This window comes from Pseudomonas sp. 18173, from assembly GCF_050432945.1.
Taxonomy (GTDB): Bacteria; Pseudomonadota; Gammaproteobacteria; order Pseudomonadales; family Pseudomonadaceae; genus Aquipseudomonas.
On the sequence record NZ_JBKFTN010000004.1, the window covers coordinates 115,343 to 170,897 of the forward strand.

General features: G+C 61.3%; 53 protein-coding genes and 1 pseudogene (2 of these 54 cut by a window edge). 24 read left to right on the forward strand and 30 right to left on the reverse strand.

The window, feature by feature from the left end; all coding sequences use genetic code 11:
* The 4 genes and pseudogenes from ACLD1X_RS05960 to ACLD1X_RS05975 all read left to right on the forward strand — a co-directional run.
* A protein-coding gene (locus ACLD1X_RS05960; protein ID WP_429366550.1) for a Na+/H+ antiporter family protein crosses the window boundary here: on the forward strand, positions 1-328 show its 3' end. The gene continues 989 nt to the left of window position 1, outside the view; only the last 328 of its 1,317 coding nucleotides appear in the window; the start codon falls outside the window, past its left edge; the stop codon is at positions 326-328.
* Positions 329-540: 212 nt separating this feature from the next.
* Positions 541-1,359, forward strand: a pseudogene (locus ACLD1X_RS05965) (cache domain-containing protein); the annotation flags it as partial.
* 102 nt (positions 1,360-1,461) lie between these two features.
* The gene (locus ACLD1X_RS05970) at positions 1,462-2,217 is read left to right on the forward strand and encodes a methyl-accepting chemotaxis protein (RefSeq protein ID WP_429366705.1); all 756 of its coding nucleotides are present in this window, start codon (positions 1,462-1,464) and stop codon (positions 2,215-2,217) included.
* A gap of 194 nt (positions 2,218-2,411) precedes the next feature.
* A complete protein-coding gene (locus tag ACLD1X_RS05975) occupies positions 2,412-2,573 on the forward strand; it encodes a metallothionein (protein ID WP_008021686.1) in 162 nt (53 codons plus the stop codon).
* A 27-nt stretch (positions 2,574-2,600) separates the two neighbouring features.
* On the opposite strand, the gene ACLD1X_RS05980 is transcribed toward ACLD1X_RS05975, so the two are convergent.
* Positions 2,601-2,879 carry a hypothetical protein gene (locus ACLD1X_RS05980; RefSeq protein ID WP_429366551.1) on the reverse strand — a complete coding sequence of 93 codons (279 nt, stop codon included), beginning with the start codon at positions 2,877-2,879 and terminating at the stop codon, positions 2,601-2,603.
* A gap of 34 nt (positions 2,880-2,913) precedes the next feature.
* Positions 2,914-3,141, reverse strand: a complete 228-nt coding sequence (locus ACLD1X_RS05985) for a DUF6555 family protein (RefSeq protein ID WP_057714008.1) — start codon at positions 3,139-3,141, stop codon at positions 2,914-2,916.
* 147 nt (positions 3,142-3,288) lie between these two features.
* Here ACLD1X_RS05985 and ACLD1X_RS05990 point away from each other — a divergent pair, with 147 nt between their 5' ends.
* The 5 genes from ACLD1X_RS05990 (at position 3,289) to mnmH (ending at position 7,645) form a co-directional block, all read left to right on the forward strand.
* Positions 3,289-4,068, forward strand: a complete 780-nt coding sequence (locus tag ACLD1X_RS05990) for an AraC family transcriptional regulator (RefSeq protein WP_429366552.1) — start codon at positions 3,289-3,291, stop codon at positions 4,066-4,068.
* A 104-nt stretch (positions 4,069-4,172) separates the two neighbouring features.
* Complete coding sequence (locus ACLD1X_RS05995) at positions 4,173-4,346, forward strand: DUF1427 family protein (RefSeq protein ID WP_081997842.1); 174 nt, start codon at positions 4,173-4,175, stop codon at positions 4,344-4,346.
* A 27-nt stretch (positions 4,347-4,373) separates the two neighbouring features.
* A complete protein-coding gene (locus ACLD1X_RS06000) occupies positions 4,374-5,330 on the forward strand; it encodes a quinone oxidoreductase family protein (RefSeq protein ID WP_429366553.1) in 957 nt (318 codons plus the stop codon).
* Positions 5,331-5,507: 177 nt separating this feature from the next.
* The gene (selD, locus tag ACLD1X_RS06005) at positions 5,508-6,542 is read left to right on the forward strand and encodes a selenide, water dikinase SelD (RefSeq protein WP_429366554.1); all 1,035 of its coding nucleotides are present in this window, start codon (positions 5,508-5,510) and stop codon (positions 6,540-6,542) included.
* The gene (mnmH, locus tag ACLD1X_RS06010) at positions 6,542-7,645 is read left to right on the forward strand and encodes a tRNA 2-selenouridine(34) synthase MnmH (protein ID WP_429366555.1); all 1,104 of its coding nucleotides are present in this window, start codon (positions 6,542-6,544) and stop codon (positions 7,643-7,645) included. Before selD ends, mnmH begins: the two co-directional genes overlap by 1 nt.
* Before the next feature lie 138 nt (positions 7,646-7,783).
* Here mnmH and ACLD1X_RS06015 read toward each other — a convergent pair whose 3' ends face one another.
* Entirely contained in the window at positions 7,784-8,455 is a 672-nt protein-coding gene (locus ACLD1X_RS06015) for a histidine phosphatase family protein (RefSeq protein ID WP_429366556.1), read from the reverse strand.
* Positions 8,456-8,825: 370 nt separating this feature from the next.
* Between ACLD1X_RS06015 and ACLD1X_RS06020 the strand changes: the two genes are divergently transcribed.
* On the forward strand, positions 8,826-9,536 hold the full coding sequence (locus ACLD1X_RS06020) for a glutathione S-transferase family protein (protein ID WP_429366557.1): 711 nt from the start codon (positions 8,826-8,828) through the stop codon (positions 9,534-9,536).
* A 132-nt stretch (positions 9,537-9,668) separates the two neighbouring features.
* Positions 9,669-10,643, forward strand: a complete 975-nt coding sequence (hemB, locus tag ACLD1X_RS06025; RefSeq protein WP_008021700.1) for a porphobilinogen synthase — start codon at positions 9,669-9,671, stop codon at positions 10,641-10,643.
* Between the two features lie 138 nt (positions 10,644-10,781).
* Here the strand turns inward: hemB and ACLD1X_RS06030 are convergent, their stop codons facing one another.
* Entirely contained in the window at positions 10,782-12,317 is a 1,536-nt protein-coding gene (locus ACLD1X_RS06030; RefSeq protein ID WP_429366558.1) for an FAD-dependent oxidoreductase, read from the reverse strand.
* A gap of 137 nt (positions 12,318-12,454) precedes the next feature.
* On the opposite strand from ACLD1X_RS06030, the gene ACLD1X_RS06035 reads away from it, so the two are divergent.
* Positions 12,455-13,549, forward strand: coding sequence for a DUF1615 domain-containing protein (locus ACLD1X_RS06035; RefSeq protein WP_429366559.1), 1,095 nt, complete (start codon positions 12,455-12,457; stop codon positions 13,547-13,549).
* A 76-nt stretch (positions 13,550-13,625) separates the two neighbouring features.
* On the opposite strand, the gene ACLD1X_RS06040 is transcribed toward ACLD1X_RS06035, so the two are convergent.
* A complete protein-coding gene (locus ACLD1X_RS06040; RefSeq protein WP_429366560.1) occupies positions 13,626-14,144 on the reverse strand; it encodes a phage infection protein in 519 nt (172 codons plus the stop codon).
* A gap of 261 nt (positions 14,145-14,405) precedes the next feature.
* Between ACLD1X_RS06040 and ACLD1X_RS06045 the strand changes: the two genes are divergently transcribed.
* A complete protein-coding gene (locus ACLD1X_RS06045; protein ID WP_429366561.1) occupies positions 14,406-15,029 on the forward strand; it encodes a glutathione S-transferase in 624 nt (207 codons plus the stop codon).
* Between the two features lie 130 nt (positions 15,030-15,159).
* Here the strand turns inward: ACLD1X_RS06045 and ACLD1X_RS06050 are convergent, their stop codons facing one another.
* Entirely contained in the window at positions 15,160-15,600 is a 441-nt protein-coding gene (locus tag ACLD1X_RS06050; protein WP_413423062.1) for a CBS domain-containing protein, read from the reverse strand.
* A 331-nt stretch (positions 15,601-15,931) separates the two neighbouring features.
* On the opposite strand from ACLD1X_RS06050, the gene ACLD1X_RS06055 reads away from it, so the two are divergent.
* On the forward strand, positions 15,932-18,292 hold the full coding sequence (locus tag ACLD1X_RS06055; RefSeq protein WP_429366562.1) for a DNA polymerase II: 2,361 nt from the start codon (positions 15,932-15,934) through the stop codon (positions 18,290-18,292).
* On the opposite strand, the gene ACLD1X_RS06060 is transcribed toward ACLD1X_RS06055, so the two are convergent.
* Together ACLD1X_RS06060 and ACLD1X_RS06065 are read right to left on the reverse strand one after the other, a co-directional pair.
* Complete coding sequence (locus tag ACLD1X_RS06060; RefSeq protein WP_429366563.1) at positions 18,257-18,727, reverse strand: DUF1810 domain-containing protein; 471 nt, start codon at positions 18,725-18,727, stop codon at positions 18,257-18,259. The two genes, ACLD1X_RS06055 and ACLD1X_RS06060, sit on opposite strands and share 36 nt — an antisense overlap.
* A 29-nt stretch (positions 18,728-18,756) precedes the next feature.
* Complete coding sequence (locus tag ACLD1X_RS06065) at positions 18,757-19,578, reverse strand: aldo/keto reductase (protein WP_429366564.1); 822 nt, start codon at positions 19,576-19,578, stop codon at positions 18,757-18,759.
* A 219-nt stretch (positions 19,579-19,797) separates the two neighbouring features.
* Here ACLD1X_RS06065 and ACLD1X_RS06070 point away from each other — a divergent pair, with 219 nt between their 5' ends.
* The 4 genes from ACLD1X_RS06070 (at position 19,798) to ACLD1X_RS06085 (ending at position 23,744) form a co-directional block, all read left to right on the forward strand.
* The gene (locus tag ACLD1X_RS06070; protein ID WP_429366565.1) at positions 19,798-20,547 is read left to right on the forward strand and encodes a hypothetical protein; all 750 of its coding nucleotides are present in this window, start codon (positions 19,798-19,800) and stop codon (positions 20,545-20,547) included.
* Between the two features lie 140 nt (positions 20,548-20,687).
* Positions 20,688-21,722 carry an NADP-dependent oxidoreductase gene (locus ACLD1X_RS06075; RefSeq protein ID WP_429366566.1) on the forward strand — a complete coding sequence of 345 codons (1,035 nt, stop codon included), beginning with the start codon at positions 20,688-20,690 and terminating at the stop codon, positions 21,720-21,722.
* A gap of 79 nt (positions 21,723-21,801) precedes the next feature.
* Positions 21,802-22,404: a recombination mediator RecR gene (gene recR, locus ACLD1X_RS06080; protein WP_057396224.1), complete on the forward strand. Its 603-nt coding sequence runs from the start codon at positions 21,802-21,804 to the stop codon at positions 22,402-22,404.
* Between the two features lie 191 nt (positions 22,405-22,595).
* A complete protein-coding gene (locus tag ACLD1X_RS06085) occupies positions 22,596-23,744 on the forward strand; it encodes an acyl-CoA dehydrogenase family protein (protein WP_429366567.1) in 1,149 nt (382 codons plus the stop codon).
* 140 nt (positions 23,745-23,884) lie between these two features.
* On the opposite strand, the gene ACLD1X_RS06090 is transcribed toward ACLD1X_RS06085, so the two are convergent.
* From ACLD1X_RS06090 to ccoG, 8 genes are all read right to left on the reverse strand, one after another.
* Positions 23,885-24,433: an adenine phosphoribosyltransferase gene (locus ACLD1X_RS06090; RefSeq protein ID WP_025110354.1), complete on the reverse strand. Its 549-nt coding sequence runs from the start codon at positions 24,431-24,433 to the stop codon at positions 23,885-23,887.
* 80 nt (positions 24,434-24,513) lie between these two features.
* Positions 24,514-25,248 (reverse strand): fumarate/nitrate reduction transcriptional regulator Fnr, encoded by a 735-nt coding sequence (gene fnr, locus ACLD1X_RS06095; protein ID WP_007995802.1) that lies wholly within the window; start codon positions 25,246-25,248, stop codon positions 24,514-24,516.
* 90 nt (positions 25,249-25,338) lie between these two features.
* Positions 25,339-26,721, reverse strand: a complete 1,383-nt coding sequence (gene hemN, locus ACLD1X_RS06100) for an oxygen-independent coproporphyrinogen III oxidase (protein WP_429366706.1) — start codon at positions 26,719-26,721, stop codon at positions 25,339-25,341.
* Between the two features lie 218 nt (positions 26,722-26,939).
* Positions 26,940-27,623, reverse strand: coding sequence for a sulfite exporter TauE/SafE family protein (locus tag ACLD1X_RS06105; RefSeq protein WP_429366568.1), 684 nt, complete (start codon positions 27,621-27,623; stop codon positions 26,940-26,942).
* Positions 27,616-27,843, reverse strand: coding sequence for a cbb3-type cytochrome oxidase assembly protein CcoS (ccoS, locus tag ACLD1X_RS06110; RefSeq protein WP_429366569.1), 228 nt, complete (start codon positions 27,841-27,843; stop codon positions 27,616-27,618). The genes ACLD1X_RS06105 and ccoS overlap by 8 nt, the downstream gene beginning before the upstream one ends.
* A gap of 22 nt (positions 27,844-27,865) precedes the next feature.
* The gene (locus ACLD1X_RS06115; protein WP_429366570.1) at positions 27,866-30,316 is read right to left on the reverse strand and encodes a heavy metal translocating P-type ATPase; all 2,451 of its coding nucleotides are present in this window, start codon (positions 30,314-30,316) and stop codon (positions 27,866-27,868) included.
* Between the two features lie 100 nt (positions 30,317-30,416).
* Complete coding sequence (locus ACLD1X_RS06120; protein ID WP_429366571.1) at positions 30,417-30,956, reverse strand: FixH family protein; 540 nt, start codon at positions 30,954-30,956, stop codon at positions 30,417-30,419.
* 11 nt (positions 30,957-30,967) lie between these two features.
* Positions 30,968-32,383 (reverse strand): cytochrome c oxidase accessory protein CcoG, encoded by a 1,416-nt coding sequence (ccoG, locus tag ACLD1X_RS06125; RefSeq protein WP_429366572.1) that lies wholly within the window; start codon positions 32,381-32,383, stop codon positions 30,968-30,970.
* Positions 32,384-32,875: 492 nt separating this feature from the next.
* Between ccoG and ACLD1X_RS06130 the strand changes: the two genes are divergently transcribed.
* Positions 32,876-33,835, forward strand: coding sequence for a metallophosphoesterase (locus tag ACLD1X_RS06130; protein WP_429366573.1), 960 nt, complete (start codon positions 32,876-32,878; stop codon positions 33,833-33,835).
* Between the two features lie 57 nt (positions 33,836-33,892).
* On the opposite strand, the gene ccoP (ACLD1X_RS06135) is transcribed toward ACLD1X_RS06130, so the two are convergent.
* From ccoP (ACLD1X_RS06135) to ccoN (ACLD1X_RS06170), 8 genes are all read right to left on the reverse strand, one after another.
* Positions 33,893-34,870 carry a cytochrome-c oxidase, cbb3-type subunit III gene (gene ccoP, locus ACLD1X_RS06135; RefSeq protein ID WP_111282311.1) on the reverse strand — a complete coding sequence of 326 codons (978 nt, stop codon included), beginning with the start codon at positions 34,868-34,870 and terminating at the stop codon, positions 33,893-33,895.
* Positions 34,867-35,052 (reverse strand): CcoQ/FixQ family Cbb3-type cytochrome c oxidase assembly chaperone, encoded by a 186-nt coding sequence (locus ACLD1X_RS06140; RefSeq protein WP_003175465.1) that lies wholly within the window; start codon positions 35,050-35,052, stop codon positions 34,867-34,869. The genes ccoP (ACLD1X_RS06135) and ACLD1X_RS06140 overlap by 4 nt, the downstream gene beginning before the upstream one ends.
* 5 nt (positions 35,053-35,057) lie before the next feature.
* Entirely contained in the window at positions 35,058-35,666 is a 609-nt protein-coding gene (gene ccoO, locus ACLD1X_RS06145) for a cytochrome-c oxidase, cbb3-type subunit II (protein ID WP_057396232.1), read from the reverse strand.
* The gene (ccoN, locus tag ACLD1X_RS06150; RefSeq protein ID WP_429366574.1) at positions 35,666-37,108 is read right to left on the reverse strand and encodes a cytochrome-c oxidase, cbb3-type subunit I; all 1,443 of its coding nucleotides are present in this window, start codon (positions 37,106-37,108) and stop codon (positions 35,666-35,668) included. The genes ccoO (ACLD1X_RS06145) and ccoN (ACLD1X_RS06150) overlap by 1 nt, the downstream gene beginning before the upstream one ends.
* Positions 37,109-37,590: 482 nt before the next feature.
* A complete protein-coding gene (gene ccoP / locus ACLD1X_RS06155; protein WP_429366575.1) occupies positions 37,591-38,544 on the reverse strand; it encodes a cytochrome-c oxidase, cbb3-type subunit III in 954 nt (317 codons plus the stop codon).
* A complete protein-coding gene (locus ACLD1X_RS06160; RefSeq protein ID WP_429366576.1) occupies positions 38,541-38,744 on the reverse strand; it encodes a cbb3-type cytochrome oxidase subunit 3 in 204 nt (67 codons plus the stop codon). The genes ccoP (ACLD1X_RS06155) and ACLD1X_RS06160 overlap by 4 nt, the downstream gene beginning before the upstream one ends.
* Before the next feature lie 3 nt (positions 38,745-38,747).
* A complete protein-coding gene (gene ccoO, locus ACLD1X_RS06165; RefSeq protein ID WP_429366577.1) occupies positions 38,748-39,356 on the reverse strand; it encodes a cytochrome-c oxidase, cbb3-type subunit II in 609 nt (202 codons plus the stop codon).
* A 10-nt stretch (positions 39,357-39,366) separates the two neighbouring features.
* Positions 39,367-40,791: a cytochrome-c oxidase, cbb3-type subunit I gene (ccoN, locus tag ACLD1X_RS06170; RefSeq protein ID WP_429366578.1), complete on the reverse strand. Its 1,425-nt coding sequence runs from the start codon at positions 40,789-40,791 to the stop codon at positions 39,367-39,369.
* A gap of 93 nt (positions 40,792-40,884) precedes the next feature.
* On the opposite strand from ccoN (ACLD1X_RS06170), the gene ACLD1X_RS06175 reads away from it, so the two are divergent.
* Positions 40,885-41,562 carry an alpha/beta family hydrolase gene (locus tag ACLD1X_RS06175; protein WP_429366579.1) on the forward strand — a complete coding sequence of 226 codons (678 nt, stop codon included), beginning with the start codon at positions 40,885-40,887 and terminating at the stop codon, positions 41,560-41,562.
* A 205-nt stretch (positions 41,563-41,767) separates the two neighbouring features.
* Here the strand turns inward: ACLD1X_RS06175 and ACLD1X_RS06180 are convergent, their stop codons facing one another.
* The 3 genes from ACLD1X_RS06180 to acnA form a co-directional block, all read right to left on the reverse strand.
* Positions 41,768-43,333: a methyl-accepting chemotaxis protein gene (locus tag ACLD1X_RS06180; RefSeq protein ID WP_429366580.1), complete on the reverse strand. Its 1,566-nt coding sequence runs from the start codon at positions 43,331-43,333 to the stop codon at positions 41,768-41,770.
* A gap of 105 nt (positions 43,334-43,438) precedes the next feature.
* Entirely contained in the window at positions 43,439-44,230 is a 792-nt protein-coding gene (locus ACLD1X_RS06185; RefSeq protein WP_429366581.1) for a CPBP family intramembrane glutamic endopeptidase, read from the reverse strand.
* A 260-nt stretch (positions 44,231-44,490) separates the two neighbouring features.
* Positions 44,491-47,232, reverse strand: coding sequence for an aconitate hydratase AcnA (gene acnA / locus ACLD1X_RS06190; RefSeq protein ID WP_429366582.1), 2,742 nt, complete (start codon positions 47,230-47,232; stop codon positions 44,491-44,493).
* 226 nt (positions 47,233-47,458) lie between these two features.
* Between acnA and rlmM the strand changes: the two genes are divergently transcribed.
* Together rlmM and tusA are read left to right on the forward strand one after the other, a co-directional pair.
* Positions 47,459-48,532: a 23S rRNA (cytidine(2498)-2'-O)-methyltransferase RlmM gene (rlmM, locus tag ACLD1X_RS06195; protein WP_008022982.1), complete on the forward strand. Its 1,074-nt coding sequence runs from the start codon at positions 47,459-47,461 to the stop codon at positions 48,530-48,532.
* 210 nt (positions 48,533-48,742) lie between these two features.
* Positions 48,743-48,994: a sulfurtransferase TusA gene (tusA, locus tag ACLD1X_RS06200; RefSeq protein WP_085716771.1), complete on the forward strand. Its 252-nt coding sequence runs from the start codon at positions 48,743-48,745 to the stop codon at positions 48,992-48,994.
* Positions 48,995-49,043: 49 nt separating this feature from the next.
* On the opposite strand, the gene ACLD1X_RS06205 is transcribed toward tusA, so the two are convergent.
* Positions 49,044-50,453: an MATE family efflux transporter gene (locus ACLD1X_RS06205; RefSeq protein ID WP_429366583.1), complete on the reverse strand. Its 1,410-nt coding sequence runs from the start codon at positions 50,451-50,453 to the stop codon at positions 49,044-49,046.
* A 266-nt stretch (positions 50,454-50,719) separates the two neighbouring features.
* On the opposite strand from ACLD1X_RS06205, the gene pdxB reads away from it, so the two are divergent.
* The gene (gene pdxB / locus ACLD1X_RS06210; protein WP_429366584.1) at positions 50,720-51,862 is read left to right on the forward strand and encodes a 4-phosphoerythronate dehydrogenase PdxB; all 1,143 of its coding nucleotides are present in this window, start codon (positions 50,720-50,722) and stop codon (positions 51,860-51,862) included.
* A gap of 250 nt (positions 51,863-52,112) precedes the next feature.
* Here the strand turns inward: pdxB and ACLD1X_RS06215 are convergent, their stop codons facing one another.
* Positions 52,113-52,292 (reverse strand): PA1571 family protein, encoded by a 180-nt coding sequence (locus ACLD1X_RS06215; protein ID WP_429366585.1) that lies wholly within the window; start codon positions 52,290-52,292, stop codon positions 52,113-52,115.
* Between the two features lie 251 nt (positions 52,293-52,543).
* Between ACLD1X_RS06215 and ACLD1X_RS06220 the strand changes: the two genes are divergently transcribed.
* Positions 52,544-54,331 carry an ABC transporter transmembrane domain-containing protein gene (locus ACLD1X_RS06220; protein WP_429366707.1) on the forward strand — a complete coding sequence of 596 codons (1,788 nt, stop codon included), beginning with the start codon at positions 52,544-52,546 and terminating at the stop codon, positions 54,329-54,331.
* A 99-nt stretch (positions 54,332-54,430) separates the two neighbouring features.
* On the opposite strand, the gene ACLD1X_RS06225 is transcribed toward ACLD1X_RS06220, so the two are convergent.
* A protein-coding gene (locus tag ACLD1X_RS06225; RefSeq protein ID WP_429366586.1) for a transglycosylase SLT domain-containing protein crosses the window boundary here: on the reverse strand, positions 54,431-55,555 show its 3' portion. The gene runs 804 nt beyond the window's last position; 1,125 of the gene's 1,929 nt are visible here — the last part of the coding sequence; its start codon lies off the right edge, out of view; it ends in the stop codon at positions 54,431-54,433.

Here is a 55,555-nt window from a genome sequence, read left to right on the forward strand (position 1 = left end):
CATCGGCGCCTTGCTGATGCTGCTGGTGGGGCTGCTGGTGACCATGGGCATCGGCTCGTCGTTCTCCACCGTGCCGATCCTGGCGGCGATCTTCGTGCCGCTGTGCGTGCAACTGGGCTTCAGCCCGCTGGCGATCGTGTGCATCGTCGGCACGGCCGGTGCCTTGGGCGACGCCGGTTCGCCGGCTTCGGACTCGACCCTTGGCCCGACCTCCGGCCTGAACATCGACGGCCAGCACCATCACATCTGGGACACCGTGGTCCCGACCTTCCTGCACTACAACCTGCCGCTGCTGGCGTTTGGCTGGGTGGCTGCGATGGTCCTGTGACCCCGATACCACTGTAGGAGCGAGCTTGCTCGCGATGGTCGTTAACGATAACGCGTGTTTACTGACTAAACGCGGCGCTCTTGAGCCCATCGCGAGCAAGCTCGCTCCTACAGGGGCTCGCAAGTCCATCTCACCGCGTTCAACTTTTGCCCTGGCGTGCCGTTAAAGCTTTTAACCACGCCAACAACATCAAAAGAGTGAACGTCATGCGCATGAGCCTCAAGGCTAAGGTCCTGTCCCTTGCCGTCCTCCCGGTATTGCTGTTTGCGCTGGTCATCAGCCTGACCACGCTGTTCATTCTTCAGGATCAGGCGCGCAAGGAAGTCGAGCAGACCCGCGAACGCCTGCTCAGCGATGCCAAGGCGACCTTGCAAAGCTACGTGGCCGTGGCCATGACCGCGATCAAACCGCTTTACGACGCGGCCGCCCCGGGTGATGAGGCGGCGCGGGCCCAGGTGATCAAGCTGCTGTCGAGCATCACCTATGGCAAGGAAGGCTACTTCTTCGGCTACGACTCCAACACCGTGCGCCTGTTCAAGGCCAACAGCCCCGAAGGCGTGGGCCAGAGCTTCAAGGACAACCGCGACCCGAACGGTGTCTACGTCAACCGCGATCTGGTGAAAGTCGCCAGGGACGGTACGCACTACCTGCAATACAGCTCGCCATTACCCGGCAACAGCCAGGTGCTGGTGCCCAAGCTCGGCTACACCGAATACCTGCCGAAGTGGGACATGGCGGTCGGTACCTCGGTCAACCTCGACGGCATTGAAGCGCAAGTGGCGGTGGTCGAAGCCAAGGTCCAGGAGCGCATGCAAGGCATGGTGCTGAGCATCGTCGGCGTGGCGGTCGTGGTGCTGCTGGTGATTGCCGCTGCCGGCATGTTGCTGGCCAACACCATTCTGCGTCCGCTGCACCTGATGAAAGCCAACCTCGACGACATCGCGGCAGGCGAGGGCGATCTGACCCGTCGCCTGACGCTCACCAGCCAGGATGAGCTCGGCGAACTGGCCGGCTCGTTCAACCGTTTCGTCGACAAGATTCATGGACTGGTGCGCCAGATCACCGAAATGACCTCGCAACTGACCGGGCTGGTGAGTCAGGTGTCCGACCAGGCTCATCGCTCGGACCAGGCCATGGAGCGCCAGCGCCATGAGACCGATCAGGTGGCCACGGCGATCAATGAAATGTCGGCGGCAGCCCAGGAAGTGGCCAAGAGCGCGCAGAACGCCGCGGTGGCAGCCCAGCAGACCGACGAAGAAGGGCAGGCGGCCAAGCGTGTGGTGGCTGGCAGCATCGAGAAGATCCATGCGTTGGTGGACGATATCCGCAGCAGCGGCGTGTCCCTCGACAGCCTGCAAAAAGACGTGTCGTCGATTGTCAGCGTGCTCGGGGTGATCCGCTCGATTGCCGAGCAGACCAACCTGCTGGCGCTCAACGCGGCGATCGAAGCCGCCCGCGCTGGCGAGGCCGGGCGCGGTTTTGCGGTGGTGGCCGATGAAGTGCGGGCGCTGGCCAGCCGCACGCAGATCAGCACCCAGGAAATCCAGGGCATGATCGACCGTTTGCAGGCTGGCACCCAGTCGGCGGTGGAGGCGATGCGTCGCTCCAGCGAGGCGGGCGACGGCACCTCGGCCCAGGCCAACGAGGCGGGGGCGTCGCTGGACACCATGGCCCAGTTGATCGGGACCATCAACTCGATGAACGCACAGATCGCCAGCGCCGCCGAAGAGCAGACCGCCGTGGCCGAAGAGATCAATCGCAGCGTGCACCAGATTGCCGTGGCGGTGGATAACGTCGCCGACGAAACCCAACTCGGCGCGCAAACCTCCCGTAGCCTGGCCGACCTCGGCCAGCGCCTGGGCAGCCTGGTCGGGCAGTTCCGTATCTGACAGAACAGAGACAAGACCTGTGGGAGCGGGCTTGCTCGCGAAGGCGGTGTGTCAGACAACAATTATCGTGACTGACACTCCCTCTTCGCGAGCAAGCCCGCTCCCACAGGGATTTGTAATCGGCAGGAGCGACAGCCACTACACTTATCCTGTGCATCCGAGCACGGGACGACCTTGCTAGAGGAGTCAGCTCCATGATTGACCGTGAAAGTATCTGCGATTGTCCGAAATGTACCTGCAAACTCGGTGAACATCCGATTGCCCGTCACGGCAAGCACTATTGCTGCGAAGCCTGTGCCAAGCATCACGAGCATGGCGAGGAGTGTGCTTCCCAAGGCTGCAAGTGCGCCCACTGAAAACCACGGTACGCGCAAAAGTGGAGCCTAGTCCGGCTCCACTTCCAGCCTGAGGCTGCCATCCTCCAGGCGTTCGCTGTAGCGGACGGTGCCCTGCAGGCGCCGTCCTTCGACCCGCAGCACCAGGGTTCTGGCTTGCTCCAGATCTTCCGGCAGTGGCGGCGGGATGCGTAGGGCGAAGCAAAAGGCGTCATTTTCGACCTGTTCCAGTCCGATCCGGCACTCGGCGCTTTTGCTGATGCGGCCGAGCGACGTGTCCAGACCGTATTCCAGCTGCGCAAGGCTGCTGACGGGTGTTGCGCTCATGTTCCTTCCCCCCGAACCTGATGGTTGCCAGAGATTAGTTCGCCGGCCGCCACTTGACGTTTTCCACGCCGAATTTCTCAGCCATCGGCTTGCTGGTCTTTTGCACCTTCTCGCGTCCAAACCGGGGGATTCGCCCCACCCCAGCGTCACAGCTCGCCCAATGCCAGGCTTCGGCGTTATCCATTTTTTCCAGTCGGATAATGAAAGACTTTGGAGCGCCATGGAGCGTGTACTCGATGACGAATAATTTTGCGCTGTTCATAAAACCCCGGTTCCTCCCTGTTGTACATAGAAGGATCGCGTGCCAGCGGGAAAATTCACTCGGATTGTCGGACGGCGGCGGTTGCTGGCGACAAATCCGGTGCCCCGTTACCATGCAATCTTCCCGTCCCCCCAATGAACATTGACCATGGCCCTCGCCGCACCGCCTGACCTGAGTGACACCGATGTGCCCGTGCAGCCGCTGGCCCGCACCTATCCACGCGGGTTGTACATCGAGCCCCATGAGCACGTCTGGGGGCAGTTGCTGTATGCGATGAGCGGGGTGATGTGGGTCGAGACGCCCCACGAGGCGCTGGTGGTGCCGCCGCAGCGGGCGGTGTGGCTGCCGCCCGGCGTGCCCCACGGGATTCGCGTGGTGTCCGACCTGCAAATGCGCAATATCTACTTGCGCCCGTCCCTGGCGGCGACCCTGGATGACAGCGTGCAAGTCATCGAGGTTGGTGGCTTGCTGCGCGAGCTGATCGTCGGCCTGGTGGAGCAGGGCAACGACGGGCCGCCCGAGTATTACGACGCGCTGGTGGGCCTGGCGCTGCTGGAGCTCAAGCGTGCCAGGCGTTCGCTGCTGAAGATCCCGCTGCCGGACGATTCCGACCGACGGCTGATGAACCTGTGCCAGGCGGTCATGTCGGCGCCTTCGCTGGATATTCCGTTCGAACAGCACGCGGAAACCGCCGGTGCCAGCGTGCGGACCCTGGCGCGGTTGTTCAAGGACGGTTTGGGCATGGGCTTCGCCGAGTGGCGGCGTCAGGTGCAACTGGCGACGGCGGTGGCCGAGTTGATCCAGGGCGTACCGGTCAGCGCGATTGCCCGGGAGCTGGGTTATTCGCCGAGCAGTTTCAGTGACATGTTCCGTCGTGAATTGGGGGTTGCCCCTTCACAGTTTCCGGCGGCGCAACGCCAAGGCTGAATTCGCCGGGCCATGTTTTGGCCGAAATTCAGAAGCACTTGACCGATGCTCGCAGGCTGCGCCCTCTAGACTCAGCGCATACCTCAATTGCCCTGGAGTCTGCCGTGAATTATCTCATTTCACTGGCCATCGGCCTGGGCGTCGGTCTGCTCTACGGCGCTCTGGATTTTCGTTCCCCCGCACCGCCGGCCATCGCGCTGGTGGGCCTGCTCGGCATGCTCGCCGGTGAAAAGCTCTGGCCGATGGGACGAGAGCTGGTGGCTGGCTGGATCTCCTGAACCCTCTTTGACTCGATGGATACGCCCATGAAAGCTCTGCAATTCGATAAAACCGGTGATCTCTCGGCCCTGCGCTATGTCGAGGTACCTACTCCTGTTCCCGGTGCCGATGAAGTGCTGGTCGAGATCAAGGCCGCTGGCCTCAACCCCAGCGATGTGAAAAACGTGCTGGGACGTTTTCCCTACACCACGCTGCCGCGGATTCCCGGTCGCGATTTTGCCGGTGTGGTCGTGGCCGGCCCGCAGGCGTTGATCGGTCAGGAAGTCTGGGGCACGGGCAAGGAACTGGGTTTTTTCGCCGACGGTTCCCACGCGCAGTTCGTCAAGCTGCCGGCCAAAGGCGTGGCGCTCAAACCCACGCACCTGAGCTTCGCCCAGGCCGCCAGCCTCGGCGTGCCGTACACCACGGCGTGGGATGCGCTGGAACGCAGCCTGGTGACCGCCGAAACCCGCTTGCTGGTCATCGGCGGCGGGGCGGTCGGCAGTGCCGCGCTGGCCTTGGCCAAGGTGCGCGGTGCCCGGGTGCTGGCGGCCGCGCGGCGTCCCGAACAGGTCAAGGACTTGCAGGACCAGGGCTACCAGACCCTGCAACTGGATAAACCCGAAGACCTCGGGGCTCAGGTCAACGCTGTCTTTAGCGGCGGTGCCGACGTGATTTTCGACACCACCGGGTTCTGGCTGCCGGCCTCGGTGCCGGCCCTGGCCGCATTCGGCCGCATCGCGATCATCGCCGCGCCCGTGGACGGTCACGTGCAGTTGCCGGCCCTGGCGTTGTACCGCAAGGGTGGCTCGGTGGTGGGGATCAACTCCTTGCTGTACGGGGTCCAGGCGTGTGCGGCGATGCTCGAGCAGTTTGGCCGGTTCTTCGATCAGGACCTGTTGCCGTTGCCGCAGGGCTTGTTCGAGTCGCCATTGGCCGAGGGTCTGGAGCGTTATGCCGAAGTGAATCAGGGTAGTGGCGACAAGGTGATTCTGCTGCCATAACCACGATCAATGTGGGAGCGGGCTTGCTCGCGAAAGCGGAGTGTCAGGCGGCAGGGGTGTTGGTTGTGATGCCCCCTTCGCGAGCAAGCCCGCTCCCACAAGATCCGTGGCCGCGCAACGCCTTGCCCATACCTCGCTCTGCTAGAATCGGCCTCATTGACCCAATGAGGTACCCCCATGAGCGAGCCGATTCGCCTGACCCAATACAGCCACGGCGCTGGATGCGGTTGCAAGATTTCCCCCCAGGTGCTGGAAGTGATCCTCGCCGGCAGCGGGGCGCAGAACCTCGACCCGAAACTCTGGGTCGGCAACGCCTCGCGCGACGATGCGGCGGTGTATGCCATCGACGAAGAGCGCGGAGTGGTCTCGACCACGGATTTTTTCATGCCGATCGTCGACGATCCCTTCGACTTCGGTCGAATTGCCGCCACCAATGCCATCAGCGACATCTATGCGATGGGCGGCGATCCGTTGATGGCTATTGCGATTCTCGGCTGGCCGGTGAACGTGCTGGCCCCGGAAATTGCCCGGGAGGTGATTCGCGGTGGCCGTTCGGTGTGTGACGAGGCGGGCATCCCGCTGGCCGGTGGGCACTCCATCGACGCGCCAGAGCCGATCTTTGGCCTGGCCGTCACCGGTCTGGTGCAAAAGCGCCACATGAAGCGCAATGACACCGCCACGGCCGGTTGCCTGCTCTATCTCACCAAGCCCCTGGGCATCGGCATCCTTACGACGGCCGAGAAAAAGGGCAAGTTGCGCAATGCCGACATCGGTCTGGCCCGGGACTGGATGTGCACCCTGAACAAGCCCGGCAGCCGTTTCGGCAAGCTCGACGGCGTAACCGCGATGACCGATGTCACCGGTTTCGGCCTGCTCGGGCACCTGGTGGAAATGGCCGACGGCAGCCAGCTCACGGCGCGTATCGAATATGACCGCGTGCCGCGCTTGCCGGGTGTCGAGTATTACCTCGAACAGGGCTGCGTACCGGGCGGCACGCTGCGCAATTTCGACAGCTATGCGAGCAAGCTCGGGCGGCTGCAGGAACTGCACAAACGCGTGCTTTGCGATCCGCAGACCAGTGGCGGCCTGCTGATTGCCGTCACGCCGCAAGGCAACGAGCAGTTTCTCGCGGTGGCCGCCGAACTGGGCCTGAGCCTGGAACCGATCGGTGAACTGGTCGAGCGACAGGGCAACGCGGTCGAGGTGTTTTGATGTCAGTCGACTGCAGCGATTACCGCGACATCTTCCTCAACGACCGGCCCATGATGGACGCCCGCGCGCCCGTCGAATTCAACAAGGGCGCATTTCCCGGTGTGATCAACCTGCCGTTGATGAGTGACCTTGAACGCCAGCGGGTCGGCACGTGCTACAAGCAGCATGGCCAGCAGGCGGCTATCGAACTGGGGCATCAACTGGTGTCGGGCGCGGTCAAGGCCGAACGCATCCAGGCCTGGGCCGATTTTGCCCGGGCGCATCCGGATGGCCTGCTGTATTGCTTTCGCGGCGGCCTGCGCTCGCAGATAGTCCAGCAATGGCTCAAGGACGAGGCGGGCATCGATTACCCACGGGTGGGCGGCGGCTACAAGGCCATGCGTACCTTCCTGCTGGACACCCTCGATCAAGCGGTGACCCAGTGTGATTTCGTCCTGTTGGGCGGCATGACCGGCACTGGCAAGACCGAAGTGCTCAAGCAATTGGGCAACAGCGTGGACCTTGAAGGTCATGCCAACCATCGCGGTTCCAGTTTCGGCAAGCGCGCCACGGGCCAGCCATCGAACATCGACTTCGAAAACCGTTTGGCCGTGGATGTGCTGAAAAAACGCGCCAGTGGCATCGAGCAGTTCGTATTGGAAGACGAAAGCCGCGCGGTGGGCAGTTGTGCGTTGCCGTTGCCGCTGTACCAGGGCATGCAGCAGTTTCCGATGGTGTGGCTGGAAGACAGCCTGGAAGGTCGGGTCGAGCGGATCCTTCGCGATTACGTGGTGGATCTGTGCGCAGAATTCATCGACGTACATGGCGAGGAGGGCATTGCGCTGTTTTCCGAACGGTTGCTGGAGAGCCTCAACAATGTGCAGAAACGCCTGGGTGGCGAGCGTCATCGGCGCATGCTGGTTTTGATGGAAGAGGCATTGGCGGAGCAGGCCCGCAGTGGCGCGGTGGATCTGCACCGGGGCTGGATCGAAGGGTTGCTGCGCGAGTATTACGATCCGATGTATGCGTTTCAGCGGGAGAAGAAAGACGCGCGGATCGAGTTTGCCGGAGAGCGGGGGGCGGTTCTCGAGTATCTGCGTGAGCGAGTGAATCAACGGAAGTGATGTAGGTTTTACTGGCCCCTTCGCGAGCAAGCCCGCTCCCACATTCGATCTCCAGCGAACACAAACTTTGTGACCGCCGCTGATTAAATGTGGGAGCGGGCTTGCTCGCGAAGGGGCCCGAGCAGGCAGTGCGCAACCTCAGGTCGGGCAGGTTTGCGGGCCATTATCCAGGCCTTGCTTGTACACATGGCTCTGCAAGCTGGCCTTGCCGTTGTGCCAGGTCAGGGTGAGCACATACAGCGAGTCATAATCGCTGGATTCCCAGTCTTCCACGATGGACATTTTCTTGCCGGTGGCTTCGCCGGCCACCGTGTTGATCAGCTCCGGCAGGTAGCCGTGTGACCAGGCGGTGTAGATGACCGAGTTGTGATACTTGTCTTGAAGCAGCTCTTCAGCCAGGTCATCGGTGTCATTGGCGGAAAAATTGATGTTCACCGGCAGGCCGAGCTTGATGGCGCTGGGGCTGATGGTCAACAGGGGACGAATGTAACTGTAGGAATTGTCGAACTCGCCTTCCTCGACGTTACGGGTCGGGTTTGCGGCAAACACATAGTTGGCCTTGCCAAACTTTTCCGGCAGCAACGTCGCCAGGTCGATGGCGCGGTTCAACCCCTGGCAATTGAGCTGGCCCAGGCCACCGGCGGGTTTTTCCCCGTGGCGCAGGAAGACCAGTGTCTGGGTGCCATCCAGCTGTTGGGCGCGGCTTTGACTGGCCTCCAGCGACAGGAACACCGCACTGACCGCCAGCAAGACGGGCAGCAGCAGGTAGGCGCGATGTCTGAAGCGTTTGGCAAGATTGGACAAATTCATGAATATAGGGTTCTTCAGCGCAATTCGGTTAAGGCTGACAAACCTTATACACCACGATGTTCCTGCGTCGGGTGATTTCCATGTCAATGAAACCGGTCTGTTCTCAAAGCGATGGTGCTCAGAGTCCTCTGAACCCGTTTTGGTTCGATTCCGGTCGAGGGTGCGGCAATGTACCGGTAACCTTCAACGATTTGCAGTGAAGGTTATCGACAGGATGTTGCCAAATTGTGGACACGCTACACCGGATGGTGTTGAAACGGTCGTGATCTCTTTTGATCTCTTCTATCAGCGAGATTAATGGCTGCAAGGGATCGCTGCGCCGATATCTCCATTATGATCGTCACTCTCAATGTCTTCGTGGATCCAGCCCATGACCGATTTGTCCGCATTTCCCATCACCCGCAAATGGCCGGTCCAGTACCCGGAGTGGATTCAGCTGTACTCCTTGCCGACCCCCAATGGCGTCAAGGTCTCGATCATGCTCGAAGAGATCGGCCTGCCGTATGAACCTCACCGGGTAGGCTTCGACACCAACGACCAGATGTCCCCGGAGTTTCTTTCCCTCAATCCCAACAACAAGATCCCGGCAATCCTCGATCCCCACGGTCCGGACGACAAGCCGCTGGCGCTGTTCGAGTCGGGAGCGATCCTGATCTACCTGGCCGACAAGAGCGGACAACTGCTGGCCCAGGAATCGGCAGCGCGCTACGAAACGATTCAGTGGCTGATGTTCCAGATGGGCGGCGTTGGCCCGATGTTCGGCCAACTCGGGTTTTTCAACAAATTCGCCGGCAAGGACTACGAAGACAAGCGTCCCCGTGACCGCTACGTCGAGGAAAGCAAACGCCTGCTCGGTGTGCTCAATGGCCGCCTTGAAGGGCGCGACTGGATCATGGGCGAACGCTACACCATCGCCGACATCGCCACCTTCCCGTGGGTGCGCAACCTGATCGGCTTCTATGAAGCCGGCGATCTGGTGGGCATCCAGAACTTCCCTAATGTCACGCGGGTGCTGGAACGCTTCCTGGCGCGGCCGGCGGTGGTGCGCGGGTTGCAGATACCAAGTCCCGTCTCCAGCTGATCCACCGCATAACCTGTGGGAGCGGGCTTGCTCGCGAAGGCGGTGGGTCAGCCACTATAAATGTCGCCTGACACTCCGCCTTCGCGAGCAAGCCCGCTCCCACATTTCGTCCTCTGAAATTCAGGAATACCCATGTCCAGTCAGTTCCCCGAAGCACGCCCACGCCGTCTGCGCCGCAATGCGAGCCTGCGCAGCCTGTTCCAGGAGACCGAGTTCAGCCTGAACGATCTGGTGCTGCCGATTTTCGTCGAAGAAGAGATCGACGACTTCGTGCCGATCAAGAGCATGCCCGGTGTAATGCGCATTCCCGAGTCGAAACTGGCCGGCGAGATCGAGCGCTATGCCCGTGCCGGGATCAAGTCGGTGATGACCTTCGGCGTGTCCCATCACCTGGACAGCAGCGGCAGCGACACCTGGCGCGATGACGGCCTGGTCTCGCGCATGTCGCGCATTGCCAAGGATGCGGTGCCGGAAATGATCGTGATGTCCGACACCTGCTTTTGCGAATACACCGACCACGGCCATTGCGGCGTGTTGCACAACCATGAAGTCGACAATGACCAGACCCTGATCAACCTCGGCAGGCAAGCGGTGGCGGCGGCCCGTGCCGGTGCCGATGTGATCGCCCCGTCGGCGGCGATGGACGGGCAAGTCCAGGCGATTCGCCGCGCCCTGGATGACGCCGGCTTTACCCAGACGGCGATCATGGCCTATTCGACCAAATTCGCTTCGGCGCTCTATGGCCCGTTCCGCGAGGCCGGTGGCAGTGCACTCAAGGGCGATCGCAAAAGCTACCAGATGAACCCGATGAACCGCCGCGAAGCGGTGCGCGAATCGTTGCTCGACGAACAGGAAGGCGCCGATGCGCTGATGGTCAAGCCGGCCGGTGCCTACCTGGACATCATCCGCGACATTCGCGAAGCCTCGCGTCTGCCGCTGTCGGCGTATCAGGTGAGCGGTGAGTACGCGATGATCAAGTTTGCCGCCCAGGCCGGGGCCATCGATGAAGACCGCGTGGTGCGCGAGAGCCTGGGGGCGATCAAGCGTGCCGGGGCCGACCTGATCTTTACGTACTTTGCGATGGACCTGGCGCTGGCCGGGATCTAGGTACCAGCGCATATCCCCCTGTAGGAGCGAGCTCGCTCGCGATGGTCGTTAACGATGACGCGTGTTTACTGACTAAACGCGGCGCCCTTGAGTCCATCGCGAGCAGGCTCGCTCCTACAAGGGAGGGATGTAGTGTTCTCAGGGCGCGCCAAAGAACGGCCGTATCCCGCGGTCACGCAAGTACCGTTCGATCACTTTCGGGTCCGAGCACGTCTCGGCGATCGCCACATAGGTATCGGGCCGCAGCAGATAAAACCCGTTGCGCCCCAGTCCCGCCGCCTCAAACGCCGGACGCCAGTCGAACACGTGCAGTGGCAGATGGTGCTCGTGGCACCAGGCAATCATCTCGTCGCTGGTGTCGCCATAGACATGCACCTGCCAGGTCAGGCACTTGAGCGATTCAAAATTATCTCCCTCACCGTCATGGGCCCAGGGCAGGCGATCACCGCCATGCACGTGCCCGGCAATACCTGCGCTCAAGGGCATGCCCCGATAGTTCAGGGTGATCTGCGACACCGTGCGAAACAGGAATTCGCGGGAGGTTTCGAACGAGGTAATTTTCGGTAACAAGAGCGGTGCCAGGCGTGTGCGCAGCAAATCGGCGATCCGCCCCTCGGCGGTGACGAAGTTGAATACCCGGTCAGTGGTGGCCACCAGTCTGCGGGCGAAGGCGATGCGCTCGGTTTCATAGGTGTCGAGCAGTCTGGCCTCGGCCGCACCGCTCAACACGGCCGCCAGTTTCCAGGCCAGGTTGATGGCATCGCCAATTCCGGTGTTCATGCCCTGGCCACCCGCCGGGCTGTGGACGTGGGCAGCATCACCCAGTAAAAACGCCCGGCCGTTGCGAAAATGATCGGCTACCCGGTGATGCACGCGGTAGGTCGAGAACCAGTTCAACTGCTCGATCTGCACCTTCATATGCTCGATGGCCCGGCTGCTGACGTCCTCGAAACGCAGGGTCTCGGCGTGTTCGGCGCGCTCGTCGCGCACGGTGCCGATCAGGCGGGCACGACCACTGTCTCCCAGCGGGAATACGGCAAGGAAGTCCGCCTCGTCGAGATCCACATGCAGTTCGCCGTTGAACGTCGGGCCGCTGGCCTGCACGTCGGCGACGTAGAAAATCTGCTGGTAGGTGCCGCCGGGAAACCCTGTATCCAGGGTCTTGCGCACGATCGACCGGGCACCGTCGCACCCGGCCAGGTAACAGGCCTGGCAGATTTCCTGTTGACCATCGGGCAGGTGCAGCGTGGCCGTGATGCCGTCTGCGGTTTGCTCGAAGCCTGTCAGTTCGGTGTTGCGTTCCACCACGATACCGAAGGTTTCCAGGCGCTCGATCAGCAGCCGTTCGTGTTCGTCCTGCGGGTATATCTCGAGAAAAGCGTAGGGTGTCAGCCCCTCGCCAATCTGGCTCAGCGGCAAGTGCGCCACGGGTTCGCCCTTGACCCAGAAGTTGCCGGCCGTCACCCGATGGCCATTTTGCACCACGGCGTCGTCCAGGCCGAGCTGGCGATACAGCTCCAGCGTCCGCGCCTGGACGGCCAGCGCCCGGGAGGTGGTGCCGGGGGCCGAGGTTTTGTCGAGAATCCGCACGCGCACGCCCAGTTTGCTCAGCCACAACGCCAGGACCAACCCGGTCGGGCCGGCGCCGATGATCAACACGTCGCTGCGGTGCATGAGCCTGTCCTCCTCGCTACGTGGATAAAGTATGGTCCAGTCGGGGAGCGCGGCAACCATCGGGCTACCGCGGCCGTAGCCGTTGGCATGCCATTGGTCGTATGGTTGGCCCGGACCAACGGATCAGATGGAACGACATGCAAGCCAACCGATTGATTTCAAGCATCGCCGCCTTGCTGGTACTGGCCGGTTGCGGCAGCCAACGGACCCAGGAGCCGGCGGCGCGCAGCCCGGCCGAAGTGAAGGCCGAGATTGTGCGTCTGCTGCCGGCGAAAGCGGCCGATCCCCAGGGTTGGGCCACGGATATCCAGGTGGCGTTTACCGCGCAGGACATCTCGCCGACCACGAAAAACCTGTGCTCGGTGCTGGCCGTGACCGAGCAGGAGTCGACCTTTCAGGTCGATCCGAGCGTACCGGGGCTGGGCAAGATCGCCCGCGACGAGATCGACCGTCGCGCCGCCAAGGCACACATTCCTGGCCTGCTGGTGAGCGGAGCGTTAATGCTCGATTCGCCCAATGGCAAAAGCTACAGCGAGCGCCTGAATGCCGCGCACAGCGAAAAGGAACTGAGCGCCATTTTCGACGATTTCATCGGCATGGTCCCGATGGGCAAAAAACTGTTCGGTGGCTTCAATCCCGTGCATACCGGCGGGCCGATGCAGGTCGCGATTGATTTTGCCGAGCAGCAGGCCAAGGGCTATCCGTACCCGGTGCAGGGCTCGATTCGCCATGAAGTGTTCACCCGGCGCGGCGGCATGTATTTCGGTATCGCGCATCTGCTTGGCTACCCGGTGAGCTATCCGCAGCCGCTGTACCGTTTTGCGGATTTCAACGCGGGTTGGTACGCCAGCCGCAACGCCGCGTTTCAGAACGCGGTGAGCCGGGCCTCCGGTATCCCGCTGGCGCTGGATGGCGACCTGGTGAACTACGGTTCGATCCTGCCCGGCACCACGGAACTGGCCGTGCGTAGCCTTGGCAGGCAGCTGGACATGCGCAATCCGACGATCCGGGAGCAACTGGAGGAGGGCAAAACCCTGGCGTTCGAAGACAGCAAACTCTATCGGCGGGTTTTCGAGCTGGCCGAACGGGCCGAAGGCCGGCCGCTGCCCCGTGAAGTGTTGCCGGGGATCGTGCTGCAAAGCCCGAAAATCACCCGCAAACTCACCACCGCGTGGTTCGCCAAGCGGGTCGATGAACGTTACCAGCGCTGCATGGCTCGGGCAGGGAAGTAAACGCGGGGTAAACAAACATGAAAAACCCGGCGGGTGAGGCCGGGTTTTCGTTGGGTCCTGCGGTAAAGCACTGCATTCAGACTGCGCGGCTTTCGATCAGGCGATCCGAACCGCCTTCGGCAACGCGGTTTTGCAGGAGCTTATCGGAACCGCCTTCAGCGACGCGGTTCTGCAGCAGTTTGTCGGAGCCGCCTTCAGCGACGCGGTTTTGCAGCAGTTTGTCAGAACCGCCTTCAGCAACACGGTTTTGCAGGAGCTTGTCGGAACCGCCTTCGGCGACGCGGTTCTGCAGCAGTTTGTCGGAGCCGCCTTCAGCGACGCGGTTTTGCAGCAGTTTGTCAGAACCGCCTTCAGCAACACGGTTTTGCAGGAGCTTGTCGGAACCGCCTTCGGCAACACGTTTTTCCAGCAGGCGATCCGAACCGCCTTCAGCCACACGATTCTCGATCAGGCGATCGGAACCACCCTCGGCTACACGGCTTTCAATCAGACGATCCGAGCCGCCTTCAGCGACTACAGGTTGAGCAGGGGTAGCGGCGAAAGCGTTAACTGCGAAAACCGAGAAAGCGATGCTGAGGAGGGTATGGCGTTTCATGATGGTGTGCTCCGGGGTGCTTATGGGTTGGTATGGAGCAGATGTTACGCCGCAGATTTTTTAAGAGAACTTCATTGAGGTGATGGTGAACATCGACGGCAATGATAGGTGCGATGCCATACCTCTTGTGAGCGTGATGGTGCAATCGTCGGACGGTCGCTGCGTGGCGGGTGGCGGCTTCTACACTGGATAGCTGGCGTGTTCGTCTGCCGGGACGGTTGACGGGGCGCCGCAGAGATCGCGGTGTGCAAGGAGACGTTCATGTACCAGCTCTACGGTCATCAGAACTCCGGGGCGGCGGCCATCGAGGCTGCCCTTGAACTCTGTGATATTCCTTATCGCTTCATCGATGTCGAGACGTCTGCAGAGGCGGCCCAGGCGCTGGAGAAACTCAATCCGCTGAAACAGATTCCGACCTTGCAGTTACCCAATGGTGGCGTCCTGACCGAGAGCGCGGCAATCCTGATCCATCTCGGCCTGACCTTCCCCAAATCGGGATTGTTGCCGCACGCCCCGGCCGAGCGGGACCAGGCCATTCGTGGCCTGGCCTACATCGTCAGCAATTGCTATGCGGCCATCGGCATCATTGACTACCCCGAACGCTGGCTGGTCGAAGCGGACGAGTCGTCCAGGCAGAACCTCATGGCCGGAGCCCGCCGGCACCTGCACCGGAGTTGGGAGGTGTTTGCCGATCAGTTCTCGGGCGAGCTGTACCTGGGCAGCGAGAAGCCTGGGGCCCTGGATGTGCTGGCGGCGGTGATCTCGCGATGGGCGGGCAGCCGGGAGCATTTGCGCACTGCCCGGCCGGGGTTCTTCGCCTGGCTGGAACGCATCGACCGCCACTCGGCACTGGCACCGGTGTTCGCCCGGCATTGGCCGGCCTGAACACCCAAAAACCAAATGTGGGAGCGGGCTTGCTCGCGAAGGCAGTGTGTCAGTCAATGTAGATGTTGAATGATAAGCTGCCTTCGCGAGCAAGCCCGCTCCCACAGGGGATCTTCGGTGTGTCGAATTATTATTCCCCGCGAATGTACTGTTCCAGCTGGCGAATCAGCTCCGCCTGTTCGGCAATGGCTTCCTTGACCAGGTCACCGATCGACAGCAGGCCGATCAACTTGCCGTTTTCCACCACCGGCAAGTGACGCAGGCGTTTGTCGGACATGATGCCAAGGCAGGTATCCACGGTTTGATGGGTGTCGACGGTAATCACCGGCGAAACCATGATGTCGCGCACCGGCGTGCCCACCGAAGAACGGCCGTGCAGCACCAGTTTGCGCGCATAGTCCCGCTCGCTGATGATGCCCACCACTTCATCATTGTCCACCACCAGCAAGGCGCCGACGTTTTTCTCGGCCATCTTCATCAGCGCTTCAAGCACCATGTGATCGGGTTTGATCTGATGCACTTCCTGATTCTTCTGATCTTTGAGCTTGAGCAGTTGGGCGACGGTTTTCATGGTGGTTACTCGGGTGTTGTCGTTGTCCTTGAAGCATCGTAGACGCAAGCGTTCAGGGCAAGGGCGAAAGCGGCAGACAACACGCAAAAAACGTCATTTGGCGGTTTTTATTCGGCAAATCCCAGATTTCAGGCCAATGGATTACCTGTGGGAGCGGGCTTGCCCGCGAAGAGGCCAGCCCATCCAACATCTTTGTCGGCAGGTAGTCCGCTTTCGCGGGCAAGCCCGCTCCCACAGGATTGATGTTGACCGCCGATACCGGCGGTAAACGCGCTATCCCGACCGATGACGGGTAGAATCCCCCTCTGAATCAACGTTGAGGTTTGCAGTGGTGGATCTACAGCAGGGCTTCGTCCTGACCCGGCATTGGCGCGACACCCCGGCCGGTACGGAAGTCGAGTTCTGGCTGGCGACCGACAGCGGTCCCCGGCGCATCCGCTTGCCGCATCAACCCTCGGTGGCGTTCATCCCTGCCGGGCAGCGTCAGCCGGCCGAAAGCGTTCTGCATGACGAGAAGAACGTCGAGCTCAGGCCCCTGGCCCTGCTGGATTTCGAACATCGCCCGGTCCTCGGGCTTTACTGCCAGCAACATGGCCAGTTGATCCGCCTGGAAACCGCGCTGCGCCGGGCCGGTGTCGAGGTGTTCGAAGCCGACGTGCGCCCGCCGGAACGCTACATGATGGAGCGCTTCATCACCGCGCCGGTGCGCTTCAGTGGCACGCCGGATGCCGAGGGCCTGCTGCTCGACGCACAGATGAAACCTGATCCCGGCTACCGGCCAAGCCTCAAGCTGGTGTCACTGGACATCGAGACCACGGCCCAGGGCGAGTTGTATTCCATCGCCCTGGAAGGTTGCGGCGAGCGTCAGGTGTACATGCTCGGTCCGCCCAATGGCGACGATAGCCAGGTGGATTTCCAGCTCGAATACTGCGATTCGCGGACCCTGTTGCTGAAAAAGCTCAACGAATGGTTTGCCCGGTTCGACCCCGACGCGATCATTGGCTGGAACGTCGTGCAGTTCGACTTGCGGGTGCTTCACGAACACGCCCGGCGTCTGGCGGTGCCGCTAAAGCTGGGGCGTGACGGCGAGGAAATGCAGTGGCGCGAACACGGCAGCGGCAATCACTACTTCGCCTCTGCGGCTGGCCGCCTGATCATCGACGGTATCGAGGCCCTGCGCTCGGCGACCTGGAGTTTCCCTTCGTTCAGCCTGGAAAACGTCGCGCAAACCTTGCTCGGCGAGGGCAAGTCCATCGACAACCCGTACCAGCGCATGGACGAAATCAATCGCATGTTCGCCGAGGACAAACCGGCGCTGGCCAAATACAACCTCAAGGATTGCGAGCTGGTCACGCGGATTTTCGCCAGGACCGAGTTGCTCACCTTCCTGCTGGAGCGGGCCAGCGTCACCGGTTTGCCGGCCGATCGCATGGGCGGTTCGGTGGCGGCGTTCACGCACCTGTATATGCCCCTGATGCACCGTCAGGGTTTCGTTGCGCCGAACCTCGGCGGCAAGCCCCCCGAAGCCAGCCCTGGCGGTTTTGTCATGGATTCGCAACCGGGGCTGTACGAATCGGTGCTGGTGCTCGACTACAAAAGCCTCTATCCGTCGATCATCCGGACCTTCCTGATTGACCCCGTGGGGCTGATCGAGGGGCTCAAACACCCGGACGATAGCGAGTCGGTGCCGGGGTTTCGTGGCGCGCGTTTTTCTCGCACCCGGCATTGCCTGCCCTCCATCGTCGCCCGGGTGGCCGAAGGTCGGGAAGCCGCCAAGCGCGAGCACAACGCTCCGCTGTCCCAGGCGCTGAAAATCATCATGAACGCCTTCTACGGTGTACTCGGCTCCAGTGGTTGTCGCTTCTTCGACACGCGTCTGGCGTCGTCCATCACCTTGCGCGGGCACGAGATCATGCTGCGCACCCGCCAGTTGATCGAGGCCCAGGGGCATGCAGTGATTTACGGCGATACCGATTCGACCTTCGTCTGGCTGCGTCGCGCCCATGGCCAGCAGGAGGCGGCGCAGATCGGCCAGGCGCTGGTGGCGCACGTCAATCAGTGGTGGCGTGAGCATGTGCAGCAGGAGTACGGCTTGCAAAGCGTTCTCGAACTGCAGTTCGAAACCCACTACAAGCGCTTCCTGATGCCGACCATCCGCGGCGCCGAAGAGGGCAGTAAAAAGCGCTACGCCGGCCTGGTGACCCGTGCCGATGGCAGCGACGAAATGGTCTACAAAGGCCTGGAAACCGTGCGCACCGACTGGTCGCTGCTGGCCCGGCAATTCCAGCAGGAACTCTATTCGCTGATCTTCCTGCGCAAGCCCTATCAGGATTATGTGCGTGACTACGTGCGCAAGACCCTGGCCGGTGAGTTCGATGACCGGCTGATCTACCGCAAACGCCTGCGCCGCAGCCTCGATGACTATCAGCGTAACGTGCCGCCCCACGTGCGCGCGGCGCGCCTGGCCGACGAGTTCAACGACCGGCAGGGTCGTCCGCGGCAATACCAGAATGGCGGCTGGATCAGCTACGTGATTACCGTTGCCGGCCCTGAGCCGCTGGAAGTGCGCAGCGCGCCCATCGATTACGATCACTACATAACCCGGCAACTGCAACCGGTGGCGGACGCGATACTGCCGTTTGTCGACGACGACTTCTCAACCCTGATTGGGGGGCAACTGGGCCTGTTTTGAATCCAGAAGCGACAGGGTCCAGTCATCCAGGATGCCGTGGAAGTACTGGTTCAAGGCTTGCTGGAAAAGGCTGTCGGCGGCGGCGACCTGGGCAAACAGGGTCATCGAGGAGTGAAACTTCAGGTCGTCGGGATGACCGAAAATCCCGGCCACCGAACGCTCCCGGATGTTCAGCACTTCCTGGGTGCAGGTACGCAACCGGGCGCCCAGCAACGGATGTTCAAGGTAAGCCAATGCTTCTTCCCGCGAGTGGATGGCATAGCGGCGCGACATCTCGCTGCCGCCGAGCCCGGCAAACTGCGGAAAGATGAACCACATCCAGTGACTGCGCTTGTGCCCATTGTTCAGCTCGGTTTGAACCCGGTCGAATATCGGTTCCTGAGCCTGGAGAAAGCGTTGCAGATTGAACGGATCCTGGTGGTCGGTGCTTCTCATGGCGAAGCTCTCTGACTGACTGCGGTGGTTCAGACCATGGCCAGCCGCTGTTTGCGTTGTGGCGCGTGAAACGCTTGGTCCAGCGCCTCCAGATCCCCGGCTTCAAGCTGCAAACGGGCGGCTTGGGCGTTGAGCTGCACATGCTCGGGGCGGACCGCTTTGGGGATGGCGATCACGTCGTCCTGACGCAGAATCCAGGCCAGTGCCACTTGTGCTGGCGTCACGTCATGTCGGGATGCCACCTGTTCGAGGGTGGCGTTGGCGAGCATTTTTCCACCCTGGCCGATCGGGCAATAAGCCATGACCGGCAGCCGCTGCTGTTGGCTCCAGGGTAACAAGTCAAATTCTATGCCACGCTGTTGCAGATTGTAGAGCACCTGATTGGTGGCACAGGCCGGGGCGTTCAGCTCCTGCATGTCATCGAGGTCGAAATTGGACACGCCCCAACGACCGATCTTGCCCGCTTCGCGCAGGCGCTCGAAGGCTTCGACCGTTTCCTCCAGCGGATACTGGCCGCGCCAATGCAGCAGATACAGGTCGATATACTCGGTGCCGAGCCTGCGCAGGCTTCGCTCGCACGCCTGGGGAATGCCCTGGCAGCTGGCGTTGTGCGGGTACACCTTGCTGACCAGGAAGACGCTGTCGCGCCGGCCGGTGATGGCATCGCCGACCACTTCCTCGGCGCCACCTTCGGCGTACATCTCAGCGGTGTCGATCAGGCTCATGCCCAGTTCGATACCTTGGCGCAGGGCCGCGACTTCTTCCTTGTGCCGCGAGCGGTCTTCGCCCATCTGCCAGGTCCCCTGGCCGATAACCGGGACCCTGGCGCCAGCCAATTCGAGCGTGCGCATGCAAACCTCCTTCATCAATGCCGATGGTCAAATCAATGGGCAGCAGAATAGTCAATCGGTTCCCCCGCCAGGTTGTCGCAGGCGGCGATCTGTTTGAACTGCACCTTGCCGGTGATCGATTGCTCTGTGCCGATACTGCACTTTTTCGAAATGTCCGGCTCTATCCATGGCAGCCTGCGGCGATCCCCACCGTCGGCCCATGCCCAAGTTCAAGAACCCATGGCTCGAGTTTCACCCGCGAACAGTACAAACATCCGTCGTCGTTGCCTGCTGCTGGCAGGTCTGTCGATGTTCTTCGTCACCGGTTGCAGCCAGCAACAGGGCGGCGACATCCTTACCCAGATGCGCGAAGGCAAGCCCCAGGAGTTCCTGCAAACCAGTGTCGACCGCATGGCCACCCTGACCATGCGCGACAACCTCGACAGCCTTTACCTGCTCATGGGCAAGCTCTACCTGCGCAACCCCGATGAGCTGAAAAAGTCCGGCTTCCTTGACGCCCGTACGGCCGGCAAGCAGGTGCGCATGGCCATCGAACTGCAGCAGCCGTTACCGACCCTGGGCGGCAAGAAGGACCTCGCAGCCCTGCGTTTTGCCATGAGCCCCGAGTTTCTCGGCGATCGGGTCGGGGCGTTCATCTATGCCATCGGCAGCATGCTGGTGACCGCCCATGGCAATCGCCTGGCGTTCTACATGACGGATACGATCAACCCGGTATTCGTCAGCAATGCCGCACGCAATATCGAGGTCGCTACCTGGATCCTCAGTCAGCGACAAGACAAAGAGGGCCAGCCCTTGCTGTTCTCCAACGAGATCTCAGAGGAGGGCAGCAACCTGAGCTTTGCCGTCGAGTTCGGCAAGATCGTCGCCCGGCTGGACCTGCTGACCCAGGTGCTTGACGAGCGTTACCGGCGCATTGGCCTGAACTATGCTCAGAGTCTGCTGTTCCTGAATTTCCTGCCGGTCCAGTGAATCCGCTACAGCCTCCCTCCAGGGAGCGGGCTTGTCCGATGAAGTCACTCCGGTGCAACTGAAAACGCATCGAACACCCAAGTGCCACATTGGTCTGCTCTCTATATCACCAAACCTCATCAATCACAGGAGACGCTGCCATGTCCGACCCCATGACCCTCAATCAACGCATTGTCCTGGCTTCTCGCCCGGTGGGCGCACCAACGCCGGAAAACTTCCGCATGGAGCGGGTGGCGCTGCCGGACCTGGCCAATGGCCAGGTACTGCTCAAGACTGTTTTCCTGTCGCTGGATCCCTACATGCGCGGACGCATGAGTGACGCACCTTCCTACGCCGCGCCGGTGGAAATCGGCGAAGTCATGACCGGCGGGGCAGTCAGCCGGGTCGAGCGATCGCTCAATCCGAAGTTCCAGGAAGGTGATCTGGTGGTCGGTGCCACCGGTTGGCAAAGCCACAGCATCAATGACGGACGCAGCATCATCCCGGTGCCGTCGGGATTGCCAAGTGCCTCGATGGCCCTTGGGGTGCTGGGGATGCCGGGCATGACCGCGTACATGGGCCTGATGGACATCGGCCAGCCCAGGGCAGGCGAAACCCTGGTGGTTGCCGCGGCGTCCGGCGCAGTGGGCTCCGTGGTCGGGCAGGTGGCGAAGATCAAGGGGCTGCGCGTGGTCGGCGTGGCCGGAGGCGCGCAAAAGTGCCGTTATGTGGTCGACGAATTGGGCTTCGACGCCTGCATCGATCACAGGAGCCCGGATTTTGCTGACGAGCTGGCACAGGCCTGCCCCAAGGGCATCGACATCTATTATGAAAACGTCGGCGGCAAAGTGTTCGACGCCGTGGTGCCGTTGCTCAATCCCAAGGCGCGGATTCCACTCTGCGGTCTGATTGCCTCCTATAACGCCTCAGAGGCGCCGAGCGGGCCGGATCGCCTGCCGCTGTTGCAGCGCACCCTGTTGACCAAGCGGGTGCGCATCCAGGGGTTCATCGTGTTCGATGACTACGGTGATCGCCAGCCGGAATTCCTCAGTGCCATGGCGCCCTGGGTACGTGATGGCAAGGTGAAATTCCGCGAAGACGTGGTCGATGGCCTGGAGCAGGCGCCCGACGCGTTCATCGGCATGCTCGAAGGACACAACTTCGGCAAACTGGTGGTTCGGGTTTCCCGCAACTGAGTGATTGACGCTGCAATTTGACGCTCAACCGAGGCGCGGGTATAAACCGCGTCTCGTTGTTTTGTCGGACTTTTCCACCATGAGCTTCAGCCCTTTGATTCGCCAACTGATCGACGCCCTGCGAATTTTGCCAGGCGTGGGTCAGAAAACCGCCCAGCGCATGGCGTTGCAGTTGCTCGAGCGTGACCGCAGCGGCGGCTCGCGACTGGCGCTGGCCCTGAGCCAGGCCATGGAAGGGGTCGGTCACTGCCGCTTGTGCCGTACGCTGACGGAAGATGACCTGTGCCCGCAATGCGCCGATACCCGTCGCGACGACACCTTGCTCTGCGTGGTGGAAGGCCCGATGGACGTCTATGCGGTGGAGCAGACCGGTTTTCGCGGGCGCTATTTCGTGCTCAAGGGCCATCTGTCGCCGCTCGACGGCCTAGGGCCGGAAGCCATCGGCATTCCGCAATTGATGGCACGGATCGAAGAAGCCGGCACGTTCACCGAAGTCATCCTGGCCACCAACCCGACCGTGGAAGGTGAAGCCACCGCGCACTACATCGCCCAACTGCTCAGCAGCAAAGGCCTGATCGCCTCGCGTATCGCCCATGGCGTACCGCTGGGTGGCGAGCTGGAGCTGGTCGATGGCGGCACGCTGGCGCATTCGTTTGCCGGGCGCAAGCCGATCACTCTGTAATTTGTGTTGTTCGGGTAGACGCCTTCGCGAGCAGGCTCGCTCCCACAAGGGATCTGTGGCGTAAACAAATCCAATGTGGGAGCGAGCCTGCTCGCGAAGGGCGCAGCTCGGTTTCACTGACTCACACAATCCTGTTGAAAACCAAGCAAGCGCTCGGTTAACTTCACTGACCCCTTCAGTGGAGCTCGCCGATGCCTGCCTTTGCGGAATACTTCGACCCCAGCCACCAATTGGTCCGCGACAGCGTCAGACGTTTCGTCGAGCGCGAGATTCTTCCTGATATCGAGCAGTGGGAAGAAGCCGAAAGCTTTCCTCGCGAGCTCTACCTCAAGGCCGGCGCGGCGGGGATTCTCGGCATCGGCTACCCGGAAGTTTACGGCGGCAGCCACGAAGGGGATCTGTTCGCCAAGGTGGCCGCCAGTGAAGAGTTGATGCGCTGCGGCTCGGGCGGCCTGGTTGCCGGCCTGGGCTCGCTGGATATCGGCTTGCCGCCCATTCTCAAGTGGGCCCGGCCCGAAGTGCGTGATCGTGTGCTGCCGCAGGTGCTGTCGGGAGAGAAGATCAGCGCCCTGGCCATCACCGAACCCGGTGGCGGCTCCGACGTCGCCAACCTGCAAACCCGCGCCGTGCGGGAGGGCGATTTTTACCGGGTCAGTGGCAGCAAGACCTTTATTACCAGCGGCGTACGCGCGGATTTTTATACCGTGGCGGTGCGAACCGGCGAGCCAGGTTTCGCTGGCATCAGCCTGTTGCTGATCGAGAAAGGCACGCCCGGTTTCACTGTAGGACGGCAACTGAAGAAAATGGGCTGGTGGGCGTCTGATACGGCTGAACTGTTCTTCGATGATTGCCGAGTGCCCGCAGGAAATCTGATCGGCGCCGAGAACATGGGCTTTGCCTGCATCATGGGCAATTTCCAGAGTGAACGCCTGGCCCTGGCGCTGATGGCCAACATGACCGCACAGCTGGCGCTGGAGGAGAGCCTGAAGTGGGCGCGCCAGCGTGAAGCCTTTGGCAAACCGATCGGCAAGTTTCAGGTGATCAGGCATCGTCTCGCCGAGATGGCGACCGGGCTGGAAGTGTCCCGGGAGTTCACTTATCGCCAGGCCGCGAAAATGGCGGCGGGGCAGAGCGTGATCAAGGAGATATCCATGGCCAAGAACTTTGCGACCGATACGGCAGACCGGATCGTCACCGATGCGGTACAGATACTCGGCGGGCTGGGTTACATGCGCGAGAGTCTGGTGGAGCGGCTGTACCGCGACAACCGGATCCTGTCGATTGGCGGCGGGACGCGGGAAGTGATGAACGAGATCATCAGCAAGCAGATGGGGCTTTGAGCCGACCTTGAATTTAGTGGTGTAGCCACTGACGCCATTCGCGAGCAAGCCCGCTCCCACAGGGGATTGCATTCTGCCTGACAGAACGCGGTCAATGTGGGAGCGGGCTTGCTCGCGAAGGCGTCAGTACAGGCGCCAGATTATTTGTCGGTCAGGGCAAACTGCGTCAGGCAGAACGTCGGAATACCCATGTCTTCCAGACGCTGCGAGCCACCCAGTTCCGGCAGGTCGATAATCGCCGCCGCTTCATGCACCCGGGCGCCCATGCGGCGGATCAGGTTTGCGGCGGCAATCAGGGTGCCGCCGGTCGCGATCAGGTCATCGAACATCACCACCGAATCGCCCTCGCACAGACTGTCGGCATGCACTTCCAGGAAGGCTTCGCCGTATTCGGTCGCATAGCCCTCGGCCAGCACGTCAGCCGGCAGCTTGCCTTGCTTGCGGAACAGCACCAGCGGCTTGTTCAACTGATAGGCCAGTACCGAACCGATCAGGAAGCCACGGGCGTCCATGGCGCCGATGTGGGTGAAGTCGGCCTCGACGTAACGGTGCGCGAAGCTGTCCATCACCAGGCGCAGGGCCTTGGGTGACTGGAACAGCGGGGTGATGTCGCGAAAGATCACACCCGGTTTCGGGAAGTCGATGACAGGGCGGATGAGGGATTTGATGTCGAAGGAGTCGAAGGCCATAGTCGGAGAATCCTGGCAGGGCTGCAAACGGCGCAGTATAACGGCGGCTGAACCGTTTCGCTCAGCCGCAACGGTTTGATTCAGCTTTCCAGTGAGCCACCGGCCAGGGCACACAGCTGGATCGGGTCGATAATGCGGATTTCCTTGCCTTCTGCCGCGATCAGTTCGTTTTGCTGAAAGCGCGTGAAGACGCGGGACACGGTCTCTACCGCCAGGCCCAGGTAGTTGCCGATTTCGTTGCGCGACATGCTCAGGCGGAACTGGTTGGCGGAAAAGCCCCGGGCGCGAAAACGTGCCGAAAGGTTGACCAGGAACGTGGCGATGCGTTCGTCGGCGGTCTTTTTCGACAACAGCAGCATCATTTGCTGATCGTCACGGATTTCGCGGCTCATCACGCGCATCAACTGACGGCGCAACTGCGGCAGTTGCAGGGCCAGTTCGTCGAGGCGTTCAAAGGGAATTTCACACACCGAGGTGGTTTCCAGGGCCTGTGCCGACACCGGGTGCTTTTCGGTGTCCATGCCCGACAGGCCGACCAGCTCGCTGGGCAGGTGGAAACCGGTGAGCTGTTCTTCACCGGTGTCGCTCAGGCTGAAGGTCTTGAGGGCGCCAGAACGGACTGCGTAGACAGAATCGAAGGTATCGCCCTGGCGAAACAGGAATTCGCCTTTTTTCAGCGGTCGGCCGCGTTTGACGATCTCGTCCAGCGCATCCATGTCTTCCAGATTCAGCGAAAGTGGCAGGCAAAGAGGGGCCAGGCTGCAATCCTTGCAATGGGCTTGATTATGAGCGCGCAGTTTTACTGGCTCGGACATTTCTTCAATCCTTGTGGGAATTCACACATAAGACGTAAGGGTAACTCACCATAGGATATCGAGGCCAGTCTGGGGCGCTTGCTTGCAGAATTAGACTACCCGTGAAAAGCGCTGGCGACTGTGTTGTTCCAGGTATGCGTCGAAGACCATGCACACAGCGCGCACCAACAGTCGCCCGGCGGGCAGGACGGTGATTCTGTCGCGCTCGAGCTCGATCAGCCCGTCTTTGGCCATGTCTTGCAATTGGGGCCAAAGTTCGCCGAAATAGCCTTGAAAATCGATGTTGAAGGCCTGTTCGATGTCGGCGTATTCGAGACTGAAGTTGCAGATCAACTGCTGGATGACCGCACGCCGCAACCGGTCATCGGCATTGCACAGCAGGCCACGACTGGTGGCCAGCTGCATTGATGCCAGGGTGTTCTGATAGTGGTTCAGGTCGCTGCTGTTCTGGCAGTAAAGGTCGCCGATCTGGCTGATGGCCGAGACGCCGAGACCGATCAAGTCGCAGTGACCGTGGGTGGTGTAGCCCTGGAAATTGCGTTGCAGGGTCGATTCTTCCTGGGCAATCGCCAGCTCATCGTCGGGGAGGGCGAAGTGGTCCATGCCGATGTAGCGGTAGCCGGCGCTGATCAGTTGCTCAATGGTGCGCTGCAGCATTTCCAGTTTCTGCGCGGGTGTCGGCAGTTCATCGCTGTTGATGCGCCGCTGCGGCATGAAGCGTTCCGGCAGGTGGGCGTAGTTGAACACCGATAACCTGTCCGGTTGCAGGCGGATGACCTCTTCGACGGTGCGGGCGAAGTTCTCCGGCGTCTGTCGCGGCAGGCCGTAGATCAGGTCGATGTTGATCGAACGAAACTGCAAGGTGCGGGCGGCGTCGATCACCGCGCGGGTTTCTTCCAGGCTTTGCAGGCGGTTGACCGCTCGCTGGACCGCCGGGTCGAGGTCTTGCAGGCCGATGCTGACCCGGTTGAAGCCCAGTTCGCGCAACAGGCCCATGGTCGACCAGTCGGCCTCGCGCGGGTCTATCTCGATGCCGTAGTCGCCGGAGTCGTCGTCCAGCAAATTGAAGTGTTTGCGCAGGTGCGCCATCAATTGGCGCAGTTCGTCGTGGCTGAGAAAGGTCGGTGTGCCGCCGCCGAAGTGCAGTTGTTCGACTTTCTGCGTGGGATCGAGGTGGCAGGCGATCAACTGGATTTCCTGTTCCAGGCGCTGCAAATACGGCTGTGCCCGGCCGCGATCCTTGGTGATGACCTTGTTGCAGGCACAGTAGTAGCAAATGTTCGCGCAGAACGGCACGTGCACGTACAGCGACAACGGGCGTTGGGCCTTGCGGCTGTCGCGCAGGGCGTGAAACAGGTCGAAGGTGCCGACCTGGCTGTTGAATTGCACGGCGGTCGGGTACGAGGTGTAGCGCGGTCCCGCCAGGTCATAACGGCGGATCAGATCGGTGTCCCAACGAATGGCGTCGAGCAACATGCGGGCATTCCCCCGGATAGGCTGGCAGTGTCGGCCACTTTATGCGAGGGCGGGTTGGGGGATCTTGATTTGCATCAAGGCTCGGGAGTTGTGCGCTTGGTGCGGGCCTCATCGCGGGCAAGCCCGCTCCCACAGGTTTTTTGTTTGGGCCAAAAATTGAGGCAATCCTCAAACCCTGTGGGAGCGGGCTTGCCCGCGATGGGCGCGCCGCCGGTTTAATGCCCCATCAACCAATGCTGATGCGGCCCCGGCAGTGTCCAGAGACCAAACACCATCACCAGCATCCCGCCGGCCATCCGCACGCTGCGTTTGCGCAGCAGCGCGGTGATGCGCTCGGCGGCAAGGCCTGTCGCCAGCAGTACCGGCCAGGTGCCGAGCCCGAACGCGAGCATCAGCAATGCACTGTCCAGTGCGTTGCCCTGGCTGGCCGACCATAGCAGGGTGCTGTAGACCAGGCCGCACGGCAGCCAGCCCCAGAGCGCACCCAGCAGCAGCGCGCGTGGAATGCTCGATACCGGCAGCAACCGGTTGGCGACTGGCTGGATGTGCCGCCACAAGCCTCGACCGAGGCTTTCGATGCGGGTCAGGCCGCTCCACCAGCCGGCCAGGTACAGGCCCATGGCGATCAGCAGCAGTCCGGCGAGGATACGCATGAACATCGCCGCCGGGCTGCTGGCCACGGCCCAACCGGCCAGGCCGATCAGCAGTCCGGCGCAGGCATAACTCAGGATCCGCCCCAGGTTGTAGGCCAGCAGCAGGCGAAAGCGGCGGCTGCGTTGTTCCTTGGGAATCGCCAGGGTCAACGCGCCCATCAAGCCGCCGCACATGCCCAGGCAATGACCGCCACCGAGCAAGCCGAGGATCACCGCAGACACCAGCAGGGGTGCCAACTCAAGCATGGGGTGGGGCCTTGTCTTGCGGTTTGGCCGGATGGGGCGGTTGACCGCTGGCCTCATCGACGGCAGCGGTGTGGTTAGGGTCCTGGTCGTCGAACAGGATGCTGTGGGCCGGGCCGTCGAGGTCGTCGTACTGACCGCTGTCGACCGCCCAGAAGAAGATATAGACGGCGATGGCCACGATCAGCAGCGCAGCGGGAATCATCACGTAGAGAGCTGGCATCTGGACTCCATGCCCGCGCGGCTCAGGCCGGCAGCGGACGGATTTCTGGCGTGGTGGAGAGGGCGGGCGCGCTCGGCATCCGAGTCAGGCGCAGCGCGTTCAACACCACGGTCAACGAACTGATCGACATGCCCACCGCAGCCCATACCGGGGTGATCCAGCCGAGGGCGGCGAAAGGCAACATGAGGCCATTGTACAACCCTGCCCACAGCAGGTTCTCGATAATGATCCGACGGGTGCGCCGCGCCAGGCTGAAGGCTTGCACCAGCGCGTCGAGGCGATTGGACAGCAGCACGGCATCGGCACTGGTTTTCGCCAGGTCGGTGGCCGAGCCCATGGCGACGCTGATGTCCGCAGCCGCCAGTACCGGCACGTCATTGACCCCGTCACCGAGCATCAACACCTTGCGACCTTCCTTGTGCAGTCGTTGCAGGACCTGCAGTTTATCGTCCGGGCGCAAACCGCCGCGGGCTTCATCGATACCGAGTTGCGCCGCCACGCTGGCGACCATCGGCGAGCTGTCACCGGACAACAGCAGCGTACGCCAGCCACGCGCCTTGCACGCGGCCAGCAATGCCGGCGCATCGGCACGCAAGCGATCATCGAGGACGAACCAGGCCAGCGGTCCCTGGCTGTCGCCGAGCAGCAGCCACTGGCCGGCTTCTTCGGGTATCGATGGCACCCCGGCGCCACTGAGTTCGCAGACGAAACGCGGTTGGCCGATGCGCAGGCGTCGCCCGTCAACCAGTCCTTCCAGGCCAAGGCCCGGCGTGCTGTGGACTTCTTCGGCGGCCATCGGCGCGCGTCCGAAAGCACGGGCGATCGGATGTTCGGAGCGGTTTTCCAGGGCGGCGGCGAGGCCCAGGCATCGATCGCTGTCGAGCGCGCCGAGCGGGCGGATCGAGCGCAATGCCAGGCGTCCTTCGGTGAGGGTGCCGGTCTTGTCGAAAATCACCGTGTCGATCTGGTTCAGGCCTTCAAGGACATGGCCGCGGGTCAGCAACAGGCCGAGTTTGTGCAGTGTGCCGGTGGCCGCGGTGAGGGCGGTCGGCGTCGCCAGCGACAAGGCGCACGGACAGGTCGCCACGAGCATCGCCAGCACAATCCAGAAAGCTCGCGAGGCATCCAGTTGCCACCACAGCAGGCCAATCGCGGCGGCGGCGATAAGCGACAACAGCAGGAACCATTGCGCGGCGCGGTCAGCGATTTCCGCCAGCCGCGGCTTTTCGGCCTGGGCACGATCGAGCAGGCGAACGATGGCCGAGAGGCGAGTGTCCTGGCCCAGGGCTTGAACCTCGACGGTCAGCGCACCTTCGACGTTGAGGGTGCCAGCGGTGACCGCATCGCCGAGGGTGCGTGGTTGCGGCAGGTATTCGCCGGTCAGCAGCGACTCGTCGACGCTCGACTGACCGTCGAGGATCTTGCCGTCAGCCGGGAGAATCGCCCCCGGATGAACCAGTACCCGGTCGCCGACACGCAGTTCACTGAGCAGAATGCGTTCGCTCTGGCCGTCAGGGGCCAGGCGCAGGCACGAGGCGGGCAACAGGTTCACCAGCTGTGCGGTGGCGGCGGCCGTGCGCTCGCGGGCGCGCCGTTCCAGATAGCGCCCGGCCAGCAGGAACAGGGCAAACATGCCGACGGCATCGAAATACAGTTCGCCGACCCCGGTGATCGACGTCCAGATCCCGGCAATGTAGGCGCTGCCGATGGCCAGCGACACGGAAACGTCCATGGTCAGGTGACGGGTGCGCAGATCGCGCATGGCACCTTTGAAAAACGGCGCGCAGCTGTAGAACACGATCGGGGTGGTGAGGAACAGGGCGACCCAGCGCAGGATGGTGTGCAGTTCAGGGCTGAGGTCGATGTTGAATTCAGGCCAGGTGGCCATGGTTGCCATCATCGCCTGGAACCACAGCAGCCCGGCCACGCCGAGCTGACGCAGGGCCAGGCGGTTTTCGCTGGCCAGTTGTTCGCTGGCCCGGTCGGCCTGATACGGGTGCGCGGCGTAGCCGATCTGGCGCAATTCGGCGAGGACCTGGCTCAGCGGTAATTGCGCATCGGTCCAGCGCACGTGCAGGCGATGGTTGGACAGGTTCAGGCGCGCTTCGGCCACGGCCGGCAAGGTGCGCAGGTGTTTTTCGATCAGCCAGCCACAGGCGGCGCAACTGATGCCTTCCATCAACAGCGTGGTTTCGGCGAGTTCGCCGTCGTGGCGGACAAAGGGCTGCTGCACATCGGCACGGTCGTACAGCGCCAGTTCGTCCACCAGTTGCACCGGCAGCGCCTCGGGGTTGGCCGAGGCTTCGCTGCGATGCTGGTAATAGCTTTCCAGGCCGCCGGCGACAATGGCCTCGGCCACGGCCTGGCAGCCCGGGCAGCAGAATTCGCGGGACTCCCCGAGCACGGCGGCGGTGAAGCGACTGCCGGTCGGGACGGGCAGGGCGCAGTGATAGCAGGGGAGTGGGGTGGTCATGGGGTGAAGTCTACATCGTCCGGGAGGGCCTCATCGCGGGCAAGCCCGCTCCCACAGGGATCAACTGTGGGAGCGGGCCTGCTCGCGAAGCGCAGGCTTTTTACTTCTTCAGGTCTTCCGCGCCTTGCAGCGGTTCGTCACCAAGCAGCAGATCCTTGTCATGGCTGACCAGTTCCTCTTCGAACATGCGCCAGATGTGGTCGTCCTGAGTGCCGAGCAATTCGACAAAGCGCCGGCCTTCGATCTTGTCGCTCAATTGGCCAATGTAGCGGCCCTGTTCGGTTTCGCTGCGGCTCAGGGTGATCTTGCGATCCTTCTCCGGCTGGGTCGGCGAGATCAGGTTCAGCTCCAGGGTCTTGGGCTGGCTCTCGCCGCTCAGGCGCAGGTCGACCTCGCCGGTCACGTCATCGAGATGAACGCTGGCGCGCATTTTCAGGGTCTGGGCCAGCAGCTCACGGTCGAGGGAGCGGTTGATGCCTTTGCCGGCCTCGTAGTAGTTGTCGTTGACCAGGTTGTCCGGGTTCTTCACCGCAATGGTCACCATGGACAAGGTCAGCGTCACCGAGCAGGCCAGGATCCCGATGATGATCCATGGCCAGAGGTGCTTGTACCAGGGACTTGCGGCAGTTGCTGCGGGCATGTTCAGTTCTCTCAACGATTTTGTGGGCCGATGAACCGGCTCTTGGCTTCAATGTGGACGCTGGCGTCATCGGCATCCTTGAGGATGAATTTCACCTCGTTGGTGCTCGACGGCAGTTTTTCCGGTGCGACGGACAGTTCGGCTGGCTGGCTGACGATCTCGCCGGCCGCGACCTTGATCTCGCGCCGGCCCTGCAATTTGAGATCCTCCAGGCCAGAGGCTTCGAGCAAGTAGGTGTGGTCGCGCTGGTCCTTGTTCATGATTTTCAGGCTGTAGACGTTTTCGATCCGGCCTTCGGCGTTCTCACGGTACAGCACACGGTCCTTGCTGACATCGAAACCCACCAGCGAGCGCATGAAGAATGCTGTCACCAGCAAGCTGATCATCGCCAGCAGCACCACGGCATAGCCGATCAGGCGCGGGCGCAGTTTATGGGTTTTCTGCCCGGACAGGTTGTGCTCGGTGGTGTAGCTGATCAGCCCGCGCGGGTATTCCATCTTGTCCATGATGGCGTCGCAGGCATCGATGCAGGCGGCGCAACCGATGCATTCGATTTGCAGGCCGTCGCGGATGTCGATGCCGGTCGGGCAGACCTGCACGCACATGGTGCAGTCGATGCAGTCACCCAGGCCCTGGGCCTTGTAGTCGATACCTTTTTTGCGCGGGCCACGGGACTCGCCACGGCGCGGATCGTAGGAAACGATCAGGGTGTCCTTGTCGAACATCACACTCTGGAAGCGTGCGTACGGGCACATGTAGATGCACACCTGCTCACGCAACCAGCCGGCGTTGCCGTAAGTGGCGAGGGTGAAGAAGCCGACCCAGAAGTACGACCAGCCATCCGCTTCACCGATAAAGAAGTCGATGGTCAATTCGCGAATCGGCGAGAAGTAGCCGACGAAGGTCATGCCGGTGACGAAGCCGATCAGCAGCCACATGACGTGCTTGCTGAATTTGCGCAGGAACTTGTTGGCGCTCATGGGCGCCTTGTCGAGCTTGATGCGCTGGTTGCGGTCGCCTTCGGTGACCTTTTCGCACCACATGAAGATCCAGGTCCAGACGCTCTGCGGGCAGGTGTAGCCGCACCAGACCCGGCCTGCATAGACCGTGATGAAGAACAGGCCGAACGCGGCGATGATCAACATGCCCGACAGCAGGATGAAATCCTGGGGCCAGAAGGTGGCGCCGAAAATGAAGAACTTGCGCTCCGGCAGGTTCCACCAGACCGCCTGGTGACCACCCCAGTTCAGCCATACCGTACCGAAATACAACAGGAACAACACGGCACCGCCGGCCATCCGCAGGTTGCGGAACAGGCCGGTGAAGGCGCGGGTGTAGATTTTTTCTCTGGAGGCGTAGAGGTCGACGCTGTTGTTCGCGTTCTTGTTGGGTGGAGTGATGTCGTGTACCGGAATCTGGTTGCTCATCATTGCATCCCACGGCAGTGGAAAAATGCCTCGGTCAGTACGTGCCGGCCGGGGTCAAAAAGGGGTGTTGCAGTGGCTCAATGATACGCCTGTCGCTCTAGTCCAAGGGTGCGACCTTTGGTCGCGTTGGGGGAAGGTCGCAGATGGTGTAGCGAATGTAACAAAACGTGATGCAGGTCAATTGACTTATGAAGTATGGACGGTTTTTCAGGAAGGGGGGCGCAATCGCAAGCAATTGTCGGGAATCTGTCGCCTCCGGCGTGTACGGTCAACTTTACCGTTTTGGTCGTGATGCTTTAGATGGTTTTTTGTTTTTAGCTGTTGGGGAAATATTTTAATTGAATTGTTCGTGGTTGGTTGTTTGATATTTTGGTTTTTGTTGAATAGTTTGAAAATGAGCGCTGGCAAGTTTGCTATGCGTAAATCTATGGAAGGAAATTTAATTTTATGTTTAGTGGAAGGAGTATCAAGGCGTGGGTGTGTCTGTTGTTAATGTCTGCGTCTACTGTTGTGTATTCGATTGATGGCATGCCGCGTCATATGGTTTTTGCATCTGATCCGCAGTATCCCTGGACGGACAAGACCGACAGCGGTGAGCCTGAGTCCGATAAGGATTTTGAAAAACGCTCGAAGTGGCTGATTGATCGCCAGTTTGAAAGTATCGCAGACTTTCGCCGTAAGCATGGATCGTTGGCGCAAGTTCCGCTGATGATTAATGGCGACATGACTGCTTTTGGACACGGATGGCAGCGTTTCTACATTAGCTCGGCATTAAAGAGATATTTTGGTGATGATTATCTGTACGGCCTGGGTAATCACGACTATGAGAATAATGTGGATGATTGTTTTACCAATAACTGTGCGGCAGGCAGTATTGTGGAGTTTAAAGAGCATCACCTTGGCAAAGTTGATGATATGGACTTGAATATAACCGGATGGGCTCTGAGCGGGCTGTACTCAGGCAGCCTTGCCTATTCCAAAAATATAGGTGAAGTTCATATGGTCCAACTCAATAATGAGCCGACCTACACAACCCGGATATCTCATGCGTTGAACCCGATGACGTTCGAGATCTCCAGCTCGCTCGATTGGCTCGAGAAAGACCTGCGCAGCGCTTGGACTCAGGGGTATGCAATCATTATCAACATGCATAAGCCAAATGAAATGCAGGGGGGCTGGGAGCAAGAAAAGCGCTTTCGGGACATGATCGCCCGATACGAGGTGACAGCCATATTTGCTGGTCATTACCATCATGACGGTGGTGACGCGTATTACATGAACGGTGTACCAGTGTTTATCAGTGGCAGCGCCTCTCAGGAGACTTACCTGATCGCCAGTTTCTCCGAAGATCGAAAGCAGTTGAGTGTCGACCTGGTTGAGAACAACGATTGGCAGAATCGTCAATTGGTCGCAACGGTGCCGGTGAAATCTGTTTTTGCCAGGAGGCCATGAAAAAGGCCCCGCCAATTCACATTGGCGGGGCCTTTTTTGTTGCTTCAAGCGTTTGCCTTACTGGGCGTCCGCTGCCTTCTCGCCGTGAGACAGGCTGTAGACGTAAGCGGCCAGCAGGTGAACCTTGTCGTTGCCTTGCAGCTGTTCTTGCGCAGGCATCTGGCCCTGACGGCCGTAGCGGATGGTCTGCTGCAGTTGAGCGAAGCTCGAACCGTAGATGAACGCGGCTGGGTGAGTCAGGTTCGGAGCGCCCATTGCTGGCGTGCCCTTGCCTTCAGGGCCGTGGCAGGCCACGCAGTTGGTGGCGAACAGTTTCTGCCCGGCAACCGGGTCGGCCTTGGTGCCTTCCGGCAGCTTGCGGCCATCGAGGTTGGTCAGGACAAACGCGGCCACGTCGGCCACGCCTTGCTCGCCAATCACTTCAGCCCACGCAGGCATCACGGCATGGCGGCCGCCCATGATGGTGGTCTTGATGGTTTGCGGCTCGCCGCCCCAGCGCCAGTCGGCGTCGGTCAGGTTAGGGAAGCCATAGGCGCCCTTGGCGTCGGAACCATGGCAAACCGAGCAGTTGGAGGCGAACAGGCGGCCACCCATCTTCAGCGCTTGCGGGTCCTTGGCCACTTCTTCGATTGGCATGGCTGCGAACTTGGCGAAGATCGGACCGAACTTGGCGTCCGACCTGGCCATTTCCTTTTCCCACTCGTGAACGCCGGTCCAGCCGGTCTGGCCGTTGGCGAACGGGGTCTGCTTCTCGTTGTCGAGATAGCCGTAACCCGGCAGCAGGCCTTTCCAGTTACCCAGGCCCGGATACAGCGCCAGGTAGCCCAGTGCGAAGATGATGGTGCCCACGAACAGCATGAACCACCATTTCGGCAGCGGGTTGTCGTACTCCTCGATCCCGTCGAAGGAGTGCCCGACTGTCTCGTCCGTCTGTTCTGCGCGCTGTCCCTTGCGGGTCGACAGCAGCAGCCAGGTCAGGGAAAAGATCGTACCGAGACTGAGGACTGTGACGTACAGACTCCAGAATGTAGTCATTCTTTGTTACTCCTAGAAGCTTGCTCGACGTGCTTGATGGCTTCGGGATCATCCGCGAAAGGCAGCAAGGTCGCGTCTTCAAACTCCGACTTGCGCTTGGGACTGAACACCCAAAGGGCCAGTCCGATAAAGGCAACCATCACGACGACGGTGCCCAGGCCACGAATCATCCCGATATCCATTTAGATCACCGTTTGCTTTTGATGATGGTGCCCAGGCCTTGCAGATAGGCCACCAGCGCGTCCATTTCGGTTTTGCCCTTCACGGCATCCTTCGCACCGGCGATGTCTTCGTCGGTATAAGGGACGCCGAGCGTGCGCAAGACTTCCATTTTCCTGGCGGTGTCTTTGCCGTCGAGCTTGTTTTCCACGAGGAACGGGTAGGCCGGCATTTTCGACTCAGGCACGACGTTGCGCGGGTTGTACAAGTGCGCACGCTGCCAGTCATCGGAGTAACGACCGCCGACACGGGCCAGGTCCGGACCGGTACGCTTGGAACCCCACAGGAACGGGTGGTCCCAGACGCTTTCGCCGGCGACCGAGTAGTGGCCGTAGCGTTCGGTCTCGGCCCGGAACGGACGGATCATCTGCGAGTGGCAGCCGACACAACCGTTGGCGATATAAACGTCCCGGCCTTCCAGTTCAAGGGCGGTGCGCGGCTTCATGCCCTCGACCGGCTTGTTGGTGACGTCCTGGAAAAACAGCGGAACGATCTGGGTCAGGCCGCCGACGCTGACGGCGATGACCATGAAGAAGGCCAGCAGGCCAATATTCTTCTCGACTGCTTCATGCTTCATCAGTGAGCTCCAACTACGGCAATCTTGGCGGCGGCTTCGGCTTCAACCGGATCCGAGGCACGAACGGTGCGGAACACGTTGTAGGCCATCAGCAGCATGCCGCTGGCGAAGAACGCACCGCCCAAGGCGCGGACGATGAAACCTGGGTGGCTGGCTTGCAGCGCTTCGACGAACGAGTAGGTGAGGGTGCCGTCGTCGTTGATTGCACGCCACATCAGGCCCTGGGTGATGCCGTTGACCCACATCGAGGCGATGTACAGGACGGTACCGATGGTCGCGAGCCAGAAGTGCGCGTTGATCAGGCCGGTACTGTGCATCTGCGCACGACCGAACAGTTTCGGGATCATGTGGTAGATGGCGCCGATGGAGATCATCGCCACCCAGCCCAGAGCGCCGGCGTGTACGTGGCCGATGGTCCAGTCGGTGTAGTGCGACAGCGAGTTGACGGTCTTGATCGCCATCATCGGACCTTCGAAGGTCGACATGCCGTAGAACGCCAGGGACACCACGAGGAAACGCAGGATCGGGTCGGTGCGCAGCTTATGCCAGGCGCCCGACAGGGTCATCATGCCGTTGATCATGCCGCCCCAGCTTGGCGCCAGCAGGATGATCGACATGGCCATGCCCAGGGACTGCGCCCAGTCCGGCAGCGCGGTGTAGTGCAGGTGGTGCGGACCGGCCCAGATATACAGGGTGATCAGCGCCCAGAAGTGCACGATCGACAGGCGATAGGAGTAGATCGGACGCTCGGCCTGTTTCGGCACGAAGTAGTACATCATCCCCAGGAAGCCGGTGGTCAGGAAGAAGCCCACGGCGTTGTGGCCGTACCACCACTGGATCATCGCGTCGGTGGCACCCGAGTAGGCCGAGTAGGACTTGAACAGGCTGACCGGCAGCGACATGTGGTTGACGATGTGCAGCATCGCGGTCACGACGATGAACGCGCCGTAGAACCAGTTACCCACATAGATGTGCTTGGTCTTGCGCTTGACGATGGTGCCGAAGAACACCAGACCGTAGGTGACCCAGACAATGGCCAGCAGAATAGCCAGGGGCCATTCCAGTTCCGCGTATTCCTTGGTGGTGGTGAAACCCATCGGCAAGGTAATGATCGCGCCGACAATCACCGCTTGCCATCCCCAGAAGGTGAAGGCGGCGAGGCTGTCGGAAATCAGTCGCGTTTGGCAGGTTCGCTGCACGACGTAATAAGAAGTGGCAAACAGTGCACATCCACCGAAGGCGAAAATCACCAGGTTGGTGTGCAACGGGCGCAGGCGTCCAAAGCTCGTCCACGGCAGACCGAAATTCAACTCCGGCCAGACCAGTTGCGAGGCGATGAAGACACCGAGCCCCATGCCAAGGATCCCCCAGACCACCGTCATGATGGCGAACTGGCGGACTACCTTATAGTTATAAGCAGTCGGACTGATTGCTGTGCTCATTCTAAGGTTCCACGGTTTGGGTGTTTTATTAGGATTAAAAATCGGCCGCAAGTATGGAGAAAGCAGGGGGTCATTGCAACGCGCCATGACCTGGGTCAATGCTTTCAAATGCTGATTCTGCGGCCTTTCCATGCGCCGCGTAAGGACAAAAATACCCGTGGGCAAATTGTCCTGGCGAACTTGAAAGGCGAGGGGTTCAGGCCACATGTAACGGGGTGTGTTAAAACGCAACGATCGAGTGACCAATGGCAATTGGCGCGACAGCCGGTATTACCGGCCTTTGCGGCCTGTCATCGGGCAAAATCGTCGAACACCTCGCTTCAGGTCGACCTGGAACCGGTGCTTGCCGGCCAGCATCGGGGGAAGCTTAGACGTGAATCCGGGGAACCGAAAGGAAGAGTCGAAGAGGGTGCGACAATGCGTCGCAAAGAGGCAGGGAGGCTGCCGCATTCGGGTGAATGCGGCAGTAGAGCGGTCAAGATTTATTCGACCTTGTCTTCGGTCGGCAAATGCCCGGAACCGGAGGCGTGCGACAGGCTGTAAACGTACGCCGCCAAAAGCTGCACTTTATCATTGCCGAGCAGTTCGTTTTGCGCCGGCATATGGCCCTGGCGACCATGACGAATCGTTTGCTCGAGCTGCGTGAGGCTGGTGCCGTAAATGAAGCCGGTCGGGTGCGTCAGGTTCGGCGCGCCCATGGCTTCAGTGCCCTGGCCGTTTGCCCCGTGACAGGCGACGCAGGTGGTGCTGAACGCTTGCTGTCCGGCTTGCAGGTCGGCTTTGCTGTCGGCCGGCAACGGCAGGCCGGCCAGGCCATTGCGCACATACGCGGCGACGTTCTTCACGCCGTCTTCCCCCAGGACTTCACCCCAGGCCGGCATCGCCGCCATCCGGCCACCCATGATGGTGGTCTTGATGGTGTCCGCGCTGCCGCCCCAGCGCCAGTCGCTGTCGGTCAGGTTGGGGAAGCCGTATGCACCCTTGGCATCCGAGCCGTGGCACACCGAGCAGTTGGAGGCAAACAGGCGGCCACCCATTTTCAGCGCCTGTGGGTCCTTGGCCACTTCTTCCACGGGCATCGCCGCAAATCTGGCGAAGATCGGCCCGAACTTCGCGTCAGCCCTGGCCATTTCCTTTTCCCACTCGTGCACGCCGGTCCAGCCGTTTTCATAGCCGGGGAGGATGCCTTTCCAGTTGCCCAGGCCGGGATAGAGGACCAGGTACCCGACCGCAAACACCAGGGTGCCGGCGAACAGCATGAACCACCATTGCGGCAACGGGTTGTCGTACTCCTCGATGCCGTCGAAGCTGTGGCCCATGGTCTGGTCGACGCTGCCCTTGGTTTCGCCCTTGCGGGTGCCGATCAGCAGCCAGGTCAGGCCGATCAGGCTGCCGATGGTCAGTACGCAGATCCACGTACTCCAGAAGGTGGTCATGGCCGGGTACTCCTTGCGGCGGATTCTTGTTGATTGCTGTTTTCGGATTGCGGCTCATCGGCGAACGGCAGCAGGCGCGCTTCGGCGAATGCCGGGCCGCGCTTGCCGTTGAACACCCACAGGGTCAGGCCGACGAAGGCGATGAAGACAACGACGGTGCCCAGGCCACGGATCATTCCAGTGCTCATCTCGACAACCATGGCTCACCTCTTGCTCTTGATCGCAGTGCCGAGCACTTGCAGGTAGGCGACCAGCGCATCCATTTCGCTCTTGCCCTTGAGCGAGGCGACGGCGCCGGTGATGTCCGCGTCGGTGTACGGCACGCCCAGGGTGCGCATGGCCTTGATCTTGGTTTCGGTATGACTGCTGTCGAGCTGGTTGGCCACCAGCCACGGGTAGGCCGGCATCTTTGACTCCGGCACGACGTTGCGCGGGTTGTACAGGTGCGCGCGATGCCAGTCATCGGAGTAGCGCGCGCCGACCCGCGCCAGGTCCGGGCCAGTACGTTTCGAGCCCCACAGGAACGGGTGATCCCAGACGCTTTCACCGGCCACCGAGTAGTGCCCGTAGCGTTCGGTCTCGGCGCGGAACGGACGGATCATCTGCGAGTGACAGCCGACACAGCCTTCGCGGATATAGATGTCGCGACCTTCCAGTTGCAGCGCGGTGTAGGGCTTCATGCCTTCCACCGGTTTGTTGGTCACGTCCTGGAAGAACAGCGGGACGATCTGGGTCAGGCCGCCGATGCTCACGGCCAGGATCATCAGCAGCAGCAACAGGCCGACGTTTTTCTCGATAGTTTCGTGTTTCATGGCGGACTCCTCAGGCCATCTGCGCGGCAGCGGCGACTTCGGCAGGCTGCGAGGCCCGCACGGTACGCCAGGTGTTGTAGGCCATCAGCAACATGCCGCTGAGGAAGATCGCCCCGCCCACCAGCCGCACGACGAAGCCTGGATGGCTGGCCACCAGGGTTTCGACGAAGGAGTAGGTCAGCGTGCCGTCCTCGTTCACCGCACGCCACATCAGGCCCTGGGCGATACCGTTGACCCACATTGAGGCGATGTACAGCACGGTGCCGATAGTGGCGAGCCAGAAGTGCGCGTTGATCAGGCCGATGCTGTGCATCTGCTCGCGGCCGAAGACTTTCGGGATCATGTGGTACAGCGCGCCGATGGAGATCATCGCCACCCAGCCGAGCGCGCCGGCGTGTACGTGGCCGATGGTCCAGTCGGTGTAGTGGGAGAGGGCGTTGACCGTCTTGATCGCCATCATCGGCCCTTCGAAGGTCGACATGCCGTAGAACGCCAGCGACACCACGAGGAAGCGCAGGACCGGGTCGCTGCGCAACTTATGCCAGGCACCCGACAGGGTCATCATGCCGTTGATCATCCCGCCCCAGCTCGGTGCCAGCAGGATCAGCGACATCACCATGCCCAGCGACTGCGCCCAGTCCGGCAGCGCGGTGTAGTGCAGGTGGTGCGGGCCGGCCCAGATGTACAGGGTGATCAGCGCCCAGAAGTGCACGATCGACAGGCGATAGGAATACACCGGGCGCTCGGCCTGTTTCGGCACGAAGTAGTACATCATCCCGAGGAAACCGGCGGTGAGGAAAAAACCTACGGCGTTGTGGCCGTACCACCATTGCACCATCGCATCGGTGGCACCCGAGTACAGCGAGTAGGACTTGGTGAAGCTGACCGGCAGTTCCATGTTGTTGACGATGTGCAGGATCGCCACGGTGACGATGAACGCCCCGAAGAACCAGTTACCGACGTAGATGTGTTTGGTCTTGCGCTGCATGATCGTGCCGAAGAACACGATGGCGTAGGCGACCCAGACGATGGTGATCAGGATGTCGATCGGCCATTCCAGCTCGGCGTATTCCTTGGAGCTGGTGTAGCCCAGCGGCAGGCTGATGGCCGCCAGCAGGATCACCAGCTGCCAGCCCCAGAAACAGAACGCGGCGATTTTCGGCGCAAACAGCTGTGTCTGGCAGGTGCGTTGCACCGAATAGAACGAACTGGCAAACAACGCGCAGCCGCCGAAGGCGAAGATCACGGCGTTGGTGTGCAGCGGGCGCAAGCGGCCGAAGCTGGTCCACGGCAAATTGAAGTTGAGTTCGGGCCAGACCAACTGGGCGGCGAGAAAAACCCCGAGCCCCATGCCGACGATGCTCCACACCACCGTCATAATGGCGAATTGGCGGACCACCTTGTAGTTGTAGGCGGTACTGATAGAAGTGTTCATGGTTCCCCATCCACGGTTCAGCCGAAGTGAGCGCGCAGCGCTTGGCAGCGCACTCTTTGGCCGGAGTTATAGGCAGACTAAAGCGAGGCAAGCATGGACAAAGGGCACAAGGCCGGTATTGACGGGGATCAATGGGCGCAGTGCGTGCGGGATCATGGATGGTTGTGGAATACCGCGGCTGGCAAGGCTGCGGCGACGCTGATCCTCGCCCACGGCGCCGGCGCACCGATGGACAGCGACTGGATGAGCGACATGGCTGCACGCCTCGCCGTTCAAGGCATCAACGTGTTGCGCTTCGAATTTCCGTACATGGCGCAGCGGCGCATCGACGGCGGCAAGCGCCCACCGAACCCGGCACCGAAACTGCTGGAATGCTGGCGCGAGGTGTATGCCCAGGTGCGACGCCATGTCACTGGGCCGCTGGCCGTGGGCGGCAAGTCCATGGGCGGGCGGATGGCCAGTCTGCTGGCCGATGAGCTGGGGGCGGATGCGCTGGTGTGCCTGGGGTATCCGTTCTATGCGGTGGGCAAGCCGGAGAAGCCACGGGTCGAGCATTTGGCCGACCTGAAGACCCGGACCTTGATCGTGCAGGGCGAGCGCGATGCGCTGGGCAATCGTGAGGCGGTCGAGGGGTATGCGCTATCGCCGGGTATCGACGTGTTGTGGCTGGTGGCAGGGGATCATGACTTGAAGCCGTTGAAGGCTTCCGGGTTTACCCATGAGCAGCATATGGAGGCTGCTGCGGGGCGGGTGGCTGCATTTCTTCAGTGAGATTTTTTGCCGGCAGTGATGGCCTCTTCGCTGGCAAGCCAGCTCCCACAGGTTTTTGCATTGGGCACAAAATCGAGTCACACCGCGAGTCACTGTGGGAGCTGGCTTGCCAGCGATGAGGCCCGGACAGGCAACTTCACTTCCAGATTGGCAATAAAAAACCCGGAGGCCTTCACCGTCCGGGTTTTGTTTTTTCCAGCATCACTCAGCGGTTAAAACGCTCCACCAGCGAATACTGGGTATTGGCGGTCTTGGTCAGCTCTTCACTCAGCAATGCCGAGTTCTGTGCCTGTTCCGAGGTCTGGTCCGCCAGCTCCGAGATGTTGCTGATGTTGCGGCTGATTTCTTCGGCCACGGCGCTTTGCTCTTCGGTCGCGGCCGCGATCTGGGTGGTCATGTCGGTAATGTTGGCCACCGCTTCGCTGATCCCCACCAGTGCCTGGTCCGCTTCCAGTACCCGCGCCACGCCTTCTTCGGCCTGGCGATGCCCGGCTTCCATGGTCTGCACCGCGGTGCCGGCGGTTTGCTGGAGCTTGGCGATCAGCGCATGAATCTGCCCGGTGGACTCGCTGGTGCGTTGCGCCAGTTGACGGACTTCGTCGGCGACCACCGCAAAACCACGACCCATCTCGCCGGCACGGGCCGCTTCGATGGCGGCGTTCAGGGCCAGCAGGTTGGTCTGGTCGGCGATGCCTTTGATCACGTCGACCACGCCACCGATTTCGTTGCTGTCCTTGGCCAGCTGGGTCACGGTCACGCCGGTTTCACCGACCACCACCGACAGGCGCTGGATGGCTTCGCGGGTTTCCCCGGCAATGTCACGACCACGACCGGTCAGGCGATTGGCTTCCTGGGTGGCATCAGCGGTGCGTTGCACGTGGCTGGCGACTTCCTGGGTGGTGGCGGCCATCTGGTTGACCGCGGTGGCCACTTGCTCGGTTTCGACGCGTTGACGTTCCAGGCCGCTGGAGCTGTTGTGCGCCAGGGCATCGGACTGCCTGGCCTGGTCGGTCAGGTGTTCGGCGGTGTCCTGCAGGCGCGTCAGGCAGGTTTTCAGGCGTGCTTCCTGACTGAGGATGGACATCTCCAGGCGTGCCTGGGCGCCGCGACTGTCAGTGTACATCTGTGCGATCAATGGATCGGAGGTGGTCTGCTCGGCCAGGCGCAGCAAGCGCTTGAGGCCACGCTGTTGCCATTGAAGGCCCATCAGGCCCAGCGGCACCGAGAGCCCGGCAGCCAGCGCAAACCCCCAATGGGAGTTCAGCGATGCGCCGATCATGAAACTCAATTGGCTGACCAGAATGAACGGCAGCCAGTCCTGCAGGATCGGCAGCCATTTATCCGAGGAGGGAACGGCCGACTTGCCCTGGTTGATGCGTTGGTAGAGCGCTTCGGCGCGGCGGATCTGTTCGGCGGTGGGCTTGACCCGCACCGACTCGTAACCGATCACCTGATTGCTTTCGAAGATCGGTGTCACATAGGCGTTCACCCAGTAATGATCACCGGACTTGCAGCGATTCTTGACAATGCCCATCCATGGCAAGCCTTGTTTCAGTGTGCCCCACATGTGTGCGAACACCGCGGCCGGCACGTCAGGGTGACGGACCAGGTTGTGCGGTGCACGGATCAGCTCCTCTCGGGAAAACCCGCTGATTTCGACGAAGGCGTCGTTACAGTAGGTGATCATGCCCTTGGCATCGGTGGTGGAAATCAACCGTTGCTGAGCCGGGAAGGTCCGCTCGCGTTGTGTAATTGGCTGGTTGTTACGCATGGCTTTTTTAATCCGCAAGGCTTTCAAGTGCTGTATCGGCAAGGTCGGCGGATTATTGAGATTATTTTTCGATAATCAGCCATGCGTCGCAAAATGACCCTTGCGTCAGCCGGCGAGCATCGGATAGGTAAACAAGCCGAAGTGCAGCAGGTTCAAGCCAAAGTGGCTGGCGATTGCGGCGCCCAGCCCACCGAAACGGTAGGCCAGGCCATAACCGACCCCGGCCAGCGTTGCCAGTAGCACCCACTGCCATCCTGCGCCGATATGGGCCAGGCCGAAGGCCGATGACGCCAGCAACAGGGCGAGGTTTTCACCCTGGGGGTGGTGTTTCAGGCAGCGGCTCAGGCCGCCCTGGATGTAGCCACGGAACAGTGCTTCCTCGACCAGCGTCACCAGCAGCAGATTGTTCAGCAACCACAACCAGGCTTGATCCGGCCATTTCGGCGCCCAGGCGATGATCCCCAGCAACAGCGCGCCGCCCAGTGCCAGCAGGGCGCTCAAGGTCAATGCCAGTGAGGTGGCATACAGCGATTGCCGAAGCGAACGACGGCCGACAATCCACGGGCAAACCAGCAACAGCCAGAAGCCGATCAGCGGTTTGTCCAGGTTCAGGTGCATCGCGAACAACACGGCGTTGTCGGTGAAACGCTGGGGGGCGATACCGCGACCGTTGTAGAAGCCGGGAAGCCAATGTGTCGCCAGGGTCAAAGCCAGGACGATGAACAGCCCGTGGCCGAGATAGCGGACAAATGGAATTTCGCGCTGGCGTACCGCTACACCGGCGACCAGTAACAGGAATACCGAGATTGCAGAGAGCCAACCGAGATGGCCGTAAGTCAGCGCCAGTCCATAGCCGAAGGAAAGCAGGGCCAGAAACGTCCATGGCAGGGCAATCATTTGAAGTCCTTGTGTCGGGATTTGCGATGTCCCCCAAATTCTGTGGGAGCGGGCTTGCTCGCGAAGGCGTCGTGTCAGTCGACATCAACGTTGCTGACACGCCGCCTTCGCGAGCAAGCCCGCTCCCACAGTAGTCCGTGTCACGCCGCTGATGTTGAGTACGGCTTGAAACCAAAGTAGGAGCGAGCTTGTTCGCGATAGCTTACTGACTGTCCCCAACAAAAACACCGCCACAAGGCGGTGTCTTTGTCAGCGGTCGGTCAAGACGCGATCAACTGCCGCAACACGTAGTGCAGAATCCCGCCGGACTTGAAGTACTCCACTTCATTCAACGTATCGATCCGGCACAACACCTCGATCTTCTCGCTGCTGCCGTCTTCGCGAGTGATGGCCAGGGTCAGGTTCATCCGTGGCGTCAGCTCGACGCCGGTCAAGCCGAGGATGTCCAGGGTTTCACTGCCGCCCAGGTTCAGGCTCTTGCGGTTCTGATCCAGCTTGAACTGCAATGGCAGCACGCCCATGCCCACCAGGTTGGAACGGTGAATCCGTTCGAAACTTTCGGCGATGACCGCCTTGACCCCCAGCAGGTTGGTGCCTTTGGCCGCCCAGTCGCGGCTCGATCCGGTGCCGTATTCCTGGCCGGCGATCACCACCAGCGGGGTGCCCGAAGCCTGATAACGCATGGCGGCGTCGTAGATCGGCATTTTCTCCCCGGTGGGAATATAGCGGGTGTTGCCGCCTTCCTCGCCGCCGAGCATTTCGTTGCGTATGCGGATATTGGCGAAGGTGCCGCGCATCATCACTTCATGGTTGCCGCGCCGCGAGCCGTAGGAGTTGAAGTCCCGCGGCTCCACGCCTTTGTCGCGCAGGTATTGCCCGGCCGGGCTGTCTGCCTTGATGTTGCCGGCGGGGGAGATGTGGTCGGTGGTCACCGAATCGCCGAGCAGTGCGAGAATGTTCGCTGCGCTGACATCCTTGACTACAGGCGGTGGGCCGCCGATATCGTCGAAGAAGGGTGGATGCTGGATATAGGTCGAGTCGTCCTGCCAGACATAGGTCGCCGCTTGCGGAACCTTGATCGCCTGCCATTGTTCGTCTCCGGCAAACACTTCGGCGTACTCCTTGTGGAACATCGCGGTGTTGACCTGATTCACCGCGTCGGCAATTTCCTTGCTGCTTGGCCAGATGTCCCGCAGGTAGACCGGTTTGCCGTCCTTGTCATTGCCCAACGGTTCGCGACTGAGGTCGGTGCGTACCGTACCCGCCAATGCATAGGCGACCACCAGCGGCGGGGAGGCCAGCCAGTTGGTTTTCACCAGCGGATGCACCCGGCCTTCAAAGTTGCGATTGCCCGAGAGCACGGACGCCACGGTGAGGTCAGCTTGCTGGATGGCTTTCTCGATGGGTTCCGGCAGCGGCCCGGAGTTGCCGATGCAGGTGGTGCAACCATAGCCGACCAGGGCAAAACCCAACTCATCGAGGTACGGGGTCAGGCCGGCCGCCTTGTAGTAGTCGGTGACCACTTTCGAGCCCGGGGCCAGCGAGCTTTTCACCCAGGGCTTGCGTTTCAGGCCTTTTTCCACGGCTTTCTTCGCCACCAGCCCGGCCGCCATCATCACGCTCGGGTTGGAAGTGTTGGTGCAGGAGGTGATGGCGGCAATCACCACCGCACCGTTTTTCAGGCGATAGGTCTGGCCGTCGTGGTGGTAATCCGCTTCACCGGCCAGATCGGCGTTGCCGACGGCGACGCCGCCACCGCCTTCGCTTTCCAGGCGGCCTTCTTCCTTGCTGGTGGGTTTGAATTGCGTGTCGATGAAGTCACTGAAGGCTTGCGCGACATTGGGCAGCGACACCCGGTCCTGCGGGCGTTTCGGTCCGGCAAGGCTGGCTTCGACGCTGCCCATGTCCAGCGCCAGGCTGTCGGTGAACAGCGGCTCCTGGCCGGGCAGGCGCCACAGGCCCTGAGCCTTGCTGTAGGCCTCGACCAGTTGCACCGTTTCGAGGGGGCGGCCGGACAGGCGCAGGTATTCCAGCGTGACGTCGTCCACCGGGAAGAAACCGCAGGTGGCGCCATATTCCGGGGCCATGTTGGCGATGGTCGCGCGGTCGGCCAGCGGCAGGTCGGCGAGGCCGTCGCCGTAGAACTCGACGAATTTGCCCACCACGCCTTTCTTGCGCAGCATCTGGGTGACGGTCAGCACCAGGTCGGTGGCAGTGATGCCTTCCTTGAGCTTGCCGGTGAGTTTGAAACCGATCACTTCCGGAATCAGCATCGACACCGGTTGCCCGAGCATTGCCGCTTCCGCCTCGATACCGCCGACGCCCCAGCCGAGCACGCCGAGGCCGTTGATCATGGTGGTGTGGGAGTCGGTGCCCACCAAGGTGTCGGGGAAGGCATAGGTGCGGCCGTCCTCGTCCTTGGTCCAGACCGTGCGGCCAAGGTATTCAAGATTCACCTGGTGGCAGATCCCGGTGCCCGGCGGCACTACGCTGAAATTGTCGAAGGCACTCTGGCCCCAGCGCAGGAACGCGTAACGCTCGCCATTGCGCTGCATTTCAATGTCGACGTTCTGTTCGAATGCGCTGCTGGAGGCGAACTTGTCGACCATCACCGAGTGGTCGATGACCAGGTCTACCGGCGACAACGGGTTGATTCGCTGCGGATTGCCGCCGGCCTTGGCCATCGCTGCGCGCATGGCGGCCAGGTCGACCACCGCCGGTACGCCGGTGAAGTCCTGCATCAGCACCCGCGCCGGGCGGTACTGGATTTCGCGGTCGGAGCGACGTTCCTTGAGCCAGGCAGCAATCGCCTTGAGGTCGGCGCCGGTGACGGTTTTCTCGTCCTCCCAGCGCAGCAGGTTTTCCAGCAGGACTTTCAACGACATCGGCAGCTTGTCCAGCTCGCCCAGGCTTTTGGCGGCAGCGGGCAGGCTGAAGTAGTGGTAGGTCTTGTCGCCGACTTGCAGGGTCTTGAGCGTTTTCAGGCTATCGAGAGACGGCATTGCGATCACTCCTTTAAGTCCGCACGGCTACGGACAGAGGGGACGGGCAGAGCATTAAACCTAGCCCTGTTTTAAGTAGCTGGCTAATAACTGGACTCTATGGACAGACCCCAGGTTCCGAAGTCAGCTATCATGCGCCGGTTTTCGTGACAGGCTTTGCTTCAGGGCAAGCGGTCTCTCTTTGCAGGAGCGAGCCTGCTCGCTCCTACAGGGTCCAGGAGTATTAATGAACACCCTATTCATGCATTGCCGGCCGGGCTTCGAAGGTGAAGTCTGTTCCGAGATTTCCGACCTTGCCGCTCGGCTGAACGTGGCCGGTTATGCCAAGGCCAAGGCCGCCACGGCTTGCGCCGAATTCGTCTGCACCGAAGAAGACGGCGCCGAGCGCCTGATGCGCGGGCAGCGTTTCGCCGAGTTGATCTTCCCGCGCCAGTGGGCCCGCGGGATTTTCATCGATCTGCCGGAAACCGACCGCATCAGCGTGATCCTCGATCATATGGCGGACTTTCCGCTGTGCGGCAGCCTGTGGCTGGAAATGGTCGACACCAACGACGGCAAGGAACTGTCGAACTTCTGCAAGAAATTCGAAGTGCACCTGCGCAAGGCGTTGATGGCCGCCGGCAAACTGGTCGAGGACGCGCACAAGCCGCGCCTGCTGCTGACCTTCAAAAGCGGCCGTGAAGTGTTCATGGGCCTGGCCGAATCGAACAACTCGGCCATGTGGCCGATGGGCATTCCCCGGTTGAAATTTCCGCGGGAGGCGCCGAGCCGTTCGACCCTGAAGCTGGAGGAGGCCTGGCACCACTTCATCCCGCGCGACCAGTGGGACGAGCGCCTGCACAGCGACATGACCGGTGTCGACCTGGGGGCCGCTCCCGGTGGCTGGACCTGGCAACTGGTCAACCGTGGCATGCTGGTGACCGCCATCGACAATGGCCCGATGGCCGAAAGCCTGATGGACACCGGTCTGGTGCAACACCTGATGGCCGACGGTTTCACCTTCAAGCCCAAGCAGCCAGTGGACTGGATGGTTTGCGACATCGTCGAGAAGCCGGCGCGCAACGCCGCGATGCTGGAAGAATGGATCGGTGACGGTCATTGCCGCGAGGCGGTGGTCAACCTCAAGCTGCCGATGAAACAGCGTTATGCCGAAGTGAAACGGTTGCTGGAGCGTATTGCCGATGGCTTCAAGGCGCGGGGTATCAAGGTCGAGATCGGCTGCAAGCAGCTGTATCACGACCGCGAGGAAGTGACGTGCCATTTGCGTCGGCTGGACGTGAAGAAGCCCAAGTCTCGTTGACGCACAGGTTCAAATTTCACACAAACCCTGTGGGAGCGGGCTTGCCCGCGAGGACGGCGGCACATCTTGCATGAGTGAGTCTGAGAGTCCGCCATCGCGGGCAAGCCCGCTCCCACAGGTCAGTGGTCATCCCGCCAGGGCGGCGTAATGCCACAGGTGACCGAACACCCGGCAATGCGCGACAATGCCGGCCAGCTTCAGGAGTGAATCATGAGTGAAATGCTTGATACGCCGGTAGACGGCACCCTCGACGCCACCGGCCTCAACTGCCCCGAGCCGGTGATGATGCTGCACCAGCACATTCGTGACCTGGTGCCCGGCGGCCTGCTCAAGGTGATCGCCACCGACCCGTCGACCCGTCGCGACATTCCCAAGTTCTGTGTGTTTCTCGACCACGAACTGGTGGGGCAGCACGAGGAGGAGGGCACCTACCTCTACTGGATTCGCAAGAAGTCCGGTTGACGACACCCCCAAAAAAAGACCTGCAAAAGCAGGTCTTTTTTTTGTGCGATCAACCAGCCACGCGGCTGTTGCGAATCCGTTTGCGCGCACTGAGCGTCAGGCGGATCGACAGCATCAGCGCCGCACAGCTCAATCCGGCAATCAACCCTTCCCACAGCCCGCTCGGGCCGCTGGCCGGGCCGAACCAGTCGGTCAGCCCCAGCACGTAGCCGACCGGCAGGCCGATGCCCCAATAGGCGAACAAGGTCAGGATCATCGTCACCCGGGTGTCTTGGTAGCCACGCAGCGCGCCCGCGCAAATCACCTGGATGGCATCGGAAAACTGATACAGCGCGGCATAGACAATCAGCATCGACGCAATCTGGATCACGTTCCGGTCAGGTGTGTAGATCGAGGCGATCGGTTCGCGCAGAAGCAGGATCAGGCTCGCCGAGAACGCCGCGAACACCAGCGCTGCGCCAAGCCCGACCTTCGCCGCGAAGCGTGCCTGCCAGGGATTGCCGGCCCCCAGGGCCTGACCGACCCGCACCGTTACCGCCATGCCCAGCGAGTACGGAATCATGAACAGCAACGAGCTGATATTGAGCGCGATCTGATGCCCGGCCACCACGGTAGAGCCGAGGCTGCCGATCAACAGGGCGATGACCGCGAAGATGCTGGACTCGGCGAACACGGCGATGCCGATCGGCAGGCCGATGCTGACCAGGCGCTTGATCACGGCCCATTGCGGACGGTCGAAACGCACCAGCACACGGGTGCGGGCATAGAAGGGCGCCCAGAACGTCCAGCCGGCCATGCTCAAGGCCATGAACCACATCACGATGCCGCTGGCCCAGCCGCAACCGACACCGCCCAGGGCCGGTGCACCGAAGTGGCCATAGATCAACGCATAGTTCAGCGGGATGTTCAGCAACAGGCCGCACAGGCCAATGGCCATGCTCGGACGGGTCCGCCCCATGCCGTCGCTGTAGCAGCGCAGTACGTAATAGAAAGCCATGCCCGGCAAACCGAAGGCGATACCGTGCAGGTAACCCATGCTCGGCTCGATCAATTGCGGGTCGACTTTCATCCAGTGCAGGATCGGCTCGGCGCCGAGCAGCAGGCCACTGCCGATCAACCCGACGCACAGAGCGAGCCACAGCGCCTGGCGCACCAGCGGCCCGATCTCGTCAAACTGCCCGGCGCCAAAACGTTGTGCGACCTTGGGTGTGGTCGCCAGCAGGACGCCGGACATCAACAGGTAGACCGGAATCCAGATCGAGTTGCCCAGGGCCACGGAAGCCAGGTCCCGTGGACTGACGCGGCCGGCCATCACAGCATCGACAAAGCCCATGGCCGTGGTGGCCAGTTGCGCGACCATGATGGGCAGGGCCAGGCCGAGCAGGCCCTTGAGTTCCAGGCGTACGGGGGTTGTCCGCGCAGGAGCGATGGCGGCGGTATTCTCGATTACAGGATTCAATAGCGAAACGTCCAAAAGGTTTTGATGCACAGGCGCGCATTCTACGCGTTGACGCAACAGTCAGGAAAAGACCCGTGTTACCGATTTGTAAGCAACCCTCTGTAGGAGCGAGCTTGCTCGCGATGGACGCAAGGATGCCACGTTCACTCAGGCATCCCGCGTCATCGTTGACGTCCATCGCGAGCAAGCTCGCTCCTACAGATAGATGCGTCTAGGCGCGATGCATCATCTACGCCTAAACTGCCAACCCGCCAAAGGAGCCTGCCATGCTGATTGTTGCCGACGAAAATATCCCCCTGCTCGATGCTTTCTTTGAAGGCTTCGGTGAAATCCGCCGGGTGCCGGGTCGCGCCATCGACCGTGCCACGGTCGAGCAGGCCGATGTGCTGCTGGTGCGTTCGGTGACCAACGTCAATCGCGCGTTGCTCGAAGGCAGCAAGGTGCGCTTTGTCGGCACATGCACCATCGGCACCGATCACCTGGACCTGGATCACTTTCAGCAGGCCGGTATCACCTGGTCCAGCGCACCGGGCTGCAATGCCCGTGGCGTGGTCGACTATGTGCTCGGCAGTTTGCTGACCCTGGCTGAAATCGAAGGCGCCGACCTGACCCGGCGGACCTACGGTGTGGTCGGCGCCGGCGAAGTGGGCGGCCGGCTGGTCAAGGTGCTGCAGGGCCTGGGCTGGAAGGTGCTGGTGTGCGATCCGCCACGGCAAGCGGCTGAAGGCGGTGACTACGTCAGCCTCGAACAGATCATCGAGACGTGCGACGTCATCAGCCTGCACACGCCTTTGACCAAGCAGGGCGCGCAATCGACCTGGCATCTGTTCGATGAAAAACGTCTGAAACAGCTCAAGTCCGGCACCTGGCTGATCAATGCCAGTCGCGGACCGGTGGTCAACAACGCGGCACTGCGCGAAGTGCTGCTGGAGCGCGAAGACCTGCAAGCGGTGCTCGATGTCTGGGAAGGCGAGCCTGAAGTCGACGTGGCGCTCGCTGAACTGTGCGTGCTGGCAACGCCGCACATTGCCGGTTACAGCCTCGATGGCAAGCAGCGGGGGACCGCGCAGATCTACCAGGCGTATTGCGATTTCCTCGGGCAGCCGGCCCGCGTCAGCCTGAGCGATTTGCTGCCGGCACCGTGGCTGTCGCACGTGACCCTGAATGCGCAAAGCGACCCGGCCTGGGCGTTGGCGATGCTGTGCCGTGGCGTGTATGACCCGCGTCGTGACGATGCGGATTTCCGTCGCAGCCTTGTCGGCAGTGTCAGCGAGCAGCGTGCGGCATTCGATGTGCTGCGCAAGCAATACCCGTCGCGCCGTGAGATCGACGGGTTGCAGGTGCGTATCGACGGTGACTCGGCTGAGTTGCAGAGAATTGTGGCGGCGTTGGGGGCGACGGCAATCTGATAGACCGCGGCGACCCTATCGCAAGCAGGCTCGCTCCCACACTGGATCTTCATGCACCACAAATCCCCTGTAGGAGCGAGCATGCTCGCGATGAACCGGAGAGCACCACGGGGTGTCAGGTTTCCCACGTCATCGTTGACGACCATCGCGAGCAGGGCTCGCTCCTACAGAGAGTGGGGGTAGTTGCCTTTTTTGCCGGCAATAAAAAACCCGGCCAACCCTGGGCCGGGTCAAGAAGACGATGGCTATATCACTTTTGTTCGGCAGGTTTGACCAATCGCTTTTCCAGTTCACTGCAAGCTTTCTGGATCATCTCTTCAGTGATCGGTACTTCACGACCCTGCTCGTCAATAATCGAGCAACCCAGAGACTGGCCTGGTTGCGTGCGGATCACTTGAATCTTGTCATCGCTGCTGTGTTGCAAGGACATGGCCTGTCTCCTCATCAGGTAGTGTGGTTACTGTAGAGCCGCCAGGTGACCGGGCTATGACAACTCCCTGCGATCTTTCCGGGGGGGCAGAACCAGTCCACCAGAAATGCCGTTACGTGGCTACCCGAACTTTAGACCAATAGCGTCTAGCCTCTAGTGTTGGAGGACATAATTAACCTGACTCATTGTGATTTGCAGCGAGCCACCCCATTGAGCGGTGTAGGCTGACCCTAATGACTGCTTTGTCCTGGATGAATGCGATGCTCTCTGCCCGTCACCGCCGTGCCTTTCGCCTGGCCAGTCGTTTCATCGTGCCCTATCGCTGGCAGGCTTTCGGCGCCTTGCTGGCGTTGATCGTCACCGCGGGCATTACCTTGTCCATGGGGCAGGGCATCCGCCTGCTGGTGGACAAGGGGTTCATGACCCAGTCACCGCATTTGCTCAACCAGTCCATCGCTCTGTTCATGTTGCTGGTCGTGGGGCTGGCGATCGGTACGTTCGTACGGTTTTACCTGGTGTCGTGGATCGGCGAGCGTTGCGTCGCCGACATCCGGCGCCAGGTGTTCAATCATCTGATTTATCTGCACCCGGGGTTTTACGAGGACAATCGCAGTTCCGAAATCCAGTCCCGCCTGACCGCCGATACGACGCTGCTGCAGTCGGTCATCGGTTCTTCGCTGTCGTTGTTCCTGCGCAATCTGTTGATGGTGATCGGCGGGATCGTCCTGTTGTTCATCACCAACCCCAAGCTCACCAGCATCGTGGTGGTGGCCTTGCCCCTGGTGATCGCGCCGATCCTGATCTTCGGCCGCCGGGTGCGTAACCTCTCGCGCCTGAGCCAGGACCGGATTGCCGATATCGGCAGTTATGTGTCGGAAACCCTTGGCCAGATCAAGACCGTGCAGGCCTACAACCATCAGGCCCAGGACGAGAGGCGGTTTGCCATGACGGTGGAAGAGGCGTTCAACACCGCGCGCAAGCGTATCTTCCAGCGGGCGTGGCTGATTACCCTGGTGATCGTCCTGGTATTGGGCGCGGTCGGGGTGATGCTCTGGGTTGGCGGCATGGATGTCATCGCCGGGCGAATTTCCGCCGGCGAGCTGGCGGCGTTCGTGTTCTACAGCCTGATCGTTGGCAGTGCGTTCGGTACGTTGAGCGAGGTGATCGGTGAATTGCAGCGCGCCGCCGGTGCGGCCGAACGGATTGCCGAGTTGCTGCGTTCGGAAAACATCATTGTGCCGCCGGTTTCCGGCACGGTGACACTGCCGGAACGGGTCGACGGCCGCCTGCAATTGCAGAATGTGCGTTTTGCCTACCCGTCGCGGCCGGAAAGTTATGCGGTCGACGGCTTGAACCTGACCGTCAATGCCGGTGAGACGTTGGCGCTGGTCGGGCCATCCGGGGCCGGCAAGTCGACGGTGTATGACCTGTTGCTGCGCTTTTATGACCCTGCCGAGGGTCGCATCCTGCTCGATGGTGTGCCGTTGACCCAGCTCGATCCGCTGGACCTGCGCCGCTGTTTCGCTCTGGTGTCGCAAACCCCGGCGCTGTTTTTCGGCAGCATTGAAGAAAACATTCGCTACGGCAATCCGAAGGCGACTTCGGCCGAGGTGCGGGAAGCGGCAAAAATCGCCTACGCCCATGACTTTATCGAAGCCATGCCCAATGGCTACCAGACACATCTTGGGGATGGGGGGCTTGGATTGTCCGGTGGCCAGCGCCAACGCCTGGCCATCGCCCGGGCGTTGCTGGTGGACGCCCCGATCCTGCTCCTGGACGAAGCCACCAGCGCCCTCGACGCCCAGAGCGAACACCTGATCCAGCAGGCGCTGCCGAGCCTGATGAAAAACCGTACCACCCTGGTGATTGCCCATCGCCTGGCCACGGTGAAAAACGCCGACCGGATCGCGGTGATGGATCAGGGGAAGCTGGTGGCGGTGGGCACGCATCAGGAACTGATTGCCAGCAATGCGTTGTATGCGCGGCTGGCGGCGTTGCAGTTCAGTGATGGATTGATTAACGCCGGGGAACTCCTGTAGGAGCGAGCCTGCTCGCGATGGACATTAGAGTGCCGCTGGGTGTCAGGCATCCAGCGTCATCGTTGACGACCATCGCGAGCAAGCTCGCTCCTACAGTGATCATTGATCGTCGAAGTAGCGCTCATGCCAATCCACGATCGGCTGTGGCGAATTGAGCTTCTGGCCGTAGATCACCGAGTACGACAATACGTTTTGCACATATTGGCGGGTTTCGTCGAACGGGATGCTTTCTACCCACACGTCGAAACTCAGGTGGTCGGCACCGCGCAGCCATTGGCGCACACGGCCGGGGCCGGCGTTGTAGGCAGCGGAGGCCAGCACGCGGTTGCCGTTGAACTGGCTGTGCACCTGGCTCAGGTAGGCGGCGCCGAGCTGGATGTTCTTGTCCGGATCCAGCAGTTGCTGTGGCGAGCTATAGGGAATGCTGAACTTGCGTGCGGTTTCCTTGGCGGTGGCGGGCATCAGTTGCATCAGGCCCGAGGCGCCGACACCGGAACGGGCATCGTCCATGAACGCGCTTTCCTGGCGGGTGATGGCGAACGCCCAGCTCGGATGCAGGCCGCGGCTCTTCGCTTCGCGGACCAGGGTTTCCCGGTGAGCCATCGGGAAGCGGATATCCAGGTCATCCCAATACTGTGCCTGGCTGATGGTGCGGATCGCCGGGAAGTACCATTTCAGGTCATAGGCCAGCTTGGCCTGGGCGACCATTTCGTCGCGGCTGAAGTGGCGGCTGACGTAATACCACTCGCGGCGACCATCGACGACCTGCCCGCGGGCGTGCAGCTCCAGGGCGCGGCGCACGCCGGGCGTGTTGCGCACCTTGTTGATGGTGGCCTGGCTGAGCACCAGCGGTTTGTTCAGTAGCGAATAGGGCGACTGTGAACGGTCGGCGGCGAGGAAACCGTAGAAGTCGCGTTCGCGGGCCAGGCTTTTATAGAGCGTCTGCGCTTCCGGATTCTGCGGTTGCGCCAGTTCCAGGCTGCGGGCCTGCCAGTAGCGCCAGCGGTTGGTGGTGGCCAGGTCCTGGGGCAGGCGGCGGGTCAATTGATAGGCATCGTCCCAGCGCGCCAGGCGCAGGAGCAGACGCAAGCGCCATTCGGAAACCGTGTTGTCGCGCAGCTCGGGGTCGTATTTGGTCATGACATCCAGCGCACGGCTGTCGAAACGTCGTGCGAGGGTCAGGCCGATTTCCCGGGCGATCGCCACTTTTTCATCCCGGGAGAA

What these genes read in the sequence shown, in the direction of transcription:
- ACLD1X_RS05970 (WP_429366705.1), top strand. Translation starts at nt 1,462, where the DNA reads ATGGAGCGCCAGCGCCATGAGACCGATCAGGTGGCCACGGCGATCAAT.
- ACLD1X_RS05975 (WP_008021686.1), top strand. Translation starts at nt 2,412, where the DNA reads ATGATTGACCGTGAAAGTATCTGCGATTGTCCGAAATGTACCTGCAAA.
- ACLD1X_RS05980 (WP_429366551.1), bottom strand. Translation starts at nt 2,879, where the DNA reads ATGAGCGCAACACCCGTCAGCAGCCTTGCGCAGCTGGAATACGGTCTG.
- ACLD1X_RS05985 (WP_057714008.1), bottom strand. Translation starts at nt 3,141, where the DNA reads ATGAACAGCGCAAAATTATTCGTCATCGAGTACACGCTCCATGGCGCT.
- ACLD1X_RS05990 (WP_429366552.1), top strand. Translation starts at nt 3,289, where the DNA reads ATGGCCCTCGCCGCACCGCCTGACCTGAGTGACACCGATGTGCCCGTG.
- ACLD1X_RS06000 (WP_429366553.1), top strand. Translation starts at nt 4,374, where the DNA reads ATGAAAGCTCTGCAATTCGATAAAACCGGTGATCTCTCGGCCCTGCGC.
- selD (WP_429366554.1), top strand. Translation starts at nt 5,508, where the DNA reads ATGAGCGAGCCGATTCGCCTGACCCAATACAGCCACGGCGCTGGATGC.
- mnmH (WP_429366555.1), top strand. Translation starts at nt 6,542, where the DNA reads ATGTCAGTCGACTGCAGCGATTACCGCGACATCTTCCTCAACGACCGG.
- ACLD1X_RS06015 (WP_429366556.1), bottom strand. Translation starts at nt 8,455, where the DNA reads ATGAATTTGTCCAATCTTGCCAAACGCTTCAGACATCGCGCCTACCTG.
- ACLD1X_RS06020 (WP_429366557.1), top strand. Translation starts at nt 8,826, where the DNA reads ATGACCGATTTGTCCGCATTTCCCATCACCCGCAAATGGCCGGTCCAG.
- hemB (WP_008021700.1), top strand. Translation starts at nt 9,669, where the DNA reads ATGTCCAGTCAGTTCCCCGAAGCACGCCCACGCCGTCTGCGCCGCAAT.
- ACLD1X_RS06030 (WP_429366558.1), bottom strand. Translation starts at nt 12,317, where the DNA reads ATGCACCGCAGCGACGTGTTGATCATCGGCGCCGGCCCGACCGGGTTG.
- ACLD1X_RS06035 (WP_429366559.1), top strand. Translation starts at nt 12,455, where the DNA reads ATGCAAGCCAACCGATTGATTTCAAGCATCGCCGCCTTGCTGGTACTG.
- ACLD1X_RS06040 (WP_429366560.1), bottom strand. Translation starts at nt 14,144, where the DNA reads ATGAAACGCCATACCCTCCTCAGCATCGCTTTCTCGGTTTTCGCAGTT.
- ACLD1X_RS06045 (WP_429366561.1), top strand. Translation starts at nt 14,406, where the DNA reads ATGTACCAGCTCTACGGTCATCAGAACTCCGGGGCGGCGGCCATCGAG.
- ACLD1X_RS06050 (WP_413423062.1), bottom strand. Translation starts at nt 15,600, where the DNA reads ATGAAAACCGTCGCCCAACTGCTCAAGCTCAAAGATCAGAAGAATCAG.
- ACLD1X_RS06060 (WP_429366563.1), bottom strand. Translation starts at nt 18,727, where the DNA reads ATGAGAAGCACCGACCACCAGGATCCGTTCAATCTGCAACGCTTTCTC.
- ACLD1X_RS06065 (WP_429366564.1), bottom strand. Translation starts at nt 19,578, where the DNA reads ATGCGCACGCTCGAATTGGCTGGCGCCAGGGTCCCGGTTATCGGCCAG.
- ACLD1X_RS06070 (WP_429366565.1), top strand. Translation starts at nt 19,798, where the DNA reads ATGGCTCGAGTTTCACCCGCGAACAGTACAAACATCCGTCGTCGTTGC.
- ACLD1X_RS06075 (WP_429366566.1), top strand. Translation starts at nt 20,688, where the DNA reads ATGTCCGACCCCATGACCCTCAATCAACGCATTGTCCTGGCTTCTCGC.
- recR (WP_057396224.1), top strand. Translation starts at nt 21,802, where the DNA reads ATGAGCTTCAGCCCTTTGATTCGCCAACTGATCGACGCCCTGCGAATT.
- ACLD1X_RS06085 (WP_429366567.1), top strand. Translation starts at nt 22,596, where the DNA reads ATGCCTGCCTTTGCGGAATACTTCGACCCCAGCCACCAATTGGTCCGC.
- ACLD1X_RS06090 (WP_025110354.1), bottom strand. Translation starts at nt 24,433, where the DNA reads ATGGCCTTCGACTCCTTCGACATCAAATCCCTCATCCGCCCTGTCATC.
- fnr (WP_007995802.1), bottom strand. Translation starts at nt 25,248, where the DNA reads ATGTCCGAGCCAGTAAAACTGCGCGCTCATAATCAAGCCCATTGCAAG.
- ACLD1X_RS06105 (WP_429366568.1), bottom strand. Translation starts at nt 27,623, where the DNA reads ATGCTTGAGTTGGCACCCCTGCTGGTGTCTGCGGTGATCCTCGGCTTG.
- ccoS (WP_429366569.1), bottom strand. Translation starts at nt 27,843, where the DNA reads ATGCCAGCTCTCTACGTGATGATTCCCGCTGCGCTGCTGATCGTGGCC.
- ACLD1X_RS06115 (WP_429366570.1), bottom strand. Translation starts at nt 30,316, where the DNA reads ATGACCACCCCACTCCCCTGCTATCACTGCGCCCTGCCCGTCCCGACC.
- ACLD1X_RS06120 (WP_429366571.1), bottom strand. Translation starts at nt 30,956, where the DNA reads ATGCCCGCAGCAACTGCCGCAAGTCCCTGGTACAAGCACCTCTGGCCA.
- ccoG (WP_429366572.1), bottom strand. Translation starts at nt 32,383, where the DNA reads ATGAGCAACCAGATTCCGGTACACGACATCACTCCACCCAACAAGAAC.
- ACLD1X_RS06130 (WP_429366573.1), top strand. Translation starts at nt 32,876, where the DNA reads ATGTCTGCGTCTACTGTTGTGTATTCGATTGATGGCATGCCGCGTCAT.
- ccoP (WP_111282311.1), bottom strand. Translation starts at nt 34,870, where the DNA reads ATGACTACATTCTGGAGTCTGTACGTCACAGTCCTCAGTCTCGGTACG.
- ACLD1X_RS06140 (WP_003175465.1), bottom strand. Translation starts at nt 35,052, where the DNA reads ATGGATATCGGGATGATTCGTGGCCTGGGCACCGTCGTCGTGATGGTT.
- ccoO (WP_057396232.1), bottom strand. Translation starts at nt 35,666, where the DNA reads ATGAAGCATGAAGCAGTCGAGAAGAATATTGGCCTGCTGGCCTTCTTC.
- ccoN (WP_429366574.1), bottom strand. Translation starts at nt 37,108, where the DNA reads ATGAGCACAGCAATCAGTCCGACTGCTTATAACTATAAGGTAGTCCGC.
- ccoP (WP_429366575.1), bottom strand. Translation starts at nt 38,544, where the DNA reads ATGACCACCTTCTGGAGTACGTGGATCTGCGTACTGACCATCGGCAGC.
- ACLD1X_RS06160 (WP_429366576.1), bottom strand. Translation starts at nt 38,744, where the DNA reads ATGGTTGTCGAGATGAGCACTGGAATGATCCGTGGCCTGGGCACCGTC.
- ccoO (WP_429366577.1), bottom strand. Translation starts at nt 39,356, where the DNA reads ATGAAACACGAAACTATCGAGAAAAACGTCGGCCTGTTGCTGCTGCTG.
- ccoN (WP_429366578.1), bottom strand. Translation starts at nt 40,791, where the DNA reads ATGAACACTTCTATCAGTACCGCCTACAACTACAAGGTGGTCCGCCAA.
- ACLD1X_RS06175 (WP_429366579.1), top strand. Translation starts at nt 40,885, where the DNA reads ATGGACAAAGGGCACAAGGCCGGTATTGACGGGGATCAATGGGCGCAG.
- ACLD1X_RS06180 (WP_429366580.1), bottom strand. Translation starts at nt 43,333, where the DNA reads ATGCGTAACAACCAGCCAATTACACAACGCGAGCGGACCTTCCCGGCT.
- ACLD1X_RS06185 (WP_429366581.1), bottom strand. Translation starts at nt 44,230, where the DNA reads ATGATTGCCCTGCCATGGACGTTTCTGGCCCTGCTTTCCTTCGGCTAT.
- acnA (WP_429366582.1), bottom strand. Translation starts at nt 47,232, where the DNA reads ATGCCGTCTCTCGATAGCCTGAAAACGCTCAAGACCCTGCAAGTCGGC.
- rlmM (WP_008022982.1), top strand. Translation starts at nt 47,459, where the DNA reads ATGAACACCCTATTCATGCATTGCCGGCCGGGCTTCGAAGGTGAAGTC.
- tusA (WP_085716771.1), top strand. Translation starts at nt 48,743, where the DNA reads ATGAGTGAAATGCTTGATACGCCGGTAGACGGCACCCTCGACGCCACC.
- pdxB (WP_429366584.1), top strand. Translation starts at nt 50,720, where the DNA reads ATGCTGATTGTTGCCGACGAAAATATCCCCCTGCTCGATGCTTTCTTT.
- ACLD1X_RS06215 (WP_429366585.1), bottom strand. Translation starts at nt 52,292, where the DNA reads ATGTCCTTGCAACACAGCAGCGATGACAAGATTCAAGTGATCCGCACG.
- ACLD1X_RS06220 (WP_429366707.1), top strand. Translation starts at nt 52,544, where the DNA reads ATGAATGCGATGCTCTCTGCCCGTCACCGCCGTGCCTTTCGCCTGGCC.